The sequence below is a fragment of the Nitrospirillum guaranorum genome (genome assembly GCF_034653275.1).
Classification (GTDB): domain Bacteria; phylum Pseudomonadota; class Alphaproteobacteria; order Azospirillales; family Azospirillaceae; genus Nitrospirillum.
This window is the reverse complement of sequence record NZ_JAYEES010000004.1, coordinates 169122-223255: the sequence shown is the minus strand read 5'-3', so window position 1 is coordinate 223255 and position 54134 is coordinate 169122. Positions and strand designations below refer to the sequence as shown.

59 protein-coding genes, 1 tRNA gene and 1 pseudogene (1 of these 61 only partly in view) are annotated in these 54134 nt (G+C 68.3%); 21 read left to right on the top strand and 40 right to left on the bottom strand.

Annotated elements, in window-relative coordinates:
- The 18 genes from UAJ10_RS22840 to UAJ10_RS22755 form a co-directional block, all read right to left on the bottom strand.
- On the bottom strand, window positions 1-401 hold the 5' portion of the coding sequence (locus tag UAJ10_RS22840; RefSeq protein ID WP_322917564.1) for a hypothetical protein. 2281 nt of this gene lie to the left of the window's left edge; only the first 401 of its 2682 coding nucleotides appear in the window; the start codon lies at window positions 399-401; its stop codon lies beyond the left edge, outside the window.
- A 95-nt stretch (window positions 402-496) separates the two neighbouring features.
- Window positions 497-1000, bottom strand: a complete 504-nt coding sequence (locus UAJ10_RS22835; protein WP_322917563.1) for a hypothetical protein — start codon at window positions 998-1000, stop codon at window positions 497-499.
- Window positions 1001-1093: 93 nt separating this feature from the next.
- Window positions 1094-1303 (bottom strand): hypothetical protein, encoded by a 210-nt coding sequence (locus UAJ10_RS22830; protein ID WP_322917562.1) that lies wholly within the window; start codon window positions 1301-1303, stop codon window positions 1094-1096.
- Window positions 1304-1314: 11 nt separating this feature from the next.
- A complete protein-coding gene (locus UAJ10_RS22825; protein WP_322917561.1) occupies window positions 1315-1641 on the bottom strand; it encodes a hypothetical protein in 327 nt (108 codons plus the stop codon).
- A 4-nt stretch (window positions 1642-1645) separates the two neighbouring features.
- Complete coding sequence (locus UAJ10_RS22820; protein WP_322917560.1) at window positions 1646-2383, bottom strand: hypothetical protein; 738 nt, start codon at window positions 2381-2383, stop codon at window positions 1646-1648.
- Between the two features lie 4 nt (window positions 2384-2387).
- Window positions 2388-2618 carry a hypothetical protein gene (locus UAJ10_RS22815; protein WP_322917559.1) on the bottom strand — a complete coding sequence of 77 codons (231 nt, stop codon included), beginning with the start codon at window positions 2616-2618 and terminating at the stop codon, window positions 2388-2390.
- Window positions 2619-2639: 21 nt separating this feature from the next.
- A complete protein-coding gene (locus UAJ10_RS22810) occupies window positions 2640-3062 on the bottom strand; it encodes a hypothetical protein (RefSeq protein ID WP_322917558.1) in 423 nt (140 codons plus the stop codon).
- 14 nt (window positions 3063-3076) lie between these two features.
- Complete coding sequence (locus UAJ10_RS22805; protein ID WP_322917557.1) at window positions 3077-3355, bottom strand: hypothetical protein; 279 nt, start codon at window positions 3353-3355, stop codon at window positions 3077-3079.
- Between the two features lie 29 nt (window positions 3356-3384).
- A complete protein-coding gene (locus UAJ10_RS22800) occupies window positions 3385-3585 on the bottom strand; it encodes a hypothetical protein (protein WP_322917556.1) in 201 nt (66 codons plus the stop codon).
- Entirely contained in the window at window positions 3582-4166 is a 585-nt protein-coding gene (locus UAJ10_RS22795; RefSeq protein ID WP_322917555.1) for a head-tail connector protein, read from the bottom strand. Before UAJ10_RS22795 ends, UAJ10_RS22800 begins: the two co-directional genes overlap by 4 nt.
- A gap of 54 nt (window positions 4167-4220) precedes the next feature.
- The gene (locus UAJ10_RS22790; RefSeq protein ID WP_322917554.1) at window positions 4221-5738 is read right to left on the bottom strand and encodes a hypothetical protein; all 1518 of its coding nucleotides are present in this window, start codon (window positions 5736-5738) and stop codon (window positions 4221-4223) included.
- Between the two features lie 104 nt (window positions 5739-5842).
- Entirely contained in the window at window positions 5843-6781 is a 939-nt protein-coding gene (locus UAJ10_RS22785; RefSeq protein ID WP_322917553.1) for an HK97 family phage prohead protease, read from the bottom strand.
- Between the two features lie 4 nt (window positions 6782-6785).
- Window positions 6786-8228: a phage portal protein gene (locus UAJ10_RS22780; RefSeq protein WP_322917552.1), complete on the bottom strand. Its 1443-nt coding sequence runs from the start codon at window positions 8226-8228 to the stop codon at window positions 6786-6788.
- 141 nt (window positions 8229-8369) lie between these two features.
- Entirely contained in the window at window positions 8370-8750 is a 381-nt protein-coding gene (locus tag UAJ10_RS22775; protein WP_322917551.1) for a hypothetical protein, read from the bottom strand.
- 214 nt (window positions 8751-8964) lie between these two features.
- Window positions 8965-9363, bottom strand: coding sequence for a hypothetical protein (locus UAJ10_RS22770; RefSeq protein ID WP_322917550.1), 399 nt, complete (start codon window positions 9361-9363; stop codon window positions 8965-8967).
- A gap of 19 nt (window positions 9364-9382) precedes the next feature.
- On the bottom strand, window positions 9383-10408 hold the full coding sequence (locus UAJ10_RS22765) for a hypothetical protein (protein ID WP_322917549.1): 1026 nt from the start codon (window positions 10406-10408) through the stop codon (window positions 9383-9385).
- Between the two features lie 17 nt (window positions 10409-10425).
- The gene (locus UAJ10_RS22760) at window positions 10426-12006 is read right to left on the bottom strand and encodes a terminase (RefSeq protein WP_322917548.1); all 1581 of its coding nucleotides are present in this window, start codon (window positions 12004-12006) and stop codon (window positions 10426-10428) included.
- Window positions 11924-12484 carry a helix-turn-helix domain-containing protein gene (locus UAJ10_RS22755; RefSeq protein WP_322917547.1) on the bottom strand — a complete coding sequence of 187 codons (561 nt, stop codon included), beginning with the start codon at window positions 12482-12484 and terminating at the stop codon, window positions 11924-11926. Before UAJ10_RS22755 ends, UAJ10_RS22760 begins: the two co-directional genes overlap by 83 nt.
- A gap of 56 nt (window positions 12485-12540) precedes the next feature.
- Between UAJ10_RS22755 and UAJ10_RS22750 the strand changes: the two genes are divergently transcribed.
- The gene (locus tag UAJ10_RS22750) at window positions 12541-12777 is read left to right on the top strand and encodes a hypothetical protein (protein WP_322917546.1); all 237 of its coding nucleotides are present in this window, start codon (window positions 12541-12543) and stop codon (window positions 12775-12777) included.
- Between the two features lie 40 nt (window positions 12778-12817).
- Here the strand turns inward: UAJ10_RS22750 and UAJ10_RS22745 are convergent, their stop codons facing one another.
- From UAJ10_RS22745 to UAJ10_RS22730, 4 genes are read right to left on the bottom strand one after another with little or no spacing between them, the layout of a single operon-like run.
- Entirely contained in the window at window positions 12818-13258 is a 441-nt protein-coding gene (locus UAJ10_RS22745) for a hypothetical protein (RefSeq protein ID WP_322917545.1), read from the bottom strand.
- A 5-nt stretch (window positions 13259-13263) separates the two neighbouring features.
- Window positions 13264-14328, bottom strand: coding sequence for a glucosaminidase domain-containing protein (locus UAJ10_RS22740; protein WP_322917544.1), 1065 nt, complete (start codon window positions 14326-14328; stop codon window positions 13264-13266).
- A 20-nt stretch (window positions 14329-14348) separates the two neighbouring features.
- Entirely contained in the window at window positions 14349-14972 is a 624-nt protein-coding gene (locus UAJ10_RS22735) for a hypothetical protein (protein WP_322917543.1), read from the bottom strand.
- A complete protein-coding gene (locus UAJ10_RS22730; RefSeq protein WP_322917542.1) occupies window positions 14969-15241 on the bottom strand; it encodes a hypothetical protein in 273 nt (90 codons plus the stop codon). The genes UAJ10_RS22735 and UAJ10_RS22730 overlap by 4 nt, the downstream gene beginning before the upstream one ends.
- A 144-nt stretch (window positions 15242-15385) precedes the next feature.
- Here UAJ10_RS22730 and UAJ10_RS22725 point away from each other — a divergent pair, with 144 nt between their 5' ends.
- A complete protein-coding gene (locus tag UAJ10_RS22725; RefSeq protein WP_322917541.1) occupies window positions 15386-15859 on the top strand; it encodes a helix-turn-helix domain-containing protein in 474 nt (157 codons plus the stop codon).
- A 41-nt stretch (window positions 15860-15900) separates the two neighbouring features.
- Here UAJ10_RS22725 and UAJ10_RS22720 read toward each other — a convergent pair whose 3' ends face one another.
- Window positions 15901-16317: a hypothetical protein gene (locus tag UAJ10_RS22720; RefSeq protein WP_322917540.1), complete on the bottom strand. Its 417-nt coding sequence runs from the start codon at window positions 16315-16317 to the stop codon at window positions 15901-15903.
- A gap of 497 nt (window positions 16318-16814) precedes the next feature.
- On the opposite strand from UAJ10_RS22720, the gene UAJ10_RS22715 reads away from it, so the two are divergent.
- A complete protein-coding gene (locus UAJ10_RS22715; protein ID WP_322917539.1) occupies window positions 16815-17330 on the top strand; it encodes a hypothetical protein in 516 nt (171 codons plus the stop codon).
- A 24-nt stretch (window positions 17331-17354) separates the two neighbouring features.
- Here UAJ10_RS22715 and UAJ10_RS22710 read toward each other — a convergent pair whose 3' ends face one another.
- From UAJ10_RS22710 to UAJ10_RS22700, 3 genes are all read right to left on the bottom strand, one after another.
- The gene (locus UAJ10_RS22710) at window positions 17355-17615 is read right to left on the bottom strand and encodes a hypothetical protein (protein ID WP_322917538.1); all 261 of its coding nucleotides are present in this window, start codon (window positions 17613-17615) and stop codon (window positions 17355-17357) included.
- A gap of 201 nt (window positions 17616-17816) precedes the next feature.
- Window positions 17817-18755: an NIPSNAP family protein gene (locus UAJ10_RS22705; RefSeq protein ID WP_322917537.1), complete on the bottom strand. Its 939-nt coding sequence runs from the start codon at window positions 18753-18755 to the stop codon at window positions 17817-17819.
- A 75-nt stretch (window positions 18756-18830) separates the two neighbouring features.
- Window positions 18831-19472 carry a hypothetical protein gene (locus UAJ10_RS22700; RefSeq protein ID WP_322917536.1) on the bottom strand — a complete coding sequence of 214 codons (642 nt, stop codon included), beginning with the start codon at window positions 19470-19472 and terminating at the stop codon, window positions 18831-18833.
- 108 nt (window positions 19473-19580) lie between these two features.
- Between UAJ10_RS22700 and UAJ10_RS22695 the strand changes: the two genes are divergently transcribed.
- On the top strand, window positions 19581-20585 hold the full coding sequence (locus tag UAJ10_RS22695; protein WP_322917535.1) for a helix-turn-helix transcriptional regulator: 1005 nt from the start codon (window positions 19581-19583) through the stop codon (window positions 20583-20585).
- A gap of 74 nt (window positions 20586-20659) precedes the next feature.
- Here UAJ10_RS22695 and UAJ10_RS22690 read toward each other — a convergent pair whose 3' ends face one another.
- The 3 genes from UAJ10_RS22690 to UAJ10_RS22680 form a co-directional block, all read right to left on the bottom strand.
- A complete protein-coding gene (locus UAJ10_RS22690) occupies window positions 20660-23068 on the bottom strand; it encodes a TonB-dependent receptor (RefSeq protein WP_322917534.1) in 2409 nt (802 codons plus the stop codon).
- Between the two features lie 310 nt (window positions 23069-23378).
- A complete protein-coding gene (locus UAJ10_RS22685) occupies window positions 23379-24788 on the bottom strand; it encodes a DUF2252 domain-containing protein (RefSeq protein WP_322917533.1) in 1410 nt (469 codons plus the stop codon).
- 273 nt (window positions 24789-25061) lie between these two features.
- Window positions 25062-25136: transfer RNA gene (locus UAJ10_RS22680), tRNA-Thr, on the bottom strand.
- A gap of 223 nt (window positions 25137-25359) precedes the next feature.
- Between UAJ10_RS22680 and UAJ10_RS22675 the strand changes: the two genes are divergently transcribed.
- From UAJ10_RS22675 to gcvA, 4 genes are all read left to right on the top strand, one after another.
- Entirely contained in the window at window positions 25360-25515 is a 156-nt protein-coding gene (locus UAJ10_RS22675) for a hypothetical protein (protein ID WP_322917532.1), read from the top strand.
- 170 nt (window positions 25516-25685) lie between these two features.
- Window positions 25686-26240 (top strand): dCTP deaminase, encoded by a 555-nt coding sequence (gene dcd, locus UAJ10_RS22670; protein WP_088873773.1) that lies wholly within the window; start codon window positions 25686-25688, stop codon window positions 26238-26240.
- A 137-nt stretch (window positions 26241-26377) separates the two neighbouring features.
- Entirely contained in the window at window positions 26378-27661 is a 1284-nt protein-coding gene (murA, locus tag UAJ10_RS22665) for a UDP-N-acetylglucosamine 1-carboxyvinyltransferase (RefSeq protein WP_322917531.1), read from the top strand.
- Between the two features lie 80 nt (window positions 27662-27741).
- A complete protein-coding gene (gene gcvA / locus UAJ10_RS22660) occupies window positions 27742-28647 on the top strand; it encodes a transcriptional regulator GcvA (RefSeq protein WP_322917530.1) in 906 nt (301 codons plus the stop codon).
- On the opposite strand, the gene UAJ10_RS22655 is transcribed toward gcvA, so the two are convergent.
- From UAJ10_RS22655 to UAJ10_RS22635, 5 genes are all read right to left on the bottom strand, one after another.
- Window positions 28648-29445, bottom strand: coding sequence for a crotonase/enoyl-CoA hydratase family protein (locus UAJ10_RS22655; protein ID WP_322917529.1), 798 nt, complete (start codon window positions 29443-29445; stop codon window positions 28648-28650).
- Between the two features lie 104 nt (window positions 29446-29549).
- Window positions 29550-30416 (bottom strand): substrate-binding periplasmic protein, encoded by an 867-nt coding sequence (locus UAJ10_RS22650; protein WP_322917528.1) that lies wholly within the window; start codon window positions 30414-30416, stop codon window positions 29550-29552.
- A gap of 52 nt (window positions 30417-30468) precedes the next feature.
- A complete protein-coding gene (locus UAJ10_RS22645; RefSeq protein ID WP_322917527.1) occupies window positions 30469-33645 on the bottom strand; it encodes a ligand-binding sensor domain-containing diguanylate cyclase in 3177 nt (1058 codons plus the stop codon).
- Window positions 33646-33808: 163 nt separating this feature from the next.
- On the bottom strand, window positions 33809-34351 hold the full coding sequence (locus UAJ10_RS22640) for an FKBP-type peptidyl-prolyl cis-trans isomerase (protein ID WP_322917526.1): 543 nt from the start codon (window positions 34349-34351) through the stop codon (window positions 33809-33811).
- Window positions 34352-34471: 120 nt separating this feature from the next.
- Window positions 34472-35173 (bottom strand): hypothetical protein, encoded by a 702-nt coding sequence (locus UAJ10_RS22635; RefSeq protein ID WP_322917525.1) that lies wholly within the window; start codon window positions 35171-35173, stop codon window positions 34472-34474.
- A gap of 527 nt (window positions 35174-35700) precedes the next feature.
- Between UAJ10_RS22635 and UAJ10_RS22630 the strand changes: the two genes are divergently transcribed.
- The 5 genes from UAJ10_RS22630 to UAJ10_RS22610 all read left to right on the top strand — a co-directional run bounded on the left by UAJ10_RS22630 (window position 35701) and on the right by UAJ10_RS22610 (window position 38673).
- Complete coding sequence (locus UAJ10_RS22630) at window positions 35701-36084, top strand: response regulator (RefSeq protein ID WP_004271341.1); 384 nt, start codon at window positions 35701-35703, stop codon at window positions 36082-36084.
- Window positions 36084-36929, top strand: a complete 846-nt coding sequence (locus tag UAJ10_RS22625) for a protein phosphatase CheZ (RefSeq protein WP_322917524.1) — start codon at window positions 36084-36086, stop codon at window positions 36927-36929. Before UAJ10_RS22630 ends, UAJ10_RS22625 begins: the two co-directional genes overlap by 1 nt.
- 493 nt (window positions 36930-37422) lie before the next feature.
- A complete protein-coding gene (locus tag UAJ10_RS22620) occupies window positions 37423-37932 on the top strand; it encodes a substrate-binding periplasmic protein (RefSeq protein WP_416235399.1) in 510 nt (169 codons plus the stop codon).
- A gap of 102 nt (window positions 37933-38034) precedes the next feature.
- On the top strand, window positions 38035-38439 hold the full coding sequence (locus UAJ10_RS22615; protein ID WP_322917523.1) for a hypothetical protein: 405 nt from the start codon (window positions 38035-38037) through the stop codon (window positions 38437-38439).
- Window positions 38440-38472: 33 nt separating this feature from the next.
- The gene (locus UAJ10_RS22610; protein WP_322917522.1) at window positions 38473-38673 is read left to right on the top strand and encodes a helix-turn-helix transcriptional regulator; all 201 of its coding nucleotides are present in this window, start codon (window positions 38473-38475) and stop codon (window positions 38671-38673) included.
- A gap of 33 nt (window positions 38674-38706) precedes the next feature.
- Here UAJ10_RS22610 and UAJ10_RS22605 read toward each other — a convergent pair whose 3' ends face one another.
- Together UAJ10_RS22605 and UAJ10_RS22600 are read right to left on the bottom strand one after the other, a co-directional pair.
- A complete protein-coding gene (locus tag UAJ10_RS22605) occupies window positions 38707-39390 on the bottom strand; it encodes a hypothetical protein (protein WP_322917521.1) in 684 nt (227 codons plus the stop codon).
- A gap of 88 nt (window positions 39391-39478) precedes the next feature.
- Complete coding sequence (locus UAJ10_RS22600) at window positions 39479-41722, bottom strand: tetratricopeptide repeat protein (RefSeq protein WP_322917520.1); 2244 nt, start codon at window positions 41720-41722, stop codon at window positions 39479-39481.
- Window positions 41723-41900: 178 nt separating this feature from the next.
- On the opposite strand from UAJ10_RS22600, the gene UAJ10_RS22595 reads away from it, so the two are divergent.
- The gene (locus tag UAJ10_RS22595) at window positions 41901-42242 is read left to right on the top strand and encodes a BufA1 family periplasmic bufferin-type metallophore (RefSeq protein WP_322917519.1); all 342 of its coding nucleotides are present in this window, start codon (window positions 41901-41903) and stop codon (window positions 42240-42242) included.
- Between the two features lie 40 nt (window positions 42243-42282).
- On the opposite strand, the gene UAJ10_RS22590 is transcribed toward UAJ10_RS22595, so the two are convergent.
- Window positions 42283-44109 (bottom strand): tetratricopeptide repeat protein, encoded by a 1827-nt coding sequence (locus tag UAJ10_RS22590; RefSeq protein ID WP_322917518.1) that lies wholly within the window; start codon window positions 44107-44109, stop codon window positions 42283-42285.
- A 284-nt stretch (window positions 44110-44393) separates the two neighbouring features.
- Between UAJ10_RS22590 and UAJ10_RS22585 the strand changes: the two are divergent.
- The 3 genes and pseudogenes from UAJ10_RS22585 to UAJ10_RS22575 form a co-directional block, all read left to right on the top strand.
- A pseudogene (locus UAJ10_RS22585) lies at window positions 44394-45284 on the top strand (chloride channel protein); the annotation flags it as partial.
- Window positions 45239-45754, top strand: coding sequence for a chloride channel protein (locus tag UAJ10_RS22580; RefSeq protein ID WP_322919042.1), 516 nt, complete (start codon window positions 45239-45241; stop codon window positions 45752-45754). The pseudogene UAJ10_RS22585 and the gene UAJ10_RS22580, both read left to right, overlap by 46 nt.
- A 114-nt stretch (window positions 45755-45868) precedes the next feature.
- A complete protein-coding gene (locus UAJ10_RS22575; protein WP_322917517.1) occupies window positions 45869-46966 on the top strand; it encodes an alpha/beta fold hydrolase in 1098 nt (365 codons plus the stop codon).
- A 24-nt stretch (window positions 46967-46990) separates the two neighbouring features.
- Here UAJ10_RS22575 and UAJ10_RS22570 read toward each other — a convergent pair whose 3' ends face one another.
- Window positions 46991-47854 (bottom strand): MBL fold metallo-hydrolase, encoded by an 864-nt coding sequence (locus UAJ10_RS22570; RefSeq protein ID WP_322917516.1) that lies wholly within the window; start codon window positions 47852-47854, stop codon window positions 46991-46993.
- A gap of 105 nt (window positions 47855-47959) precedes the next feature.
- Between UAJ10_RS22570 and UAJ10_RS22565 the strand changes: the two genes are divergently transcribed.
- The 4 genes from UAJ10_RS22565 (at window position 47960) to UAJ10_RS22550 (ending at window position 51729) form a co-directional block, all read left to right on the top strand.
- Window positions 47960-48280: an ArsR/SmtB family transcription factor gene (locus UAJ10_RS22565; protein WP_322917515.1), complete on the top strand. Its 321-nt coding sequence runs from the start codon at window positions 47960-47962 to the stop codon at window positions 48278-48280.
- Window positions 48277-48702 (top strand): YeeE/YedE family protein, encoded by a 426-nt coding sequence (locus tag UAJ10_RS22560; RefSeq protein ID WP_322917514.1) that lies wholly within the window; start codon window positions 48277-48279, stop codon window positions 48700-48702. Before UAJ10_RS22565 ends, UAJ10_RS22560 begins: the two co-directional genes overlap by 4 nt.
- 4 nt (window positions 48703-48706) lie before the next feature.
- Window positions 48707-49153, top strand: coding sequence for a DUF6691 family protein (locus UAJ10_RS22555; protein ID WP_322917513.1), 447 nt, complete (start codon window positions 48707-48709; stop codon window positions 49151-49153).
- A gap of 191 nt (window positions 49154-49344) precedes the next feature.
- Window positions 49345-51729, top strand: a complete 2385-nt coding sequence (locus UAJ10_RS22550) for a methyl-accepting chemotaxis protein (protein ID WP_322917512.1) — start codon at window positions 49345-49347, stop codon at window positions 51727-51729.
- 86 nt (window positions 51730-51815) lie between these two features.
- On the opposite strand, the gene UAJ10_RS22545 is transcribed toward UAJ10_RS22550, so the two are convergent.
- Both UAJ10_RS22545 and UAJ10_RS22540 read right to left on the bottom strand, forming a co-directional pair.
- Window positions 51816-53030 carry a glycoside hydrolase family 27 protein gene (locus UAJ10_RS22545; protein WP_322917511.1) on the bottom strand — a complete coding sequence of 405 codons (1215 nt, stop codon included), beginning with the start codon at window positions 53028-53030 and terminating at the stop codon, window positions 51816-51818.
- Window positions 53031-53248: 218 nt separating this feature from the next.
- Complete coding sequence (locus tag UAJ10_RS22540; RefSeq protein WP_322917510.1) at window positions 53249-53860, bottom strand: hypothetical protein; 612 nt, start codon at window positions 53858-53860, stop codon at window positions 53249-53251.
- Window positions 53861-54134: the final 274 nt, after the last annotated feature.

Here is a 54134-nt window from a genome sequence, read left to right as displayed (position 1 = left end):
GCCGGCGCTTGCTCGACAATAGCCAGCAAGGGATTGGTGCCGTCCCGGATCTCCTTGCCCATCGACAGGGACGCGCCCCCCAGGTCCTTGAACGCGGTGGCAACGTCCTTGAACTTGGTGCCCGCCTTCTCCTGCTCCTCTCCACCTTTTTTGGTCGCCTCGGCATGGGCATTCGTCTGCGCCGTGGCCTCCGTCAGGGTTGATGAAGCCGTGGACAACTGCCGAGACGTGTCCGCCATGCGGCTGGAAAGGCGCTCGAAAGCCCCCTCAAGTTCCCGGACACCGGCCTGCAATCCCTCCGTGGCGATTTTAATCTGCTCGGTAGCCTGACCGGCTTGTTGGGCCGCAGTGGCTAAGCCAGAGATATCACCGTTGAATTTGACTTCCACCGGTTCAACCATGAGCATCCTCACAGATAGAAGCCATCGCCACTAGAATAGTGGGCGGCCAAATTTGACGAAATTCTTAGTGCACCTTCGCCACACAGCCATATATATTACTTTGAAGTGTATGCTTTTTTCATTCCGTTAAATCTATTCTCGTCCAATTTTGAGAAGTATGACTGACAGAATTTGGAAACGTCACGATCATTTAGATTAAATTCATTCTGAATCATATTTATCCATGCAACTCTTAGCTTCATCGTCCCCAGACAAAAACCGGTCGCCTCTTTTCCGGAAAGTATATTATCAGAACATTTAAATAAATAATCTGACCACATTGCCGCCATGAGCGCTGCGCCAAAGGATCCCAGTTTCGATTCTATTTCATTATTCCCTCCTTTATTCTTATAATATAGGTTATTGACCGCCATTTCGGTCATCATGAAACAAGTGTCAACTTTTCCCACGTCCTTATTGTGATCCACACATTCTTGGATTTTATCTCCTCCACCGATCATTCCCTTTAAGATATTGGCCGGAATTTCTGCGCGGGCCATGTGTGTCGCCCCGACCAGAAATAGAGTCCCTATCAACGTAACCACGGTAAATTTGCTCATTGCTTCCTCAATGTGGGGGGTGTCCCGATGGGAGGGTTGCCGATACGGCAATATCCAACAGACCGAACAAAGCAGCAACAATTTCCACAACCTTCAGCCGATATTCCCCCCACCAAACATCGTCAGCAAGTCTGCCAATCCGACCTCGTCAACCGGCGGCGGCCCCTCCGGCTTGATGCCCAGATAGGCCGCCACCATCAGGTGAACGGGCGGATGGTGGCGCCAATAGCGCCACAGCGCCTGGTAGCGCGGCAGGGTGAACTGCCGCTCCACCTCGTCCCAGGCGCCACAGCCTGACGCCACCAGCTCCGCAGTCAGGTCGTCGATGTCATCGACGATCCCGCCTGCGGTATCGGCTCCCCCGTCGGGATCAGCCCCGACTCGCGCAGGATGCCCACCACCGCAGCTACCAGGGCCGGGAACTCGGTGGCGGCCAGTTTCTGCTCAATAACCTCAGCCGTCAGGTCGGGCACGGTGCTGTTCAGGGCGGCCGCCACGATGCGGATGCCGGCGGCCGCTTGGTCCACCGGATCGGTTAGCAGGGGCAGGCCCTTGATGTCGGCCCAAGCGGCCTTCAGGGCGGCGAAGTTCATGGGCGGCACGGGATAGTCCGTGCCGCCGATCACCACATTAGCGCCCATGGCCTTAGCCCTGCACGCTGAGCTTGCCCACCGTGCCGGAGGCATCGGCGAAAGCCATGAAGTCCAGTTCCGGCTGCATGTAATCGCCCTGCTTGGTCGCCAGTTGCAGCTTGCTGGAGGTGCAAGCGTTCAGGCTGAGCACGAAGTTCTGGCCGCCGAAGGGCGTGGTCAGCACGCAGGAGAAAGTGGGCGCCACACCCTGCAGCTGGTTGCTGATGGTGGTGACGGTGCCGCCGGTGGCGCTGGTGTAGCTGTAGCTGATCAGCAGGCCGGCGCCGGTGTCGGCGGCGGCGAAGGTGTAGGTGCCGCCCGACTGGCTGTACTGGCCGGTTGCCGGCGCGCTGGCCACCTTGGCCAGCGGCACACCGGTCGCGGCGAACACCACGCCCTGGTCAGCCTGGAAGCCGGTGCTGTTGGCCACCGTGATGGTGTACGGGTTGGTGGCCGGCACGCTGGCCGCCTCGTTCAGGGCCACGAGTTGCTGTCCCGTGGACTGGCTGCCGCCGAAGAACAGGTTGTTGAACAGGGCGCCCTGGATTTGGCCGGTCTTGGCCTTACCCTGGATCTTGGCCTGGCCCCGGGCGACGGACACCGGGAACTGGTTCTGGCCGTACAGTTCCTTGAGCGTGAAATCGATGTCCACAGAGACGGACTGCAGGGTGCCGAACTGGACAGGGGTCGCGTTGGCCACACCGATGGGCGTGCCGAACAGGGAACCGGCGCCGAAGGAATATTGGGGCATGGGATCAAATCTCCTGCAGAATGCGGGCCTTCAGCCCGTCCAGGGTGGTGACGAGGTGGTTGTAGGCGTCGGTCACCCGAGCCACGGGTGAGTTGTGGATCTCCTCCGCCAACCAGGCGGCAAGCGCCCGCTCCAACCGCAGGGGCCAGTCGCAGGCGGGGCCGGCTTCGGTGATGGAAACGGGCGCGGGGTCGGGGGCGGCGGCGGTATCGGCCGGCACGTCGGCATCGGTCATGACAAGCATCCTCGATAACGATTAGGGAATAAGCAGGTGCAGCGGCACAATGGCCACGGCCTGGGAGCCCAGGGCGCCCTCGTCCGTGGTCACTTGCCCCTCGATCCAGCAGTCGTAAACAAGCCCGCCCAGGGTCTGCTTGTCCTGGCCGGGCGGGGGGCGCAGGGCGGCCTCCACCGCGTCCAACAAGGGGTTCAGCACCACGGCGCCGGCGGTTTCGTCGTCCGGCGCCTGGGCGTAGAGCAGAACGTCCACGCGCAGCAGGCGGTGGGCCGGCAGGGTGTCGCGGCGCGTCACCTCCTCCCCCCGGCTCATCAGGAACAGGGCCGGCTGCTGCGCCGGCGACAGGTCGTTCCACAGCCGCACCCGGCGGCTGGCGGTGGCGAAGGGGGCCGCCGCCGTCAGCCGGGCAAACAGGGCGGCATGGATGTCCTCACGGGCCATGATCGATCCTGGTTTCAAGAACTGAGCTGATTGGTGACGGCCGTGCCGATGGCATCGGCCAGGGCGGCACGCATGCTGTCCGTGTGATCCGCTAGGGTCGGCGCCAGGAAGGGATGGCCGTCGTAGTCCACCCGGCGGTCGTAGGCGTGGACCGGGACGCTGACCGGGGAGATGGACCGGCCGAAAGCCTGGGTGATGGTCCGCAGGTGGGCCCGCACGGATTCCGTGGCGTGAAAGCCATATTCCTGGAAGGCGGCGTAAGCAGCCGCGGGTGAGGCCGCGTCCACCGTCACGCCCGCCGTCGCCGCCAGGCCGTTGACCGTCAGCGTGGGAATGAGGGCCCGGCTGAGCGTGCCGGTCCCCCCTTCACCTGGCCATCCAAGCGGGCTCCCGCGGCGGCGGCCAGCGCTTGCGCCTGGACCCGCATGCTGTCCGCCAGGGTAGCCGCGATCACCGCGGGCAGGCCGGCCAGCCTGTCCCGCAGCTGCTCCAGCCCATCGGCGTCGACGAACCCACCGCTCATAGCGGCACCACGCGGCGGTAGGGGGCCAAGGCCGCCGCCAGGCTGTCAGGCATTTCCTTTTGCAGGTAGCTGGTGGTTTCCCCGCCATGAGCCTTGGAAACCAGGCCGACCCGGTCGCGATCCCGGTAGCGCAGGGCCACCAGTTCCACGCAGGCCTGCTGCAGGATGGCCGGCACGGGATCGTAGCCCGCCGTCCAGGTGACGACGACCCGCCGTCGCCCCCGGGGGAAAATGCCGCCGGTCAGCACCAGGCAGGTGTCGTCATAGGCATAACCGTAGGCCAGAGGCTGGTTCGCCGGCTGGGCCGGAACCGGCACCCCATCCACCGCCACCGCCGCCACCCCGGTCACGGGATAATGGGGCAGCGGCAGCACGGCGTTGCCGCTGCCGTCCAGGGTTTGGGTGTAGGTGGCCAACGACGGGTCACGCCCCAGCCAGGCGCGGATGAAGCCGCTTTCCGCCTGGATCAACCGCGTCAGCAGGGCGTCGTCCGTCGTGCTGGTCAAGGGCGGGCTGAGCCAGGCCTTGACCGTGGCCACGTCGGTTAGGGAGACGGGGGTAGACGGCGTGGTGTCGTCCATGGGCAGCAACCTCCGAAGGGGCGGGGCTGGTGTGTCAGCCCCGCCCGGCCCGCGTCAGCCGTTGGCGATGTTGGTGATCACGCCGAAGGCGGGCGGGAAGTAGTTCTGCAGCACGCCGTCGCAGTAGACGCCGTACTCGTACCGCCGGGTGCGCAGCGGCCATTCGATCTGGTAGTAGTCGCGCCGCATGCGCATCTGCGTCACGTTGGTGACGTTGGCCAGGGGATAGGGTAGCCGCGTGGTGCGGAACAGGATGGTGCCCGCCGGCATGTTGGGGTGCACCTTGATGTCCAGCGTCTGCCCGCCGACCATGCTGTAGCGGTTGAGGTAGGTGCGGACCATGACGCCACCGCCCAGCAGGGCCTGGTCGGTGTTGAAGACGAAGCGCTGTGCGGAGTTGGTATTCCCCGTCAGGATCTTGCGGCTGATGGTCTGCGCCTCCTGGCTGCTGACCCAGATTTCCTGGGGCGACAGGCGGTAATTGTCCCAGAAAGCCTTCAGCGCCGTCTCGATCTCCACGATACCGCCGGCGCCATCGGCGGTCAGCGGGGTGCCGGTACCGGCCGCGCCCGTGGGCATGACCTGGACATAGGCGTTGGAGCCGCCCTTGAACGCCTGGTACAGCAGACCGTCGAAGGACAGGCTGTTCTGGCTGTTGTCACCGCCACCGAGGCTGGCGGCCGTCTGAGTGCCCGCCGCCAGGTCGGTGATGACGACGGAGTTGATTGTGGTGATGGCGCCCAGCTTCTCCGCCCCGGCGGCACCCCAGAACCAGGCATAGGCGACGGCGCCCGCCAGCGGCGCCACGGTGGCCGCCAGGCTGCCGGCCGAGCCGGTGGTGGTGCCGGTGGCGGCAGTGGACGGCTTGGCGGCACCGCCGCCGAACTGATCGCTGGAGCCGTCGGCGTTGGTGCGGGTCATCTGGCCCTGGATACCACCGGTCACGGAGCCGTTCAGATAGCCTTCCAGCGTCAAGCCGACGGCGATGATGGACCAGGTGCCGGCCGTCAGCGCGCCGCCGCTGTTGGCGGCCGTGACCACCGGCGTGGCCGTGGTGCCCAGCGCCACCGAGGCGTTGCCGCCCAGGATCATCTGCTCTTCCTGGATCATCAGGCTTTCCAGCAGGTTCTGCACCGCCAACGCCCGCACGTCGTCCAGGCCTTCGGCGGCGTAGTCGGCCTCGAAGTCGACGCTGGCCTCCAGGCCCAGGCCGCGATAGACGGCGTTCATGTCCTGGGTGCGGACGGCGATGACGCCGCCGCGGTTGCCACCGGACACGCCGGCCCGCACGCCGGTGGTGTTGACGCCGGTGATGGCCTTCCAGTTGGCCTGGATGCCGCCCCGACCAGAGACGCGGGGGATGCTGTTGCGCAGCGGCGTCAGCACCGGATAGAGCAGCTTGGCCCCGGGCTCCAGGTCATAGAAGGTCAGGCCCGAGGTGGGGCTGCCGGACTGGGTGAAGGTGGACTTGGCAAGGTCGTCGCCAGCCAGGCGCTGGCCCTGCGCAGCCTTGAAGGCCGCCAGGGTGTCCCCGGTGACGGTGTGGGGGGCGGCGGTGGGAATGCCGGTCATCGATGTCTCCAACAGGGTGAAAAAGGCGTGCTGCAGCCCACGCCGCCGTCAGGTGACGGGGCGGGCGAACCAGCCGGGGATGGATCAGGTCGGAAGGAAGGGGATCAGAAAGCCGGGGTCATGTGCGCCGGGTGGCGCTGGGCCTTCTTGATGGCGTCCAGCGCGGTGGCCGGGCCATCCAGGGCGGTCTTGGCATCGACGACGCCCGCCACGGCGGTTTTCAGGACATAGTCCTCGGCGCGGGGCTGTGCCTCCAGCGCCCTCACCCGGGCGGCCAGCGCGTCGCGCTGGCGCAGCAGGCCGGCACGGTCGGCCCGGGCGCGGTCCAGCGCCTTGCGCAGGGTGTCGACGCCCAGGCCGGCGGTCTTGTCGTCCGTCGTCTCTTCCTCCTCATCGGTGTCGGCATCGTCGTCCGGCGCCTCATCCGTGTTGGCCGCCTGCAAGGTGGACAGCAGGCTTTCCATGTCCTTGGCCGACAAGCCCGCCACGGCGGCGCTCAGCGCCTTGAGGATGGTGGCCAGCGGGGCACAGTCGGCCAGGGTGTCGCAACTGTCGCCGCCGTCCGACTTCTTGGGCGGGGTGTCGGTTTCGGTCATGTCGGTATCCTCCAGCTTGACCAGGGTGATGACGGCGTCGGGGTTGGCCGGGCGGTCCACCAGGCTGATTTCCGTGAGGCGCAGGGCGGTGATGGTGTTGCGGTCGTCCGGATCGCGGGCCACGACCTTGCCGCCGATGGAAAAGCCCTTGTAGACGCCCGCCTTGACCTTGCGGATGGCCACCGGGTCCACCACCGTGGCGGTGATGCGGGTGCGACGGTCGGCGCCCACGGCGGCGGCGTCCACACGGCCGGCGGCCAGGGGCTGATGCATCTCGCGCAGGGGCCCGGACCCGAGACGCAGGAAGTCGGGCAGCGCCGCCTTCACGGCATCGGCCTCCACCACCTCACCATCGCCGTCCACGGTTTCGGTGGTGGCGATGCCCTCCACCATCAGGGTGCCGTCGGCGCCCTCCTCCACCTTGGTGAAATTGCCGAACAGGCGCATGGCGTCAGGTCTCCTCTTCAGGGCCATTAAGGGCGGGGGTGGGGTCGGGAGTGGGTTCAGGGGCCGCCTCGGGCTCCTGCCCTGGCAGGCCTTGCGTCGCCTGCTCCAGCGGCACGGCCCCGCCACCGGTGTAGATCAGCGGCCGGTCGCCGCCGGGTACGGGGGGATAGCCGATGTCGGCCCGCACCTCGTTCAGGGTCTTGATGCCGGCGCGCACATGGATGTTGGCGATGGTCGCGGCCTTGACGGGGTCGACCTCACGGGTGTCGTTCCAGGCGAATTCCAGGTCGGCGGCGTCAAACTCGCGCTCCAGAACGTCGTCGATCAGTTCCTTGACCCACAACATGGTGGGCCCCAGCCCTTCCTCATGCGCGGCGTCGTGGGCGGTCTGGGCGGTGGCCCGGTTCATCTGCGCCACGAAGGCCTGAGGACTGACGGAAAAGGCGAAGCACGCCACCCGCGCCAGCCACTCGTCAAACACGCCCTTCAACTCCGGTTCCTTGATGGGGATGAAGGTGCGGGCGACGCCGCCGGGCACGAACTTGGCATGGCGGCGGCTGGCGGTGTCACCCTCATGCAGGGCGTCCCAATAGGTCTGGAACTGTCGGATCTGGTCCGGCGTCCAGGCATCAGGCACGCCGATCAGCGCCTCGGGGATGTTACCCTCGGTATAATATTGCAGCTGCCAGATCTGGCGGCGCAGCGCGATGTTGACCGTGGTCTCGATCTGCTCCACCGGGCTCAGCCCATAGACACGGTGCGGCCGTGGGTTGCGGGGGGCGTAGATCAAATCGTCGGTGGTGTAGTCCACCGCCGGCAGGCCCTTCAGCTCCTGCTGATACGCCACGGCGGGCGGCAGGGGCGTGCGGCCAAAGGGATCGATCACCCGCTTGATGGTGGCGCCGTCCATGACCTGCAGCGCCCGCGCCCGGCCGCCCAGCGTGCGCGCCACGTAGAGCGTGGGCGCGTCGATGACCAGCAAATCCTCCAGCAGCAGGCGCAGCCAGCGCGACCAGGAATGCACACCATCCGGCCGGCGCAGGAAAGCGGTCAGCGCCGCGATGCGGGCGCCGGGCCGGGCATCGGCGGCGTTGCTGGTTGGCGCCGCCCCGCGCACCCGGATGGTCCAGGTCAGGCCCGCCATCTGGTCCTTGCGGGTTTCGATCAGCAGGCGCAGCAGGTCCCAGCTGTCGGCCAGCGCGCGCAGCGCCTCGAACCGCGTGCCCTCATAGGCCTTGGGCCGTTGCAGCAGGTTGTAGCCGGAGGGGAAGTCGAACTGCCGCCCCGCCACCTCGGGCGCCGAGGGCGGCAACGGGTCCAAGGGCCCGAACCAGGAGGAGGCGTCACCCGTCACCGTGTAGGAGACGGCCGCCCCCAGGGCGCGGCTGGCGCGGGCAAGAATCCCCGGCGCCACAGCGCGCCCCTTGCTGTCGCGGTTGCTTGACATGCGTTTCGTCTTTCTTGGTGGAAAGCGGGCAAATGGGATTACGCCGCAGCGCTTTCGCAGCGGCATGTTTGACCTGAACCCGAAGGATAGGCCGGTGGTTAATGAACGATGTTGGGGCCGCGCGCCGGCGCCAACAGCTGTTTAGCCGTGGGCGACAGCGCCGCGATCGACGGCAAACCCGCCCGGCATCTCTTCAAAAGTGCTCCCACCATAGTCAGCAAGAGCCTCCCTTACCGCCGGGGTCACCTGGCATCCAAACACACTCAATCGGCGCCACGCGGGATGATGCTGGTCAATCGTATCCAGAAGGGAGACGAACGCGTTCTCCGGTGACGTCATATCCGCCCTGGTGAAGACCGTGACCTGGTGAGCCTGATCACCCTTGGCCCACAGTTGCTCGGCGGCTTCGCTATTCGCGGGTGATTGACATACCCAAACAGGATGCAGCCCGGCGATTTCGCTGAGCCGCTCACCGAAATCAGGATCGAAGGCCAGGACAACGTCGTCGTCTAAAAATGACATCTGCTCAGTCCCCTTCCGAGGCGCCTCTTTCCATCCTCGTCGCATCGAAACAGGTCGCCCGCCGCCCAAGCCTTCACCTGGGCCAAGGCTTGTTCCCCATTCGAGCCCGAATCCTGGACTCCAGCGCTGATGGGATTCTGAACCGAATCCCGATCCAAGGCCTGGAGAATGGCGACATGTTGAAACCTGAGCCCGACCATACTATGAGCTTGCCTCAAAGAACTTCGTATTCCCGTGCCGCCACCACCGCGTCACAACCCCAGGAGGGATTAAGAACACACAACAGGATGTCGCCCTTCTTTATTTTACTAACGTAATCATCGATTTCTTTTGTTTCGGAAAATTCCGCCCTATCCGACAGCGTCAACATCCACTTAATGAAGTGGGTTACGCTTTCAGCCACCTCATCCTGGCCGGAAAGAATCTTAATATCGTGCACGACATTTTGATTGATGAAGTCGACAAGACGAAATTCGGCGACGCCTGAGAATTTCATCACCTTCTTCTCTTTTCTCCCTTCGGACAAAAATTCAAGAGTCAGGGTCGCATCGACCGGATCCCAACCGACACCGATCAATTCTGCATCATGGAATCCTGATAATTTACGCATCATCACCCCCTATAAAGAATTTTTATTCTTTCTCTGTCTCTTCTTTCGGCGGCCTAGGATCATCGTCCCTCAGCTTACGCCCATCCTGCCGTTTCGTTCGCTTGCTGCCTGGGATGGGTAGCCAGTCATGAGCGTGCGGCACCCCCCAATGATCATGATCATAGTCTATATCGAGAACGGGATAGCCGTCAGGGCCATAAAGTCGTTGCTGGCCACTGCCAGGGTTGACTGCCCAGGTTCCAGGCTCCCCTTCGTTAGGCGTCTTCGTCTTCTGCGAGAAAACCCTGTCGCCACGGGCCAGCGCAGCGATGGCTCCCGGAGCCATCGCCAAACCATCGGGGCCTGCCTGTGCAAGCAGGACACCTTCAGGGGTTCGATATTGTCCATTAAGATCACCGCTACCATCGTAGATCAGGCGCGTGTGCCCGTCGCCGTCCTTGAACGTCAGAGTCAACTGGCCTTCCGCGTAGCCGTAGTCCACGTCCGTGCCCGGCACGCGGCCGCTGCGTGTCTGGCCGATATTGCCTGGGATGAGGATGGCGCCCACAAGCGTGGCGCGGCCCGCTATCGTTCGCGCCACCGCCATGGCGGCATCCAGGGCCGCTGTTCCACCGGCACCGATGGAAGTCCAGGTACCGGGCTTCGCATCCCGGGCACCGGCGGGAATTCGAGGCTGGGTCAGGTAATTGGCAGCTATCTGCTTGGCCAGACCATTCTCGTTCGCGCTCACAACAACCGCCCGTTCCGGCAATGGCGGTAGGCGGGCATGCAGCAGGGCGATGTGGGCACGGACCACGTCGCCCTCAGTCAAGGCTCTCGCGACCGCCGCGAGCGCAGGCATGCGGCCGACCAAGTCCACAGGCCCGCCGTAGTGACGCGACAGCGTGCTTTCCAGCGCCGCACGGTCGCGGGGCCGCCAGACGCCGGACGGCGACCGATCCAGCAACGGCAGGTCGCCTAGGCAGGCACCGGCCCTGCCATCCACGGACGCGTGCCGCCTGTCACCGCCCGGCGGCGCCAAGCGGTATTCGGTGATCCAGGGATGCATAGGGGCTTTCCTCAGGCCTAGGCGTGGGATGCTGTGGCGGAGGGAACAAGCCCCGCCGCCATCTCGGCGTAGACGGCCAGCAGGCCGGTGCCGTCGCCGGCCGGTTGGGCGTGGGCCAGCACAACGGCGTCGCCCTTGTCAGGGCTGCGGCCGATGCGGGCCTTGATGTCGTCCTTGGCCTCGATCTGGATGCCGCGCGCCGTCATTTTCCAGCGCGGCGCCACCAGATCAGCCAGCAGTTCGCGGTCCGGCGGCAGGGCCAAATCGGCGCCCAACGCGGGCTCCAGGGCCTCACGCAGGCTCCAGTACCATTCGGCGCGGCGGTTGACGAAGCCCAGGCGACCGCCCCGGTCGCGGGCGCCGCTGGCCGCCGCAGCGTTCATCGCCACCATGCGCAAGCCGTGCAGCACGCCCAGGTCCTGGACGGAGGCGCCGACGCCGATGGCGTCCACCTGCACCGCGACGCCACCGGGCGCATCCACGCCGACGACACCGGCCAGGCGCCGCAGGATGAGGCCGACGACGGCGGCGCCATCGGGTGTATCGCGCCCCGGCACCACGTCCAGCGGGGCGAACCAGGCGCCATGGCGGGCCGCTAGAACGGTTCGATCCCGCCCGCCGCGCGCCACGTCCACGCCCAAAGCCGCCAGCGGAGGGGTGGCCGCATCGGCCGGCTGCCAGCGGGCCATGGCGGCCTCCACCCAGGCGGTGGGGATGACCTGCCAGGGATGGTCCTCACGCCCCGCGCCAAAATCGCCGCGCAGCATCTTGCTGCGCAGCGGTTCCGGCAGGGATTGCAGGGTGGCGATGTAGCCCGCCCGCATCATGACCGGGTTGTCCTCCACCCGCGCCGGGATGAAGGTGCGGGACTTAGGCGTCAGCACGTCGCCATCGGCCAAGGCCACAGGCTCCGGTCCCGGCACCTCGCGATCCTGGCCCTGGCCGTCCGTCACAAACCAGCGCAGCTCGCCCGGCGCGGCCGGGTTGGGATACGTTGGGTCCAGCCAGGGCGCCCAGAAGCGGATGACCCAGGCGCCCTCGGCGTCGGTAGGTGGGTTGCCGGCGCCGATGACGCGGCAGTGCTGGGTCGGGTCCACGCCCGGGCCCGGGCGGTTCCAGCCCACCAGGAAGCGAAATTGCGCCTCCGTGAAATGCGGCAACTCATCGAAGGCGATCAGGTCATGGGGCCGGCCTTGGTACTTGTGCACGTCGTCGGCGTGCTGCACGGCACCGAATTCGATGACCCGGCCGTCATCCAGGCGCCATGTCCAGTCCGACTTGGACCAGCGACCCCGGCCACGGAACAACTGCTGCGCCCGATCAGTGATGCCCTTCAACTGCGGAAACTCGCGACGGAAGATGATGGACAGGCGATGGTGAGTATGGGCGGCGCCCAGCAGCAGGTCGGTCTTGCCGCCACCGGCGGCCCCGCCATAGTAGAGAAAGTCGGCGGCACTGGTCAGCGCCTGGGTCTGTGGCCCGGGAAAGGGCGCCCAGCGTGTGGCCGCCCGCCGCTCAATCTCCGCCCGAACCACCGTCAGGGCCCGGGTCAAAACCCGCCGCTTCCAGGCGGCGGAGAAGGGCTTCGAGTTGGGCATCGTTCAGGCTTTCCAAGGCAACGGGCTCGATGGGCGGCGAGGCGGCGCCACCACTGCGGGGGAACGGGCCGTAGCCCTCCCCCTCGCCTTCCAGCGGACCGCCATCGTCGGCTTCACCTGGCTTGCCCCCCCAGCCCAAGCGCACCCGGCACCAGAAGATGAGCGACGGGGCGTGGCCCTCCAACGCCTTGGCGTACAGGGTTTCCACGATACGGGCATGGGCGCGGGCAGCGCCCATCTCCAGCTCGCGCCCGAAATGGCGGCGCAGCGTGCGCGGGCTGATTCCCAACATGCGGGCGATGACGCCCCGGGGGACCCCTTTGCCCGCCAGGTCCGCCACCTCCGCCCGGCGATCATCGCTGATCACCAGGCGGGTGCGGGCGGCACGAGCGGGGGCGAGGGCGGGCAGTGCCTGACTGTCGGTTGCGGGAGGAGAGGATAGGGTTTCAGGTTCCGCCCCCTGGACAAGGGACGGCATGGGCGGCGTCTTGCGCGTCGGCACGGCGGCGCACCTCTCGAAGGCTGCGATGTCTGATGGATGCGATGGATCAGGCCCGCCAGCGGCACCGGAGATCCAGCCTGAAAAACGAAGCGCCCGGCAAGGCGTTCAGCCTTCCGGGCGCAAATCGGCATTTCATATTTCGATATATAACCGGACCAGAAAGTGGCGTCAAGCGTTTTTTACGTTCAATTTTTTCGGCACACAATGGCAGCCAATTCCGCGGCTCGAACGCCGACCACACCGCCACCGGCAACGTCCCTCACGCCTGACATGCCCACAACGGTGCTGCAGCCCGAGCAGGGACGACTCTTACCAATCCTTCAAACACAAAGGCCGCCACTTGGCCAAGTCATTGTACAAGCGACTTTCCGCCGCAGAGAAATTTATTTCCTTGAGGACCTTCTGGGCAGCTTGCAATTCCGGCTTCTTGACCTTTTTACATCTCCAAACATCCCACACATCGCCAGTCCAGGGATTCACGGCGACTTCAGCATAATGACCATTTCCGTGGACGGCATAAGCCCAGTAGCCGTAAAAGCGCCCGTCGTCGTCCAGCCCCCCTTCCAACCAACCGCGTTTGTCGACCATTGCCAGCGCGATATTTGCGAGCGCCTCCGCCTGCGTCAGATTTATCTTGTAGGGAGGCACATCATTTCGTTGGTCTGCAGCCAGAGTTCTACCTGGCGGCCAAGAAAGGGCCACCACAAAGCTTAAGGCTATGGCCCCGCCCCATGCCTTTGACATTTTCATGCTTCTCACTCCCCGCCATGTTCCGCAATAATAGGTCGCAATTTCCTGATGGTTCCCGCCACATCCCGAATGTAGGTGGGCATAGGGCTTCCGTCCGTAGCTATACCGAATCTATGAGATTCCTGCAATTTACGCGCGAATTCTTCCGGATCTCGTACTCCACGAATCAAGTCACCATGGCTTTCTGCAAAGGATCGGAACGAATCTTCCGGGCTGGCGAACGTCGACATTTCAATATCTCCCTCTTTGTTGAGCATCGTTCCATTCTCATATTTTGAGTGGGCGTGTTGTCCAAAGTAATTGTTCCCCTCTTTGGCAAACCTCGAATCCGGGTTCTGGCCACCCCACCCCGATTCCAGTGCAGATACTCCTAAAATATTCTCGACAGGAACGTTGAGTTTTGCGGCAATCTCGCGAGCGACTCCAATGGTGCGTTGAACGAACCGCCGTTTCTTTTGTGCGTTGTCGTCCTGAACCGGCCTGGCCGCGCCCTGCGCCTTAGTCTTCGCCGGAGGAGGCGTGCCGCCTCCTGTATCCGAAGAAGAGCAAAATTGACCGCCGCCGGGACCAGAGGGCCGATGATTCTGATTATGCTTCAGGACGACTTCATCATGGCCATAGCCGGCCACCTTCCTCAACGTCTCCAGCGCCATTCCCTGGTCCAGCAGCGTTTCCGCCAGGAACAGACGTCGTGCGGCGGTGTCGGCGTCCGGCAGGACGCCCAGGCCGGCATGGGCCAGGTGGATGGCCGCCTGAAGGGGCTCATCCGCCGCCAGGGCGCGGCCGGCGGCCCGCACCTTGGCCAGGATGCGCCGCGCCTGCTCCGCCGTGTGGGGGCGGTCATAGGCGATGGTAAGCAAGGCCAGCAGGCGGTCGGCATCGAAATCCAAGGCCTGCGACGCCCAGGCATCATCGGCGCGCTTGGCCAACAAGGTGCCGGCGCCCAGGATCAGGCCAGCCGGGGCCAGGACGGGGTGCCGGACGATGCCTCGGCACCGGCGGTCGCGCCAGGTGATTGCCAGGGGGGAACGGTCGAACGCCACGTCATCAGCGGAAGTGCGCAGGCTCATAGTGTGTTCTCCAAGGGCGATCAGTTACGGGGGATGCGGTAATGATCGGCCAAGGCGTCCAGCGCCGTGGTCAATGCCGCCCAGCCCTGGGGCCAGTCGCCGGCCCAGGTGGCCTCGAACCGGCGGGGCATGACCTCATCCGCACACACCCCCTCCACCAAGGTCAGGGCCAGCAGGCCATGGGGGCCGCTGGCCCGGATCAACGCGCGGGCCTGGGCCAGGCGATCGTCAGTGCAGGCCCAGCGGTCGGGGTCGACATCCGGGCGGGCCACGCCACTGCCGGACTCCGGCACATAGGCGTGGGGCTTGGGCGCCTCCGCCAAGGACAGCCAGGCGCGCCACAGGCCGCCCACGGCCTGCCCGGCATCGTGCTGCCGTTGGGTCAGGCGGCCGCGCAGCAACAACTGTCCCAAGGGCTGGCCCACGCGCTGGTCCAACAATTGGCCCGTGGAAAGCGATGGCGAAACGCCCAGCAGGTCGGCCCGCCGCTCCAGCGCCTGCGGCAGGATGGCGGCGTCGGTGGCCTGAATCAGTTGGCCGCAGGCATGGCGGGCGCCGGCCTTGCGCGGACGGCCGGCCCGGCGGCGGGGCGGCGCCTTGCGGGCAGTGGCGATGACGGTGGAAGCGGGGGCGGGCGTGGTCATTCCGAAGGCGTCCTTTTGCCGTAGAGGGAGGTGGCGATGGCTTCCACCGCCAGGCGATCGAATTCGTTGGGCAAATCCTCCAACCGGATCATGGCCACGCCGCGCTTATGCCAAGCGGCGGTGGCCATGGAGCGCAGGTCATCGGGCGTGGAGGGCGTGCGACCCAGCCGGCCCTGCAAGCTGGTGGTGACGGGCGCGCCCGCGGCGCGCGACGCCGCCGCGCCGGCCGCGCATGGACGGGGGGCGACGCCCCGGGAAGTGGGGGACATGGACTTCCTTTCCTATTTCGGGCTTCAGGACCGGCGGCCGCATTAGCCCCTGGTCATACCGCCAAGGATAGGGTAAAATTCTCCCGATTTCTAGGGTATAATTCCCCCACGACGCCGCTTCCGCCTCAGGGTAAATTTCCCCACATGAGCACCGCCGCCAAAATCATCCCGACCACCCCGGCACCCAGCCCGTTGGCTGAGCGGCTGGGCCGCCGCCTGTCGGCGTTGGGCTTGGGGTATGCGGAATTCGAACGGGCCGCCGGCCTGAACGAAGGCACCATCAAGGGCATCATGTACGGCAAGTCCGCCTCCCCCCGGGCGGACACCATCTACAAGATCGCCCGTGGCCTGGGCTGCCGAATTGAGGACCTGATCGGTGAAAGCCGGCTGGGCGGCGACTCGGGTGGTGATGACCACCATCTCGCCGCTCCAGCGACCACGCCTTTTGCCGGACATGAACCGCCACCATTGCCCGAGCACGCGGTGTTGGACGCGGTGCTGGACAAGGTGCGCGCGGCCTATCGCCAAGGGGACCTGGATCTGGCGGCCCAGCTGGCGCGCCTGTTCCAGCTGGACCTGGAAAAGCTGAAGATTGAACGCGAGATCGCGCGGCGTTGAGCCACCATCGGCATCAATCCCAGCGGCCTTCGCCGCGCGCATCAGCATGACACCCAGCCCAGGCTGGCCGCCAGACCGCGGCTGAGCAGCATATCGGCTGGCCCCCGGCTCGCCTCCGCCATCGCCGCAGGGTCGTCCGGCAAGGCATCCACCAGATAAAGGCGCACGCGCAGGCCGCCCGGGCCGTCGACAGGGGCTGGCGACGTTTCCAACGCGATCCAGGCGTCGGCGGCGATGGCCGCGCCCCCCGCCACCTGACGCAAGGAGGGCAGCATGTCGACCTGCCGATACCGGGCGAGCGACATCAGCGTCCATGGCCAGGTGTCGCTGACCACAGCCACCACCGGAACGCCACCCACCACCACCCGCAGCCGCCGCCCGATGGGCGACGGCTTGGGCGTACCGGGATAAACCTCCCCGGCCAGGGGCAGGCGCCGTTGCGACACGCGACCCGACATTCCGCTCCTCTATTCCGCAAGGCCCCGGTCTCATCCCCTGGGCTCCATTCCCTGACGCCGGGCCGCGCCCGGGCTTGTCCCGGTGAGACGAACCCAAGGCGTGAACCGCATGAAATTCATTCCATATCGATAAGACGCAGCCTGAAACTCCCGGTTAACGTGCGCCACCAGACATAAAGCGCCGCCCGGCGCCCCGGCGGTTTGTTCCCTGTACGTTCTCATTTCGGCGAAGAACGGTCAAGCGGCGGCGCCAGGAGGCCCGGCAGGGGATGCGTTCCCGACAAGAGATTTATCTCCAATTTCCATTGACAGGGTATTTTTCTCCTGCCAGGGTAATTCTTACCGGCCGGCACGCTCCCCATCGGCGCCGCCCGGCAGTCGCGACCCGCCCTCTGCCCCTCCCCGGGTGGGTCGCCCCTTCCCCCGGGGCGGGCAGGCGCCGATTGGCCGCCACCGCCCCGGGGGCTCCTTTTGAACCAATGACGGAGCCCGCCCCCATGTCGTCCGCGTCATCCGCGCCGCCCATTCCCATCACCGGACTTCCCATACGCACCATGGCCATGCCCGTTTTGGCCGCGCAGCTCCCGGCCCTGGCCCGCCAGGTGGCGCACGCCGCGCTGAGTGTCCGCCTGGCCAGCCGGCGGATGGACCAGGGGCACAGCCAATCGGCCCGGGATGAGCTCATGGAAACGGCGGCGCCGTCGCTGGAACGGGTGCTGGAGGGCATGGGCCGGCTGGAAGCGGCGCTTGAGGCCCACGGCCAGGTGCGGGAGGCGGATTTGCGCCCGGCCGCCACCTTGCGCGTGCGCATGGAGGCGGCGGCCAGCCTGCTGAAGCAGGCCGATGTGCTGGCCCGGGCCGGCCTGGCCGAGGAAGCGGGCGACAGCCGTGAAGCGGCACTGTGGACGCTGGAGCGGGGCTTGGCCCTGGTGCCGCCTTTCAGCCCGGCGCCTGTGGCGGATGTTCCCATCCGCGCCCTACCGCCCCATCACCCCACCGACACCAGGGTATAGCCCCAGGACCGGTCGCGACGGGCGTCAGCGGCGCACCACCGTGGTGCCGCCGCTGCCCCAGGCGCTGACCCCCAGCAGAAAGCCGAAGTCGTACCAGCGGCCGGGATTGGGATAGGCGTAGACCCGGGTGTCGGAGATCAAACTGTACAGGAAGCTGAAGGGTGCGATGAGGCCGTGCAGCAGGCCATACAGAAAGCCTGGCAACTCACGGCCCGCCATGGGCGGCGGCTGGGTCGCGCAGGCGCTGAGCAACAACCCCGCGCCCAGTATACCGACCCCAACCAACAGGGGCCTCAACCAGCGCCGACGGCGCGGCGCGGCCATAAGGGGCGTGATCTCAAAGGGCGTGATCGGGGGGGATGACGCGGACTGAACTGTGGACTGTTCCATCTTGGCCTCCCGGCAAGGACTCCGTCCCTCCACTGTCCGGGTGCCGGGGCCGGAGGCCAAGGCTCCTAAAAGGCGGCCCGGGGCCCTAGACATTGGTCAGAGGGGGCCCTGCCACCGGGATCCGGAAGTCGGGGCCAAACGGTGGACCTCCGGCGCGCCCTTCAGGACATGCCCGCGCCACCAAGGCGTCGCGACATGCGCGCGATAACGGTCGTAGGCCGCAGCGTCGGCGAACGCCTGAAAGATGATGAAGACCGCCTCCCCCTCCCGCACCGGCAGGCGGGGGAAATTGTTGGGTTCAGAATGAGTGACGAGAGCGGCCATAACGGGACCGCCCGCCGCGGACAGGGCCGGTGCCCCGTCCCGGGCAAAGGCGTCGGCCAATTCTTGCGCCGCGGCGGTGTCATGGGCTGGGAACGGGTAATAGAGGGTGGCGACCAACATGCCGTGCCCTGCCGGCGGCATACCGGGCGGCGGCGACGCGGGCGGCAGGGGCGCTGGGCTGGGCGTCACCGGCGTGGCATCGGCGAAGCCTGAACCCGCGATCGCCGGTCGCAGCAGCAGGACGTTGTCGGAATCCAGCATGGTGGCGTTCGCGGCCTCACGATGCGCCCGCCATACCGGGCCATCATAGAAGGCCGCCAGGCCGGCGGCGCGCGTCGGCATGTCAGGGAAGCCCCGCAGCCAAACGAAGCGGTCGGGATCGTCCAGATCGCGGAACTGGCCCACCACCTGGACGCCCACCGCCTCCTGCCCGGTCAGGAAATAGCGGTCGAACAAGTCGATCAACGCGTCCCGCTGGCCGGGTTTCAGGGTGTACTGACGCAGTTCCAGGACAGCGCAGCAGGCGGCGGCAGGGGGAACCGTCGTCGGCGTAGCCTTGGCCTTGGGCGCCGGCGCCTCCGCCCGCAACGCCGCCTTCAGGGGCAGGGCGTCGGCCGGCATCAGGTCGGGGGGCCAGGCCAGCGCCCGGTCGGCGACGCCGGCGCCGACCAACAGGGTCAGGGCCAGCAATACGGCGGTCTGCAGTCTCATGGTGGTTTTCCTTGTTCTTGTCGTTTGAGCTGTTGGTCACGCTAAAACCTCAAGAAGAGTTGAGGTCAAGCCCCGTCAAGCGCGGGTGAAGGCCAGGGTCCAATTGATTTCCCAGCCGCGGCCCTCGTCCGCCGACCACGCCTGCTCCCATAGGGCGGAGGTGGCGGTGATGCGCGACCAGATCACCCGCGCCAGAACCGGCCGGCCCAGCAACGGATCGAAATCCTGGCCGCGAAAGTCGCCCCGCCGGCCGGCGAACAGGCCCCCGGTGAAACGCCCGGTGAGGGGGGCCTGCAAGGTGCCGGTGCGCCCGTCCACCCGGTGCAGCGCCCAGTGCCGGGCCGCCGGGTCGTACAGCCGGAAGGTGACGGCTGCGCCCGGCTGGTCCGCCTGGACCGGCAGTTCCAGCTCATCCAGGCAGGCCAGGCCGCCCAGCATGACCTGGCCGTGGGCGCTGGCCCGCGCCTCATCCCAGCGGTCATCGCCCACCCAGCGGTTCAGCCGGCGGCGGCTCAGCACCGACCAGCGGCCGGCCAGGAAGTCGAAGTCGCCCGCCCCGGACCCGCCGGTCAGCAGGTCGGGCTGATCCGGATCGGCCGGGCGGCGGTCGACGATGGGCAGGTGCTCCGCCCCTGCCGGGGCGGGGGCGAAGGCCATGAGGCCGGCGCCCAACAGGGCGGCGCGGCGGGTGGGCGCATGGGTGTTGGTGGCGTGCATGGGAACGGTCCTCCGCGATGGGAAAACCGGGCGTTTTGTCCGGTGAGCGCACTTTACCGGACAAAACCTGACATCCTTTGTCAGGTATAATCTGCTAGTTTGAAATTCATGCGCGCCAGCCGTCTTCTTTCCCTGCTCATGCTGCTTCAGACCCGGGGTCGCCAGACCGCCCAGGCCCTGGCCGATGAGCTTGAGGTCACCGTCCGTACCATCTATCGCGACATCGACGACTTGAGCGCCGCCGGCGTGCCGGTCTATGGCGACCGGGGACGCGCCGGGGGATTCCAGCTGCTGGACGGCTACCGCACCCGCCTGACCGGCATGACGGCGCAGGAGGCGGAGAGCCTGTTCCTGGCGGGCCTGCCGGGACCGGCGGCGGAACTGGGCCTGGGCGACACCCTGGCCGCCGCCCAGCTGAAACTGCTGGCCGCCCTGCCCGAACAGGGGCGCCAGACGGCCGCGCGCCTGAATGCCCGCATCCACCTGGATCCGGTGGGCTGGTTCCAGGAAGCGGGCAAGGTCGACATCCTGCCCGACATCGCCCGCGCGGTATGGAATGAGCAGATCATCCGCATGCGGTATGAACGCTGGGCCGGCATCGTGGAGCGCACGGTGGAACCCCTGGGCCTGGTCCTGAAAGGCGGCGTCTGGTACCTGGTCGCCCAGTCCCACGTGGAGACGGCGCAGGCGGAGGCCGACAAGCCATCGGGCGGCCCCCGCACCTACCGCGTCTCCAATATCCTGGCCCACACGGTGCTGGACCGGCGCTTCACCCGGCCGGCGAACTTCGACCTGCCCTCCCATTGGCAGGAATCGCTGCAAAGCTTCGAGGCTGGCCTGTACACCGGCACCGCCCGGGTGAAGGCCACGGTCGCAGGCTTGAAATCCCTGCGCAACTTGGGCCCGGCCTTCAACGAGCGCATCACCGCCACCCTGCGGGCGGCTGACGCCGAGGGCTGGGCAGAGGCCGACATCCCTCTGGAAACGGTCGAATGGACCGCCCGGCAGTTGCTGGGCCTGGGCCTGACGGTGGAGGTTCTGGGCCCGCCGGCACTGCGCGCCCACATGGGGGAATTGGCGGCGGAGCTACACCGCCGCTATGCCATGCCCTGATATGCCGGCCCTGATACGAAAAGGGCACCGGCGTCGCCACCGGTGCCCCTTTCAGACTTGCTATGACCCCACGATCAATAGGTGACCGTCATCTTGGCGGAGATGAAGCGCGGCGGCGCCGGCTGGTAGCTGGGCAGGTTGGCCGCGACGCCATTGTAGGACTGGGCGTTGTTGCCGAAGTTGATGCCACCCAGGTAGCGCTTGTCGAACAGGTTCGTGACCGACAGCACCAGCTTGGTGGCGAACCGGCCGGTCAGCGCTTCCGGCAGGGTGTACCCGGCCGCGACGTCGAAGGTGTAGAACGACGGCACCTCTTCATCATTGGTCAGGGTGCTGAAGCGGTGGGCCGTGTACTTGCCCTGGATCTGGGCGAAGTAGCTGTCCCGCTCATACCGCAGCAGGGAAGAGACCAGCCATTCCGGCGTGTCCGTGAGTTGCTTGCCCGCCGTGGGCAGCGGCACCGTCGAGCCGTTGGCCAGGCCGACGTACAGATCGTTCTTCAGGTGGCTCTGGGTGTAGGCGGTCGACAGGTAGGCGGAGAAGCCGTCGATGGGCTTGGTGCCGACCTCGGCCTCCAGGCCCTTGATGATGACGCCGCCGATGTTCTTCGACACCGTGGTGTTGGCGGTGACGTCGAACAGCGATTGCTGCCGGTTGGTGTAGTTGGTGTTGAAGACGGTGACGGAGCTGATGAACCACTCACCGGCGTAGCGGTAGCCCGCCTCCAGGTCCACCGTGCTTTCCGGCTGGATGGTGGAGAGGTTCACGCCCGGCGTGTAGAGGGCGGAGTTGTCGGTGGCGCGGAAGGTCTGCGTGGCCGACGCGAAGATTTGGTTGCTGTCGTCGATGTGATAGACGGCACCGGCGCTGGGCACGAACTTGCCCTGATCCAGTTCCGGATGGGTCGGGGCGATGGCGCTGGCATTGGCGGTGCGCAAGCTGAGCGGCAGGTAGTTGATGCCGCTGCGGTTGATCTGCGAATGCTGCAGGCCAACGCTGAGCGCCAGCTTGTCATCGAACAGGTTCAGGGTGTCGACCACGAAGGGCCGCACCACTTCCGTCGTCGTCTTCTGGTCCTGGGTGCGGACCACGCTGCCGTCGGCGCGGAACACATGCTCGTTATAGAGGTCGGGCCAAAGGCTGACCGGGTTGCCGTTGGCGTCCACCGACAGCAGCGGCTTCCATTCGCGCAGCTTGCCGGTTTCGTACTGGAAGCCCACCACCAGTTCATTGTGGCCATAGGTCCACTTGCCACGGGTGACGAAGCCCGGGCGCATCTGCTGCTGGGCGAAGAGGTTGTAGAACAGCTTGTTGTCCAGCGTGTCGTGGTCGCCGTTCAGGTCGATGCCCTTGAACGCCTGGCCTGGAACGCCGAACTGCGCCGCGTTGGTCTCGGAGAAATAGCCGGCGGTGCCGCCGCCGCCGAAGCCGTACCAGAGGTAGGGCTGGACATCGAGACGCAGGCTGTCGGTCAGGGCGAAGTTACCCTTCACCGACACCACCAGGTTCTCGAACGGATTGGTCGCCAGCTTGTAGTAGTTGGAGCGCTGGGTCAGCAGCGGGCCGTTGTTGTCGTTCTGCACCGTGCCGGTCGCCGCCGGGGCGGTGGGGGCGAAGGCGGTGGCGAAGTTGAAGTCATAGCCGTACTGGGCGATCTGCGCCTTGGTCAGCGCCTGGTACGAATAGGTCTCAGCCGTGTTGTAGAAGGCGCTGAGCGCGATGCGGCTGCTGTCGCCGATGTCGTGCGCGATGGAGGCGTCGACATGCTGGCGCTTGGTCGTGCCCTCGCCGCGCCACACGTCCACCTCGGCGTTGGAGTAGGAGATGAAGGCCTTGGTGCGGAAGCCGATGTCGCCGGTGTCCACGCGCACGAACTCGCGGCGCAGGTTGTTGTCGCCCAGCGCCTGCTGCAGCGTCACATGGAAATCGTCGGACGGCTTCTGGATGACCATGCCGATGTTGCCGCCCGTCTCACCCACGTTGGGCGTGTCGGCGTCGCCGGCACCCTGCATGATGTAGACCTGGGACAGGTTCTCGGCGTCGATGTATTCCTGCGGGTAGACGTTGAAGGTGCCGCTGTCGTTGACCGGCACGCCATCCAGGATCAGGCCGATCTGGTTGGACTGGAAGCCGCGGACGGAGATGGCGCCACGGCCGGTGCCGGTGGCGTCACGGCCGTTGGAGTTCACGCCCGGCGCCAGGTTGATCAGCTGGAAGGGGTTGGCCGCCGCGGGCTGGTCCTGGATGAACTTCTGCGTGACGGAAGACGCGGACTTCGGCGCCTCCTGCATCGTGATCTGGCCGGTGGCGCTCACGGGGCGACCGCCGGTGATCAGGATGGTTTCCACGTCGCCGGCCGACGAGGCCTCCTGCGCCATGGCGCCCCCGCACACCATCACGTTGAGGGCGGCCCCCGCCAGCAGGATGCGGCGCAGGCGCGAGCGTTCGCGGGCGGCAACGCCGCCCGGCGTGAAAGTCGTCATGAGAATCCCCCGATCTTTTCCTACCGGCGCCCTGCTTCCCAAGGGGTCGCCAACCAATGTTTGTGCACCTGCACTAACATTGGAGTGTTGCAGTTTCAAGGCGCTGGGAGAAAAGGTCGGTTGCAGTACGTCCTTTGCGCTTCGCAGTGGCGAATTCGCCCAGAACTTGATCAAATGGTCAGGTTTCGTGACTGTTTTCTGACCGACCAGACAGACAAATTGTCGCACCGCCTGGGTGCGCGCGGCGCACGGAAAAGGCGAATCGGGGCAAAAACGCGACGGTTGCCGAATTGGAAGGAACGGGCGCTGATCATCCCGCCTTTTTCCCCTTGGCCTTGCGCGGCAGATCCGCCACCTCCAGCCGGCCATCGGCCACGGCCTGCTTCAACAGCCTGTGGTCAGCGGCGCTGATCTCGGCATAGCCGGCGGCGAAGTCGGCCACCGCGTCGTCGAAAGTCCCGGAATTGCCGAGATAGCCCGCGATCAACGCCGCGTCACCGGACCGGGCGTGGGCACGCGCCAGCGTCGTGCCGCACAGGGTGGCGTAGAAATCCAGCCGGTCGTCTTCCATCAGCGTGCCGGCCGACGCCAGCCGCCGGTCCTTCAGCTGGCGGATATAGAAATGGCGTCCGGCCTCATCCGCCGCCCATCCCAGGAACCCGTCGCTGACCGTCTGCAGGGTCCGCTGACCCACCACCACCCGCTGACCCTGGTTGGCGTAAGGCGAAGCGCCGGCGTAGGGCGCCAGCACCGACGCGGTCGCCTCCTTCACCTGCAGGAACAAGGGGTGTCCATCAGGATCGACAAACAGGCCGATGGCGCAGAAGGTGCCGACGGAACCGACCCCCACGACCTTGAAGGCCACGTCGGCCAGCCGATAGCGGTCGATGAGGAAGCGGCGTTCCTCCGGCAGGGTGTCCCGGTAGCGGGTGAACAGCGCGCGGGCGCGCAGCGCCGCCTGGCCCTGGCGGTCCGTCTCTTCATCAAAATGGTAGATGAGCGGCGGAGCGTCGCGGATGCGGGCCTGGCATCCATCACCCTGGGCCAGGCGGGGAAAGTCGTCGCCGGCGGACGGGGTGGCGGCCGCCTTGGCCAACAGATCCATCTCCTTGGCGCGTGTGGCCTCGTCGTTGATGCCCTGGGCCATGGCGGTGATATCCACCCGGCTGGACCAGGCGGTCAGGGGATCCAGCGCCGCCAGTTCCCCCATGCGCAGGCGATAGGCGGTGACGGCGGCGCGCGCCATGTCCTTGGCGGCACCAGGCGTATGCCCCGCGTCCTGGGCCGCCAGCACCAGCGAGGCGGCCAGCCGCTTCACATCCCATTCAAAGGGCGCCGACTGCGTCTCGTCAAAGTCGTTGAGGTCGAAGACGGGCCGGCCCTCGGGGCTGGCGTAAACGCCGAAGTTCATCAGATGGCAATCGCCTGAGGCTTGGACGCGAATGCCGCTGACGGGCAGTTGGGCCAGGTCGCGGGCCATGACCGACGCCGCCCCGCGCAGGAAGGTGAAGGGGCCGGCCACCATGCGGGCCCAGCGCACGGGCAGCAACGACTGGATGCGCGTGGCGGAGGTCGCCACCAGCAGCGCGACAGGGTCGCCCCGGTCCTTCAGCGGCGGCAGGGCGGCGTTGCCGGAACGGGGGGCGGCGTCGCGCAGGGCCTTGCCGGCCTCCTTGCGCTTGTCGGCGGGCAGGGCGCGCAGGGCGGCGAGATCGGGCATGGATGTCTCCGGGCTGATGAAGGCTCGGGAAAGCGGCGGATGCCGCCGAGGACCGTCCGAGTGTCGGAAGCGATTATGGCGCCGATGTGAACCTTCGCCACCATCGGCCGCCACCATCGGCCCGGCGCCATGGGCGGGGACTCACGGGTGCGCGGATTTTCCACCAGGATACCGGTGCCGTTCCATGATTGTTCATGGGAAACGACAATTGGCCGCGCCTTCGCCCTGATGGGCGACGCGAACATAAGTATCTGATTTTAAGGGAGGTTCGGATGGTGCTGCCAGAGAGGATTGAACTCTCGACCTCTCCCTTACCAAGGGAGTGCTCTACCACTGAGCTACGGCAGCGCCCGTCCGGTGGGCGGGGTAATTGCCACAGGGGCGGAGGGGATGCAAGCCTTTTGAGCGAAGAAAATGAAAGAATTTTGATCGGGGGGTTCCACGCCCTGCCGTCCCCCGGGGTCGAACCCCTTGGCGTCCCGCCATTCTGCGCCTATTTTCGGGACCCCGCGATAGGGCAAAGGCCAGGACGTCCACCATCAGCCTGGCCCCTTAGGAGTAACACCGCCCCATGACCGACAAGCCGCCCGCGAAACCCGGCGCCGATAAGACCATGACCCGGGAGGAACGCCTGGCCGCCGCCCTGCGCGAAAACCTGCGCCGCCGCAAGGCCCAATCGCGCGAGCGGGAGGACGCAACCGACGGCCCGGTGGCCGAAACCGAGTGAGTTCCCAGATGTGGTGGGTATGGCCCCGTACCGGCGCCCATTCCTGGTGCGTATCCCCGCCGCTCAAGGTGACAGAGTCACCTTGAGCGGCGGACGGGGAGGGTCTAAGAAGAGCAATACGTATTGCATCGCGCGATACATGGAACCCATCGACCGCAGGAGCGACGCCCATGGCCATCATGCCCGACACCTGGATCCGCGACATGGCGCAGAACCGGGGCATGATCGAACCGTTCGTGGAGGCGCAGAAGCGCGAGGGTGTCATCTCCTACGGCCTGTCCTCCTACGGCTATGACGCGCGGGTGGCGGACGAGTTTAAGATTTTCACCAACGTCGACAGCGCCATCGTCGACCCCAAGCGCTTCGACGACGCCAGCTTCGTGGACCGCAAGACCGACGTCTGCGTCATCCCGCCCAACAGCTTCGCGCTGGCGCGCACGGTGGAGTATTTCCGCGTGCCCCGCGATGTGCTGGTGATCTGCCTGGGCAAGAGCACCTATGCCCGCTGTGGCCTGATCGTGAACGTCACGCCGCTGGAGCCGGAGTGGGAAGGCCACGTGACGCTGGAGATCAGCAACACCACGCCCCTGCCCGCCAAGGTCTACGCCAACGAGGGCCTGTGCCAGTTCCTGTTCCTGAAGGGCGACACCATCTGCGAGACGTCCTATGCCGACCGCTCGGGCAAATACATGGGCCAGCGCGGCGTGACCCTGCCCCGCCTGTGAGCCCCGCCCGGCATTGACATCCGGCGGGGGACAGCCGCCCCAATTCCGCCATACGCCTACGCCATCACCCATTCAGCCGGCACCGCCCCCAAGACAGGGCCTAAAGCCGGCACGTTCGAACCGATCGGCCCTTCCCCATGGATAAGTTACGCATACGCGGCGGCGCGCCGCTGAACGGCAGCATCCGCATCAGCGGCGCCAAGAACGCGGCCCTGCCGCTGATGGCGGCCTGTCTCCTGACCGAGGGGACGCTGACGCTGGACAACCTGCCCCACCTGGCCGACATCACCACCATGGCCAACCTACTGGCCCAACACGGTGTGGACATGGTGTACGAGGGGGGCGCCACCTCCTGCGCCCAGCGCGCGGTGAACCTGACCGCCGCCACCATCACCTCCACCGAGGCGCCGTACGATCTGGTGCGCAAGATGCGCGCCAGCGTGCTGGTGCTGGGCCCGCTGGTGGCCCGCTTCGGCCAGGCCAAGGTGTCGTTGCCCGGCGGCTGCGCCATCGGCACCCGCCCCGTCGACCTGCACATCAAGGGCCTGCAGGCCATGGGCGCCAGGATCGAGCTTGAGGCCGGCTATATCCACGCCTCCGCGCCCGAGGGGCTGCGGGGGGCGGAATTCGTCTTCCCCCAGGTGTCGGTGGGCGCCACGGAGAACCTGCTGATGGCCGCCTGCCTGGCCAAGGGCGAGACCGTGCTGATCAACGCCGCGCGTGAGCCGGAAATCACCGATCTGGCCCACTGCCTGGTGGCCATGGGCGCCGAGATCAGCGGCATCGGCACCGACCGCCTGCACATCGTGGGTAAGCCGACCCTGCACGGCGCCCGCCATCGCATCGTGTCCGACCGCATCGAGACCGGCACCTATGTCATGGCGGCCGCCATCACCGGTGGCGAACTGGAGTTGGTGGGCGGTGAGTTGGAGCACATCCAGGCCGTGGCCACGGCCCTGACCGGCGCCGAGGTGGTCTTCACCCCCACCGACACGGGGTTCAAGGTGCGCCGCGCCAATGGCGAGGTTCTGGGCGTGGACGTGATGACGGAGCCCTTCCCCGGCTTCCCCACCGACCTGCAGGCCCAGATGATGGCGCTGATGTGCACGGCCAAGGGCGCCTCGATGATCACCGAGACCATCTTCGAGAACCGCTTCATGCACGTGCCGGAACTGGCGCGCATGGGCGCCAACATCACGGTCCACGGCTCGTCCGCCCTGGTGCGCGGCGTGCCGCGCCTGACCGGCGCGCCGGTGATGGCGACGGATCTGCGCGCCTCGGTCTCGCTGGTGCTGGCCGGCCTGGCCGCCCAGGGCGAGACCACCGTCAACCGCATCTATCACCTGGATCGCGGCTATGAGCGCATCGAGGACAAGCTGAACGCCTGTGGCGCCCAGATGGAGCGCCTGAAAGGCGATTGAGCCGGAAAGAAATCCGTGGGGCGGTGGCGTGCCGCCCCACGGATGAACTATCCTCATCCGACAATGGATGAGCCGCCGCCATGCCCTACCACCTGCCGCCGCTGAGCACCCTGCGCCCCTTCGAGGCCGCGGGCCGCCATCTCAGCTTCAAGCAGGCGGCGGCGGAATTGAACCTGACGCCCAGTGCCGTCAGCCACGCGCTGCAGACGCTGGAGGATTGGCTGGGCACCCCGCTGTTCATGCGCGGGCACCGCAGCCTGGCCCTGACGCCGGCGGGTGCGGCCTATCTGCCCGAGGTGCGCGGCCTGCTGGAGCGGCTGGCCGTGGCCACGGCCAGCCTGCCGGGCCGCGCACCCAGCGGCCGGCTGGCGGTCAGCGTGGCGCCCACGTTCGGCCTGCGCTGGCTTGTGCCCCGCCTGCCCCGTTTCCGCGACCGGCATGCGGACATCACCCTGACCCTGGACACCAGCCAGCGCCCGGCGGATCTGCTGCGCGACGGTGTCGACGTGGCCATCCGCATGCGCCAGGATGACTGGCGGCCGGACGAAGGCGCCGACTTGTACGCCGCCTGTCTGGTGCGGGAGGCGTTGGTGCCGGTCTGCGCCCCCGCCCTGGCGGCGCGCGTGACGGTCCCCACCGACCTGGAGTCCCTGCCCCTGCTGCACGTCGACAGCGTGACGGAGGAGTGGGCCGCGTGGGCGGCGCTGGCCGGGGTGGAGTCGAACACCCTGACCCGGGGTGCCCGGTTCGACACGGTGCACATGGCGCTGGAGGCCGCGGCCAGCGGCCTGGGCGTGGCCATGGGCCGCCTGCCCCTGGTGGACACCGACTTGGCCACCGGCCGCCTGGTGGCCGTGCTGGGCCCACCCAAGCCCATCCGCACCGGCTATTGGCTGATCACCGGACGGGCTGGCCGCAACCGGCCGGAGGTGGCGGCCTTCCGCGCCTGGATCAAGGCGGAGCTGGCCGCGCCCTCGGGCGTGTAGTCAGGTTCCTGTGTAGACGGCGGGACGGCGGGAGATCCAGGCGTCCAGCCCCTCCTCCAGGTCGTGGCTGGGAACCAGGGCGGCGAAGGCGGCGCTTTCCGCCGCCAGGCCCTCCGCGATCGGCATATTCACCCCGCGCGTCACGGCCGCCAGGATGGCGGCCACCGCGCCGGGCGCGTGGCGGATGATGCGGTGGGCCAGGTCGCGGGCGGCCGGCATCAGCTGATCATGCGGAACCACACGGTTGACCAGGCCCAATTCCAGCGCCCGGTCGGCGGGGAAGCTGTCGCCGGTCAGCAGCAGGTCCAGCGCCCGCTTGCGCCCCGCCAGACGGGGCAGGCGCTGGGTCCCGCCGAAGGTGGGCGGCATGGCCAACTTGATCTCCGGCTTGGCGAAAACGGCGCGGTCGCTGGCCACCGCCAGGGGTGCCGCCTCCGTGATTTCGCAGCCGCCGCCGTAAGCCAAGCCGTTGACGGCGGCGATGATGGGCTTGGAATAAGCCTCGATGCGGCTGGTCAGGGCCTGGCCCCGGCGCACGAAGTCACGCACCGCCACCGCCGCGCCCAGGCGCACGCTGCCGGCGAATTCCGGAATGTCGCCGCCGGCGGAGAAGGCGCGCTCGCCGGCACCCGTCAGGATGACGGCGCGGATCGCATCGTCCCCCTCCATCTCCTCCAGCGCCTTCAACAGGGCGTCAACCAGGGCGTAGCTGAGGGCGTTCAGCTTTTCCGGACGGTTCAGGGTCAGGGTGGCGATGCCATCGTCATCGACGGCGCGCAGCAGGACGGGAGTGGTCATGGGACACCTTTGCAAGGGAAGAGGCGCCACTGTCCCTGTTTCCCCGTGACTCCGACAAACGCGCCTTTCGCATTCTCACATGAGTGCGATTCACCTCAAGGTGATCAGGGCACCGCACCGGCGGGCAGAACCGGCGCGCCCAAATACCGTTCCGCGATTTGGTCGAACACGCCCTCGGCCCGCAGCTCGTCCGCCGCCCGCCGCAGGTTCTGCGCCGCCTTCGTGGAGGCCGCATCGCGGGAGCAGCTGAGCCACCCCTCCATGGCGCCCACCCGCAATTCACTGCCCAGCGTATCGGCCAGACCCAGACGGCTGATCAGCGCCTTCAGCATGACCTCCGCCCCCACCACGCCGTTGACCCGGCCGGCGCGCAGCATGCGCAGGGCGCTTTCCAGAGAAGGGGCCGGCACCACGGGAACGCCCAGCCGGTCCATGAGCCGCGCGACGCTGCCACCGGTGGTGCGGGTGCTGGCCACGGCGCCCAGGGCCTGCACGTCTTCCTGGCTGGCCAACCGGGTGCCGGTGCGGGCCACCACCGCCAACGGCATCTGCAACACCGGCACCAGGGGTACGAAGGCGACGGCGGACGTCCCGTCGCGGCTTGAGCCCTGGGCGCCCGGCAACTGCGTCCCGGACAGACGGCTGTCGGGGGGATGGCTGTCGGACAGGGCGAAGACCACAGTGCCCGCCCGCATCAGCTCATCATACAGGCGCAGCTGCGGCATCACCTCCAGATGGCCGGGCTGGCCGGCGCGGCGCAAGATCGCCCGGGCCATGTCGGGCATGGGGCCGGTCGCCCCATCCCCCTCCCCTTCCGTCCACAGGGGCAGGGCGGACAGCAGGAAGCGCACCGGTCCCGCCTCGGGGCCTGTATCCTCGGGCATGGCCCACGGGGCGGAGGCCCGCCCAGCCACCGCCAGTGCCGCGCCGCCCGATATGGCCCGAATGAACATGCGCCTGTCCAAGCCCATGGCGTGCTCCTCCGGCGTTCCCCGCCCCGTCTTTTTCGCGCCCGCGGGCCGGTCACACTCCGCTCGCGTACTCCACCCGGTTGCGTCCCAGGTGCTTGGCCCGATACAGGGCCTGGTCCGCCCGCTTGATGATTTCCGCCAACGGCGGCACGCCCGCCGACCCGTGGCCGGACGTCGGCCCGACCGAGATGACGCCGAAGCTGCAGGTCACCGTCACGCTCACGCCAAAGGCGTCGACGTGCACGTCCGGTGCCGCCTCAGGCGCCCCATCCTCATGGGCATAGACCACACCAGCTGGCACGTCGCCCCAGGCGATGGGCCCCAAGGCGATGGGGGTGAGGGAGATGGCGCCATGCAGACGGTTCAGCACATCACCACAGTCGTCCCGCCCCAGGCCGGGCAACAGGATCAGGAATTCCTCGCCACCGTAGCGGCCAACGGCATCGTAGCTGCGCACGGCGGCCGACAGCCGGCGCGACACCTCGACCAGCACGGCATCGCCCGCCGGGTGGCCATGGGTGTCGTTGATGCGCTTGAAATGATCGACGTCCGCCAGCACCACGGTCAGCGACGCGTCCTCACGCCGCCGCGCCAGCTCCAACTCCAGCAGGTCCAGGATGGCGCGGCGGTTCCATAGATGGGTCAGGCTGTCGTACATGGCCAGTTGGCGCAGCTGCTCACGCGAGGCTTCCAGCTCGCGTGTCCGCGCCTCCACCAGGATTTCCAAGGTGCGCCGCCGTTCCATGTCGGCATGGGTACGCCAGCGGTAGATGGCGACGCCGACCGCGACCACGGACAGGGCGCAGCCGGCGAAGAACAGCTTGGTCTGCCACCAGGGCGGCCGAATGCTGAAGGGCACCAGGATGGAGGGCGCCATGGCCTGCAACGCCGTGTTGCGGGCCACGATCTCCAGCTCATATGTCCCCGACGGCAGGGCGGAGTAGCGGATTTCCTCCGCCGCCGTCACGTTCCACTCGCTTTCCAGGCCGTTCAGGCGATAGCGGTAGATTTGCCCGCCACGGCTGCGGAAGCTGGGCGTGGTCAGGTGGAAGGTCAGGGGCGCCGTGTCCCATGGCAATTCGAAATTGCCATCCGTGGGCAAGGCCATGCCGTTGCGTTCGATGCCCGTCACCCGGGTCACCAGCGCCGGCCGGTTGAACAGCAGGTCCGGCCGCGTGATATGGGTCAGGCCCTTGCTGGTGCCCACCCATAGGGTCCCGTCATCATCCTCGATCAGGGCGCTCTGGTTGCAGTCGTTCCACACCAGGCCGGTATCGTGGCTGTACTGGCGTAGGGCGCCGGCGTTCCACACCAGCACCCCGCTATCGGTGGACAGCCATATCCAGCCGCGCCGGTCCTCCAGAAGTCCCAGCACCTGGCGGTCGCCCACCAGGTCCTCGGTCACGTCGCCCACAGGCTGCAGCATGCCGGTGCCGGCGCCCGGCGTGTTGCCTGGCGGCTCCTGCACGTGGGCCAGGCGCACGGTCTCCCCGCCCAGCCACAGGCTGCCGTCGCGGGCGCAGGCGATGACGTTGAAGCGGGTGACCGGGGGCACGCCGGTGATGGTCGGCGCCGTCCATTTGCCCCCGCCCAAGCGCAGAAGGCCGGCTTCCGTCGCGAACCACAGGGTGCCGGAGGGCGCCTGGCAGGCGCTGGAAACGGAGCTGTCGGGTGGGATGGGCAGGGCCGTGCCCAGGGGCGCCACCTGGGGATTGGGCCCATCCGGCTTGTCGATGACGTAGAGGCCCTTCTTCCGGGTCATGACCCACAACCGGCCCTGAGCATCGATGAAGACCTGGAAGATCAGGGGCAGGTGGGCCACGACCACGGCCGGCGGGGGCGCCGCCCCGTCCTTACCCTGATCCTGGTAGAACAGCAGGCCGGAGAAGGTGCCGCCCCACAAGCGGCCGGACTTGTCCAACGCCAGGCTGCCGACCTGATGGTTCAGGATGGGCTGACCGCCGGGCGCCGGAATGATGTGCGGGGGGGTATCGCCCCCTTCTTCCAGCCGGGCCAGGCCGCCGTCGGTGCCGATGAGCAGGCGTCCGGCGCCGTCACGGCGGAAGGACCAGACGGACTCATGGATCAGCCCCTGGCGCGCCGTCCAGTTGGCCCAGCTGCGATAACCGACCCAGTGTGTCAGGCCCAGGCCCGCCGAGCCCACCCACAGGTCGCCGTCGTGATCGACCAACAGGGCGCTGACCTCCCGCGCCGGCAGGCCATTGGCGTCGCCCAGCTGCTCCCAGTGGCTGTGCGCCTGTCCGTTGCCCGGGTGTGCCAGGCGCAGCAGACCCTGATCGCCGAAGGTGACGATATTGCGATCCATGTCCTGTAGCAGGGGCAGGAACACCCGAACGTTGGTGCGGGTGGAGGGCAGCGGCAGCTGCGCCGTGAAGCGCCCGTCATCGCCCTGAGCGGCGGCGGGCGCCAGCGCCAGCACCTGGTGCTCACCACGCGCCCACAACGTGCCGTCGACATCGCGCAGCACATTGCCCCAACGATCGGGGGCGACGCCCTGGTCGGGTCCCCATAGCTTCAGCTGGCCTTGACGCACCTCGCACAGCGCCTGGCCGCACCCCAGCCATATGTCGCCGCCGCCCTGTTCGCCCACACCGAACACACGCACGCTCTGGATTCGGTTGAGCGCCGGCTGGGCCGCTTTCTGGTCCGGCGTGAAATAGGGGCGGGCGACCCAGGCGACGGCGGTGGGGTTGGTGCCCGGCGCGGCGTCGGCCCTATGCGCCTCGACCACCAGCAGATCTTCGCGGCCCACCACCAGCAGGTGGCCGGCATCCAACGACGCCAGCTTCTGGCCCTGCCACACCGGCACCGGCCGCCCGTCCTGGGACACCGGGGCGAAGGTCCGGCCATCCCAGCGGTACAGGCCGCCGGTGGTGCCCACCCACAGCACGCCCGACGGGGTCACGTGAATCGCGCTGACATAGGGTTCCTTCAACCCCTCCGCCGGGCCGAAACGCTGGAACTTTCCGCCATCGAAACGATAGAGCCCGTTCTCGGTCCCCACCCAGAGGAAGCCCATGGCGTCCTGCGCCAGGGCGGTGATGGACAAGTTGGCGAGGCCGTCTTCCTGAGTGTAGGAGCGGAAGGCGTATTCCTGCGCCGCCGCCGGCGCCAGCAAGGCGCCGAGCCAGACCAGGGCCCATAGCAGGGCGGCCGCGAACCGGCGCTGCCCTCGCCCCAACCCTATGGCGGTCGTCCCCACGCTCACGACGGCGACTGATCCCAAAACGTTGCCCGTGCCTGTTCCCTAGTACCGGCCGGAATCTCCCCGAACGGCATACGTCCCAAGATGTGACGGGGTTGGGCGCAACAACGCAAGAGTCTTTAGGCGGCGGCCGGCGGGCAAGCCCTGGGGATGATTGCGCCGCCGATCAGCCGGCACCCTTGCTGCGCAGTTCGCCCGGCATGACCTCGAACAACTCGACCTTGAAAATCAGGGTGGCGCCGGCGGGGATGACGCCGTCGCCTGAGCCCTTCTGGCCGTAGCCCATCTCCGCCGGGATGACCATTTCGATCTTGTCGCCGACATGCATGCGCGGGATCACCTCGACCCAGCCCTTCACCACCTTTTCCAGCGACATGACGGCGGTCTCATCCCGCTGGTATGAGCTGTCGAAGACGGTGCCGTCGATCAGCCTGCCCTCGTAATGCACCCGGATGCGGTTGCTGGGGTTGGGCTGCTGGCCGACAGCCGGCTCCTTCTTGCGCAGGAAACGATAGGCGACGCCGTTGGTCGACATCTCCACGCCCGGCTGCTTGGCATAATCCAGGATGAACTGGTGCTGGGCATCGACCTGACCGCCGATCGCGGGGCGGGCGTTCAGCGGCACCTGCGCCTGGGCGGTGCCGGCCGCGAACGGAAGAGCCAGCGTCGCCGCCAGCAGGGTGGAGTAGATAAAGCTGTGCCCGCGCATCAAACCGCTCCTGCGAAGCCGGCCGCCCCTCCCGCCGCCCTTGAGATCAAGGGCGAGCGCCGGACGGGGCCGGTTGTTTTGTCCTGGACGGTGGCTTCCCCCACCCTGCGGGAATAAGGATTACGGCTTGGGCGCATCCCCGCGCAAGCCTTCCGGAACGGGCGCGTCGATTGGGCCGAAGTTCATCATGGTGTAGCCCTTGGGCAGTTCGAAAAGGGCCCCATCCTGCCGGCCGCGCTTCAGGTCGGCCAGGTCCAGACGGATGGTGACGGGACCGTTGCCGTCGTTGGCCGTGCCCTCGACCCGCATGTAGATGCCGTCCGCCGTGGACCAGACCTGACCTTCGAACCCGCCGCCCTGGTCATAAGTGCCGATGACGCGGTAGCGGACCACCGCCTCGCCCCCCAGCGTGTCCCGGCCCAGCGCCTCGGCATCCAGCTGTGACAGGCGGGTCAGGTCGGGGGCCGCCTCGGGATCCTGGGGCGACAGGGGGGCGGCCATGTGCGACTCCGGCTGCAGCACGAAGGCGGTGTCGCGATCGGGACGTACGATGAGGATGGTGCTGAGGCCGCCTTCCCTCATCTCGCGTCGTTCCCGCCCCTGGTCATGGAAGACGCGCAGGTCCTGGCGCACGCCATTGACGGTCAGGGCCTCCACCGCCTGGTAGTCACCGCCCATCCTGGGCAGGCCGCCCACGGGCAGATCCGCCCCGGGCTTGGACGCGGCCGGCTTGGATGCGACCGGTTTGCCGGCTGGCGCCTGCTGGGCCAAGGCGGTGGTGGACAGCAGCAGGGCGGCCAGAAGGGCGGGGAAGCGGCGCATGCGGCGGAAAGCCCTTTCAACGGGAAACGGATGGGCTGGGACCCTAGCGCCCGCGCGGGGGCCAGGCAACGGCCAGCGGCCCTTATACGCCGACGGACAGCGAACCTAGCGATCCGTTGGCGTGGGCCATCGACCGCCCCGAGGGCGGAGCTGAGGCGACGGGAGGCATGACGCCCGGCTGGTCGCCGACACCGCGATCACCGAGGCCTGCGACCGCATCCTGACCTTGGTCCCGGGCCGCTGAGACCGCCCAAGAGTTGCAGGGCGCTCAAGCCCTTGGGGTCGGCTATTGGTGATTCCGGCAAAGAGACAAGCTATCCCGGGGCGATGCTTGACAACCGTTTGGGCGCCTTCCAAAGTGCCGCGCGGCGCCGTTCAGAAGGGACGCGCCGGGAAGTGTTTTCATGTCCCGGAACGGGCAGAACGCCCACCCGGCAGGATTTCCTGACCGGCCACCGGATCGGAGGGGGCACTCTCCCGCGCCCTGTTTCCATCCTCCGCTCAACTTTTGGCACTTGGGGGTTTGCGTGTCCTTGAATATCCAGGTCCTCGTCGTCGACGATTATGCGACGATGCGGCGCATCATCAGGAACCTGCTCACGCAGATCGGCTTCACCAAGATCGACGAGGCCGCCGACGGCGCCGAGGCGTTGGCCAAGCTGCGCGCGTCCACCTTCGGGCTGGTCATCTCTGACTGGAACATGGAGCCGATGACCGGCCTTCAACTCCTGAAGGAAGTGCGCGCGGATGTCCGCCTGAAGGGTACGCCCTTCATCATGGTGACTGCGGAATCCAAGACGGAGAACGTCGTTGCCGCCAAGGAAGCCGGCGTCAACAACTACATCGTGAAACCTTTTAACGCCGACACGCTGAAGAAAAAGATCGAGAGCGTCATCGGCGCGCTGGGGTGATGCCTGTGTCGGATTTCTTTTCCGACCTGTCTGACGAGGAATACGCCCGTATCGAGGACGCGCTGCAGTCCACGGCGCGCGGGCGTGCCTTTCTGCGCATGCGGGACCGCCGGGGCCGCGTCGTCGCCATCGACGACGTGCGCCGCCTGTTGAAGGAAGCCAAGACGGGGGGTGAGGTCGACAGCTCCGGCGCCCACATTCGCATCCTGCGCCGCGAGCTGCAGGAGATGGCGTCGCACATCGCCCAGACGCGGCGCGAGATCGCGGCCCTGAAGCCGGACGACCCCTCGGCCAACCGCATCATGCTGGCGACCGAGGAGTTGGACGCCATCCTGCAGGCGACGGAACACGCCACCACCGAGATCCTGAACGGGGCCGAGCGCATCCAGTCGGTGGCCGACCGCCTGCGCGGCGAGTCGCCGGCCGTGGCCAGCGAACTGGACAACGAGGTCATGGAGATCATGACCGCGTGCAGCTTCCAGGACATCACCGGCCAGCGCATGACCAAGGTCGTGAACACCATGCGCTACATCGAGCGCCGGGTGCACACCATGATCGAAATCTGGGGCCTGGAAACCGAGGCGGCCGAGGCCATCATGGACGACCCGCAGGACGTCCGGCCCGATTCCCACCTGATGCACGGCCCCGCCCTGCGCGGCGGCATCGACCAGAACATGGTCGACGCCCTGATGGACGGCGGCGGCTTCGCCCCGGTGGCCGCCCCCCGCCCCCTCCACCGCCGCCGCCGCCCGCCCCGGTCGCGGCACCGCCGCCGGTGGCGCCCCCACCCCCGCCGCCCAAGCCGGCGAAGGCGCCGGAGCCGCCCAGCAGCGACGGCAAGCTGAGCCAGAGCGCCGTGGACGACATGTTCCCGTAAGACCGCCCCCGGATGCCCCGCATCCGGGGGTTCGCTTTTGCGGCCGGCCACCGATCCGCACTCAAAAATGCTCCCATGAAAGATTGCTGACGGGCCGAGAACCCTGGCGACAGCCCGGCCATCCTTTGCCATCCTGCAAGGGAACGAATGACGCCCCCAACGGTGCGGCCGGTGGACGGTCGGCCCGGGACGGTGGGCCGGATGGGGCAGATGAGGATGACGGCAACCGGTGCGAACGGCACCGCCGCCGGCGTGATCACGCGACGCAGCGTTCTGGGCAGTGCCCTGGGCGGCGCCGCGTTATGGGCCACGGCCGCGCGGCGGACGGGAGCGCAAGCGCCCGGCATCCGCATCGGCGGAAACCCGGCCTGGTTCCCCTACAGCTGGGAAGAGGGTGACCGGCTGCGCGGCTGGGGGCCGACAAGGCGCAGGCCGCCCTGGACCACCTCGGGCTGGCGGCCATGCCCCTGGCGTTCGGCCGGTGGCAGCGGGCGCTGGCGGCGCTGGAGCACGGCCGAGTGGACCTGCTGGTCTCCGCCCTTTGGAACGCGGAGCGGACGGATCGTATGCTCTATACCGCCCCTTATGCCGATGACGACGTGCGCGCCTTCGTGCGCCGCGCGGACGTGGGGCGCTATCGCACCGCCGCCGATTTGTTCGGCCGCGCGGGTGTCGCCCCGTTGGGCAGCGCCTACGGCGCCGAGATGGACGCGCTGGAGACCCGTGGGCTGAACCTGGAACGCAGTGGCACGACGGAGGGCATGCTGCAGCGTGTGCGCTATGGCCGGGCGGACTTTTGCGTCCTGGTGCACCGCAACGGACTGCACCTGCTGGAGACGCTGCATCTGGCGGACGAGCTGGCGCCCCTGCCCTTCGCGCTGGCGCCGGTGCAAATCCGCATGCTGATCCGCCGCGACGGCCCCTTGGCCGATCGGCTGGACGCCCTGAACACCCTGATCACCGCCGCGTGACGCGCCAAGGCAACGACATCGCCATGTCGCGCATACTTGTCTGGGTGCGCGACCTGTCTGTATTCTCCAAGGGATAGCCCCCGTCCGCCCAACGGATCCCCCATGCCCGGCAAACGCTATCTCATCGAATTCGTCGTCGCCCTGCTGGCCTATGGCCTGCTGATGACCCTCGCCCTGATGGCCCTGAACAACGGTTGGGTCCAGGGCGGCACCCGTACCGTGGTGGCCATCACCCCCATGGTGGCCTGCGTCGGCATCTGGTGGGCCGTGGTGCGCCACCTGCGCCGCAGCGGGCCGGAGGAGGGACGGGTGCAGCTGATCGCCATCGGTTTCGCCTTCGCCGGCACGGCCCTGCTGACCTTCACCTATGGTTTCCTGGAGGTCGCGGGCTTCCCGCGCCTGTCCATGTTCATGGTGTGGCCGCTGATGGTGCTGCTGCTGGTCGTCGGCCAGTTCCTGGGCCGATGGCTGCAGATGCCGGAGGGGGACGAGAATGACGAGGAGTGATGCCGCCATCCGCCATCACGAGGGGCCGCCGGCATGAACAACCGCCTGCGTGAGATGCGCGCCCGCTATGGCTGGACCCAGGCGGACCTGGCCCGCCGGCTGGACGTGTCGCGTCAGACGGTCAACGCGCTGGAGACGGGGCGCTACGACCCGTCGCTTCCCCTCGCGTTCAAGATCGGGCGGCTGTTCGGCCTGCCCATCGAGATGATCTTCCGCGACGACGCGACGTCCTGACCGGGCTTTCGGGACTGGGCCCGGGGGACGGGCTCAGGCCAGCGCTTCCGCCACGGCGCGCAGCACGTCCGGATTACGGCACATGGTGACATGGGCGCCGTCCACGGCGACCACCCGGCCTTGCGGTTCCGGCACCCAGCAGCTTTGCCAGGCGACGACCCCGTCGTCGCGGCTGTAGATGGCGGTGGTGGGCATGGGCAGGGGTTGGGATAACCGCCCCGGCTCCAGATCCTCGGGATAATGGCGGGCGATCAGGCGGATCAGAGGTTCCAGGGGCGTGGCCGTGGGCAGGCGCACGGGGCTGCCGATGGTGACCACGCGGCGCACCTGGTCCGGCCTGTGCTGCGCCAGATCGCGGGCCAGCAGGCCGCCCAGGCTGATGCCCACCACATCGATGGTCGCGCCCGTTTCGGCGCAGATCTCATCCAGCCGACGGCGCAGGCCGGCACGTGCCGGCGCGGTCGGCCCCCAGTTGATGCCCAGCCCCCACGTCCGGGGCGCATGGCCGCACCGGCTCAGGAACGTGCGCAAAGGCCGGGTGAAGGGATCGGCGGTCAGGAAGGCGGGTATGACCAGGACGGTGCGGTCGCCGGCCGGCAGGGGCGGCGGCGGCGCGGGACGATAGCTGGGCAGCGACCAGAGCTCGCCCCACAAGCCGCGATACGGCGGGCGGGCCACCGCCCCCGTACGATCGAAAACGTCCGTCAAATCCCGCATCGCCACCTCACCCCTTAAACGATTGGCGGTGAGGCGGACCGGTTCAAGCGCCAGAACGGTACCCTAACCCAAAAGACCGGGCATCAGATCAAGCCAGACCGGAAGCCGTCCCCACATGGGCGGACAGCGCGTCCGCCAGGGCGGCGACCACGCCGGGCCAATCACCGGGGCGGGCCTGGCGGAACAGGGTGGCGGTGGGGTACCAGGGGCTGTCCGTCCGCCGGGTCAGCCAGCGCCATTCCGAGCCCGTGTCCAGCATCAGCCATAGGGGCCGCCCCAAGCCGCCGGCCAAATGGGCCACGGCGGTGTCCAGGGTGATGACCACGTCCACCTGGGCCAGGATGGCCGCGGTGTCGGCGAAGCTGCGCAGACCGTCGCCCATGTCCAGGAAGTCCTCGCGCACCGCCCGGGGCAGATCCACCGTTTCCAGATCCCGGCGGCCGTCGTCCGTCTGTACCGACACCCAGCCCACGCGGCCGGCCAAGCGTGCATCCTTTAGCAGCGGCAGCAGGGGCGCCAGGCGCGGCGCCCGGTGGCGATGATAGGGAAACAGGGTCGAGCCCGCCCAGCTGAGCGCCACGCGCACCGGCGGCAGGGTCTCCAGCACCCCCGCCCAGCGCGCGGCGGCATCGGCCGGCGGCACCAGATAGGGCACCGTGTCCGCCGCCCAACCCAGCCCCGTGCCTGCCAGGGACAGCAAGTCCATGCAGTCCGCCTGCACCCACTGGTGCCCTGGCCAGGGCGGCGGCAGGGGGTCGCGCAGGGCGCCGACGTCCTCCACCAGGTCGGAGGCCGCCAACAGGTCCAGCAGGATGTCCATGCCCCGGAACACCACCCGCATGCCCGCCGCCCGCAGCGGCCGCGCATAGCGGATGAACTGCATCACGTCGCCATGCCCCCGGGTGGCGGTGATGACCAGATGGGTCCCGGACCTCACCACGCCATCCCAAGGGGGCACGTCGGCCAAACCCTGTCCCAGGCCGGGCATATGCCGGCGCCAGGCGAAATGGGGGGCGCCACCCACCACGTCCCCCTGCTGCAGCAGGGCCATGCCCAGCCCCTGGTGCAGCACGGCGATGTTGGCGTCACGCGTGGGCGGATGATGGTCCAGGGCCGTGCGGAAGCAGGATTCCGCCGTCACGGGGTCACCGCGCCGCAGCGCGAGGAAGCCCTGGTTGGCGTGCGCTTCGGCCGAGTGGGGGTCAAGATCCAAGGCGGCGGCCACATGGGCGGCCGCCTCGTCCACGCGGTTGGCATCGATGCAGGCGGCCGCCGCGGTCACGCGCAGATCCGCCCGTTCCGGCGCCGCTTCCACCGCCCGCAGGATGGGTGCCAGCGCGGCGTCGGGGTCATGGGCCGCCAGCAGGGCGATGGCCAGGTCGCGCCAGGCGTCAACCCCGGGCACCGCCGCCGCCCGCGCCTGTGCCACGGCCACCGCGTCGCGCGCCAGGCCACAGGCGCACAGCGCCCGGGCCAGGTTGCCCTGGACGCGGGGGGCGTCGACACCGGCGCCCCCTCCTTGGGCCTGTTCACGCGCCAGATAATCCAGCGCCAGCCGATACGCGGCGGCGGCGGCGAAGCTGTCGCCCTGCGCGAAGCGGGCGTCGCCCAATTGGGCCAGCAGGCTGGCGCGCGCGCCGATGACCGTCAGGGCGTTGTTGATCACCTCCGCCGCCTCGGCCGGCCGGCCCAGCTGATACAGGGCCGCGGCGTGGTTGCTGTGGTGGACCACGACCTGGGGCGCATGCCGCACCGCCGCCGCGAAGTGCGCGACGGCGGCCTCGTCCCGCACCTGCAGCGCCAGCACGCCCAGCATGTTCCAGGCGTCGGCATACGTTTCGTCGGCGGCCAGAGCCTCCCGGCACAGGGCTTCCGCCGCCCCCAGGTCGTCGGTGCGCAGCCGCTGCCGCGCCAGGGCCAGCAGGGCCACGGCATCCCCCTGCGGCGGCGCGGCGGGAACCGCGGGTACGGCGGCCAGTCGCGCCGCGATCTCCGGCACCCAGGGTGTGCCGGGTGCCGCCAGCGCCAGGGCGCGCCGCCAGCTGGCCGCCGCGTCCTCCAGCCGTTCCAGGTCCGCCAGCACCAGGCCCAGGCTGGCGTGAAGGTCTGCCATGGCGTCGAAGCGCGTCAGGGCCTGGCGGATGTGCGCCTCCGCCTCCCTCAGGCGGCCGGTCTGGGCCAGCAGCATGCCCAGCAGGTGGGCGGCGTCGCCCCGCCCAGGATCGCGCGCCAGGGCCTGGCGATAGATGGGCTCCGCCGCCTCGTGCTTGCCGGCCTTGTGCAGCCCCACGGCGTAACGGACCAGGTCATCGGTTTGGAAGGTGTCGGTCATGGGTGGCGGCTTTCCTTCAGGCTTTCCCGTCTTTCGAGACCTGCACGCACGATACTATCCGTTTTGTCGCACGATCCGCGCTAAAGGCTGTTTTGCAAGTATCGCCGCCTGCCCTTATCTTCCCCCTAGCCGGAGGGGCCGATACGGCCGTCACCCGGTCCCAACAGGAGGAAGGCCCATGTCTCAATCCCGTGTTTCGTCCGCCGTCCGGCAGGCCGCCGACGTTCCTGCCACGCCGCAGACGGCCGTGACCGTCGCGGCCGCCCTGGCCGGCGCCCTGGCGCTGGCGGCGTTCGCCGGCCCGGCCCACGCCGCCGACGCCACCGAGAAGTGCTATGGCATCTCCAAGGCTGGGCAGAACAGCTGCGCCAACGCCTCCGGCACCCATTCCTGCGCCGGCCAGTCCACCAAGAATTATGACGGCCAGGACTGGAAGGCCGTGAAGGCCGGCACCTGCGCCAGCATGGGCGGCAAGACCGAGGCCTTCAACGGCACCGGCACGCCGAAGGACGGCAAGTAAGGTTCCGGCGGCGGGGCGGGCCATCCAGGCCGCCCCGCCGCTATTCCGCGACCTGGGCGCGCAACGCCGCCGCCATATCCGCGACCACGCCCGGCCAATCGCCGGGACGCCGCTGCCGGAACAGGCGGGCGGTCGGGTACCAGGGGCTGTCCCCCCGCCCTGAGAACCAGCGCCATTCGCTGCCCGTATCCAGCATCAGCCACAGCGGGCGGCCCAGGGCCCCGGCCAGGTGGGCCACGCCCGTGTCCAGCGCGATGACCAGATCCGCCTGCGCCAGGATAGCGGCGGTATCGGCCAGATTGCGCAACCTATCACCCAAATCCAGGAAGTCCGCCCGGCCGGCCAAGGCGGCGCCCGCCGTGGCCAAGTCGCGCCGCCCGTCGTCCGTCTGCACGCAGACCCAGCCCACGCGGCCCGCCAACGCCGGATCGTCCAGCAGCGGCAGCAGGGGCGCCAGGCGTGGCGCCCGGTGGCGGTGGTAGGCCAGGCGGGTCGACCCCGCCCACACCAGCGCCACGCGGACCGGCGGCAGGCCATCCAGCACCCCGGCCCAGCGCTGGACGGCTTCCGCTGGCGGCGCCAGATAGGGCACGGCATCAGCCGCGAAGCCCAGGGGCGTCGCCGCCAGGGGCAGCAGCGCCAGGCAATCCGCCTGCACCCAGCCGGCATCCGGCGGCAGCGGCTGGGCCAACGGCCCCGCCCCCTCCACCAGGCCGGACGCGGTCAGCAGATCCACCAGCGCGTCCATGCCCCGGAAGATGACCCGCATGCCGGCCTGGCGCAGGAACGGGGCGTACCGGATGAAGTGCATGACGTCGCCCAATCCCTGGGTTGCCGTCACCACCAGCGCGACACCGGGCCGGACCACGCCATCCCACACCGGCACGCCGGCCAGCGCCGGGCCCAACCCCGGGGTGCGGCAGCGCCAGGCGAAATGGGGCGCGCCACCGGCGATGTCGCCCTGGCGCAGCAAGGCCGTGCCCAGGCCCTCATGCAGGGCGGCCAGGGTAAGACCGCCGCCGGCCGGCGTGCCGTCCAGGGCGGCGCGGAAAGCGGCGGCGGCCCCGGCGGGATCGTCACGGCGCAGCGCGATGAAACCGCGATTGGCGTGGGCCTCGGCCATGTCCGGCGCCAAGGCCAGGGCGGCCGCCACCTGCGTCGCCGCCTCATCGATCCGGTTGGCGTCGATCAGCACGGCGGAGGCGACGACGCGCAAATCGGCCCGGTCCGGCGCCAGCGCCACGGCGGCCAGCGCGGGTTCCACCGCCGCGTCCGCCTGGCCGGCGGCCAGCAGGGTATTGGCCAGGTCACGCCAAGTCAGGGCGCCGGGCGCCGCCGTCACCCGTTCCCGCGCCACCGCCACCGCCTCATCCCACCAGCCGCAGGTGGACAGGACACGGGTGAGATTGCCCTGGACCCGCGTCCTCTCCGGGCCAGGCGCGAGGTGATCCAGCCCGGCGCGATAAGCCGTGACGGCGCCGGGGGCATCGCCCTGGGCCATCCGCGCGTCGCCCAGGGCCGCCAGCAACCCGCCCTGGGGGCCCAGCAGGGACAGGGCGCGGCCGAGTGCCGCCGCCGCGTCCGCCGGGCGGCCCATCTGGTGAAGCGCGCCGGCAAGGTTGCGGTGATGTTCCAGCACCCGGGGCGCATGGTGGACGGCCTGGGCGAAGCACTCCGCCGCCGTCGCGTCCCGGTGCCGCAGCAACAGGGCGCCCAGCATGTTCCAGGCGGCGGCGCAGGCGGGGTCCTGGGCGAGCGCGTCGCGGCAAAACGCCTCCGCCCCCGCGCCGTCACCGGCCCCCAGGCGCTCGTGCGCCTGGGCCAGAAGCGCTTGCGCGCGCGCGGCGGCATCCGGCATGTCGGTCATGGGCGATCATGTCCTTGGAGGCAGGAGGGCTTGGAGGCAGAAGGGTCCGTCAATTCGCCGCACCTTACAGCCAGTGGGCGAAATTGGCAGCGGGCGGAATTGGCGGCGGGCCGAATTGGAACCGCCGCGGCAGCCCCCTTGGCCGCAGGCATGATGGGCGCACGGTCCTGCCGTCCCCTGATCAAGGTCAGGATCGGGTCGCCCCCGGCCGGATCATGGTCTAGGGTGCATCGACATTCCCGCCGTTCTTCCACACACAATTTCCCCAGAAGGGGCCCCGTCCCATGGCATTGGCAGCATACCGACGCACCCGCCGCCTGTGGCTTTCACGCGAGGGCTGGCAACGGCGGCTGGTGTTCTGGGGCGGCGGCGTGCTGGTGGGCCTGGCGGCCGTCGTCTTCGCCGCCCTGGCGGACAAGGCGCAGGAACTGTTCGGCGGAGCCATCGCCGGCCGGCCGTGGCTGCCCCTGCTGCTCACCCCTGCGGGGCTGGCGCTGTCGGCCTGGCTGACGCGGGCGTATTTTCCCAACGCCGGCGGCAGCGGCATTCCCCAGGCCATCGCCGCCCGCGAATTGCGCGACCAGCGGGAACGAACCGCCCTGGTCTCCATCCGCCTGGCGGTGGGCAAGATCGTGCTGACCCTGGTGGGGCTGGCGGTCGGCGCGTCCATCGGGCGCGAGGGGCCGACAGTGCAGGTGGGCGCCTCGCTCATGCACCGGGTGGGCGCCACCTTCGGTGGACGCTTCCCCGGACTGCTGCTGGCCGGTGGCGCCGCCGGCGTGGCCGCCGCCTTCAACACGCCCCTGGCCGGCATCGTCTTCGCCATCGAGGAGATGGGGCGCGGCTTCGACATGCGCACCGGCGCCTTGGTGCTGGCCGCCGTGACCGTGGCCGGCGCCGCCCCGCTGGCCATCCAGGGCGACTACCTCTATTTCGGGCAAAGCACGGTCCATATGGCCACCTGGCAGGATTGGGCGCTGGTGCCGCTGTGCGGCGTCATCGGGGGCCTGGCCGGCGGCGCCTTCAGCCGCGTGGTAGTCCGCATGGCCAGGGGTGTCGGCCACTGGCCCGGCCACGCCGGCCGCGCCGGCCGCTGGATCAAGGCCCATCCCGTCCCCTTCGCCGCGCTGTGCGGCCTGGCGCTGGCCCTGCTGGGCCTGACCACCGGCGGCGACACCTATGGCACCGGCTATGCCCAGGCCAAGGCCCTGCTGGAAGCGGCGTCCCATCCGCAAGCCGCCGCCGCCGTCTCCCCCTCTTCGGACCGGCAAAGTGGCTGGCCACGGCCCTGTCCTCAGTCAGCGGCATCCCTGGCGGCATCTTCTCCCCCTCGCTGGCCGTGGGCGCGGGTCTGGGGGCGGAACTGGGGCACCTGCTGCCCGGCGCCAATGCCGAGGTCGCGGTTCTGGTCGGCATGGTCGCCTATTTCGCCGGCGTGGTGCAGGCGCCCATCACCGCCTTCGTCATCGTGCTGGAGATGACGGGCAACCATGCCATGGCGGTGCCCATCATGGCCGGCAGCCTGATCGGCTGCGGTGCTGCCCGCGTGATGGGGGCGGAGGCCGTGTACCACGCGCTGTCCCACGGTTTTCTGGACAGGGCGCACAAGGCCATCGCCGCCCGCGGCCCCTCCGCCGCGCGCTGAACCTGTCGCGTTGGTGCCCGGCGAGGGTCATGCCCGACCAACGGAATATACCGGGTTGGGTGAAGGTCGCCGTATATTGCATACGATAAGAATCCCGCCTGGAGCCTTCACGCCATGATCCGATCCGCCGCCCGCGCCCTTTGCGCGCCCCTGCTGCTGGGCGCCGCCCTGCTGGCCGCCCCCGCCGCCCTGGCCGCCGAGCCGGTGAAGCCCGTCACGAAGGAGGGCGACGTGACGGTGAAGGATTTCACCTTCAAGACCGGCGAGACCCTGCCCGAAGTGCGGCTGCACTACACCACCCTGGGCGCGCCGCACCGCGACGCCAAGGGCCACGTCGACAACGCCATCCTAATCATGCACGGCACGGGCGGCACGGGCGCCCAGTTCCTGCGCCCACAGTTCAGCGACGTGCTGTTCCAACCGGGCGGCGTGCTGGACCCGGCGCGCTATTACATCATCCTGCCCGACGACGTGGGCCACGGTAAGTCCAGCAAGCCCAGCGACGGACTGCACGCCCATTTCCCGCAGTATGACTACGACGACATGGTGGCACTGGAACACCAGCTGGTGACCCGGCTGGGCGTGGACCATCTGCGCCTGGTCATGGGCACGTCCATGGGCTGCATGCACGCCTTCGTCTGGGGAGAGACCTACCCCGACGCCATGGACGCGCTGATGCCGCTGGCGTGCCTGCCGCAGACCATCGCCGGACGCAACCGTCTGTGGCGCCAGATGTCCATCGCCGCCATCAAGGCCGACCCTGCCTGGCAAGGGGGCGAGTACAAAGCCCAGCCCAAGGAGGGCCTGCGCACCGCCGCCGCCCTGTTGTCCATCGCCGGCAGCGCCCCCATCCAGATGCAGAAGGCCTATCCCACCCGCGAGGCGGCCGACGCCGCGGTGGAGAAAATCCTGGACGTGAGCGGGATGGAGGCCAACGACCTGATCTATCAGCTGGACGCGTCACGCTTTTACGACCCGTCGCCCAAGCTGGAAACCATCAAGGCGCCGGTGCTGTGGATCAATTCCGGCGACGATTTCATCAATCCGCCGGAACTGGGCCTGGCCGAGCAACTGGTGAAGCGCATCCCCAAGGGCCAGTTCATCCTGATCCCCGCCAGCGACCAGACCCACGGCCACGGCAGCCACACCTGGGCGGTGCTGTGGCAGGACAAGCTGGCCGACCTGCTGGCCCGCACGGCCGCCAAGAACTGAGAGGCAGGGTTACCGAGAGGCAGGTTACAGGGCGTTCAGCGGGATTTTCAGGTAGCGGACGCCATTGTCCTCGGGCGGGGGCAGGTTCCCCGCCCGCACGTTGACCTGGACCGAAGGCAACAGCAGGCGGGGCGCATCCAGGCCCGCGTCGCGCTGCCGCCGCAGGGCGACGAAGGCCGCCTCGTCCACCCCATCGCGCAGGTGGATGTTGTGGGCGCGCTGGTCCGCCACCGTGCTTTCCCAGACGTAATGGTCGCGGCCCGGCGCCTTGTAGTCATGGGCCGTGAACAGCCGCGTCTCCGGCGGCAGGTCCAGCAGGCGCCGGACAGAACGGTAGAGGGTGGCGGCATCACCGCCGGGGAAATCCGTGCGCGCGCTGCCGTAGTCCGGCTGGAACAGCGTATCGCCGACGAAGGCCGCGTCACCGATCACATAGCTGACGTCGGCCGGCGTATGGCCGGGGGTATGCAGGGCCCGCAGGGTCAGCCCACCCAGGGCCGCCACCTCCCCATCCTGGAACAGATGGTCGAACTGGCGGCCGTCGGTCGCGAAGTCGCCCCCCAGATTGAACAGGCGGCCGAAGATGGCCTGGGTCTGCCGCACCTCCGCCCCGATGCCGGTCCGGCCACCCAGCGCCCGCTGCAGGTAGGGGGCGGCGGACAGGTGATCGGCATGGATATGGGTTTCCAGTATCCACTGGACCGACAGGCCCCGAGCCCGCACGGCGGCGATGATCCGGTCGGCCGAGGCCGTACCCGTGTGCCCCGACTTGGGATCGAAATCCAGCACGCTGTCGATGATGGCGGCCGCCCCGGTGGCGGGGTCGGCGACCAGATAGGTCACGGTGTTGGTGGCGTCATCGAAAAAGGCCTGCACGTCGGGGGCCATGGCCGCTGTCCCTTCCAAGGAGATATCCGGCGAGCGCCGGAACGCTTGCCTGAAGCTGGTACGTTCCTATATATTAGTCAAGTCTAATTTATAAATTAGGAATGTATGATGAATCTGCCTGATCCCATCACCCTTGAGGCCCGCGCGGCGGAGGCGGAGACCTTCCTGCGGTCGCTGGCCAGCCGGCACCGGCTGATGGTCCTGTGCGCCCTGGTGCAGGGGGAAATGACGGTGGGCGCCCTGGGGCAACACCTGGGGCTGGCGCAATCCAACCTGTCGCAGCACCTGGCGAAACTGCGGGATGAGGGCCTGGTGGCTACCCGGCGTGAGGGGACGGTGATCCACTACCGCATCGGGTCCGACAAGGTACGCCCCATGCTGGAGGCGCTGTACGCCCTGTTCTGCGCGCCGGAGGAACAACCATGAGCGGCTTCACCCCCATGCACGCCCTGGTGGGTGGTGCCTTAATCGGCGCGGCGGCGGCCCTGCTGTGGCTGGGCCTGGGCCGCATCGCCGGCATCAGTGGCATCGTGGGCGGCCTGATGACGGCGGCGCGCGGCGACCGGATCTGGCGCCTGGCCTTCCTGGCCGGGATCATGGCGGCGCCGGTGATGTACCGGCTGACGGGCGGCACCGTGCCAACCGGCGCATCTGGGACCGGCCCCGCGCTGGTCATCGTCGGCGGGCTGCTGGTGGGGGTGGGCACGCGCCTGGGGGGCGGCTGCACCAGCGGCCACGGCGTCTGCGGCCTGGCCCGTCTGTCACGGCGTTCCGCGACAGCCACAGCGGTCTTCATGGCCGTGGCCGCGTTGACCGTCTTTCTCCACCGCCACGTCCTGGGGGGCTAAGCCCATGCGCCGTCTCATCCTGGCCTTGACCGCCGGCCTGGTGTTCGGGTTCGGCCTGACCGTGTCGTCCATGATCAGCCCGGCCAAGGTGCTGGCCTTCCTGGATGTGGCCGGGGGCTGGGATCCCAGTCTGGCCCTGGTCATGGCGGCGGCGGTGCCCGTGGCGTGGGCTGGCTTTTTCCTTGGGCGTTGCCGGTCGGCGCCCCTGGCCGCGCCCGCCTTCCAGCCGCCGGCCGCCCGCGCCATCGACCGCCGGTTGGTGGTGGGGGCCGCGCTGTTCGGCGTGGGCTGGGGATTGGTGGGGTATTGCCCCGGCCCGGCGTTGGCGGCCCTGGGCGTCACGGTGGCCGACCCCAGGGGGACGGACCTGGCGGGCGCCCCCCTGTTCGTCCTGGCCATGCTGGCCGGAATGGCCATCGTCGCCGTCATCGATCGCCGTATACATAAGTAGTTCTGGGTAAATTGTTTCCGGAATAAACCGCCCGTATTCTTCGGTATAGGTTTGCGCCACATCAATCACAGATCGATAAAATAAATGACAAAGGCCGGACAACGCAGCCAGCGCCAATAATTGGCAGGACAAATGACATGCGCGATACCGGCCCAGTGACCCAAAACGAAATCATGGTCGGCGAAGGGGAAATGCTTGTCTCCAGAACCGACGACAAGGGACGCATTACCTTTGTCAATCAGACCTTCATCGCCATCAGCGGCTTCAGCGAGGCGGAACTGCTGGGGGCGCCGCACAACCTGGTGCGCCATCCCGATATGCCCAAGGCCGCGTTCGCCGACCTGTGGGCCACGGTCCAGGCGGGACAACCCTGGGAAGGACTGGTGAAGAACCGCGCCAAGTCCGGCGACCATTACTGGGTGCGGGCCAACGTCACCCCGGTGCAGGAGGATGGCCGCATCACCGGCTACATCTCCATCCGCACCAAGCCCGGCCGGGCGGAGGTGGCCGCGGCGGACCGCTTATACACCGCCCTGCGTCAGGGTGGCGGCGTCCACCTGGCCGGTGGGCAGGTGCGCCGGACCGGAGCGGCGCACGCCGTGGCGCGCTGGCTGGGCGGCTTGAACGCCCGGCTGGCCGGCTTGGTGCTGGTGCCCGCCGCCGGCATGGCCGCCGCCGCCTCCGGCCTGCCCGCCGGGTGGGCGGCGGCGCTGGCGGTACCATTGACCCTGGCCCAGGGCCTGGCCCTGGCGCGGCGCCTGCGCACCATCCTGCACCGCCAGGTCCTGGATATCGACGCCCTGATCCAAGGCGATCATCTGCACGTCATCGACCTGCCGGCCTTGCGCGATTTCCAGGCCGCCGCCGCCCGCCTGCGCGCCCTCAGGGCCATCCTGGCCTATCAGGCGCGGGAGCGGGTGGAGCTGGAAGCGCGGGAACAGGAAACCACCCGCCGCACCCTGCTGGAAACCTGCCAGCTGATCGAAACCGACCTGGAGGCCACCTGGCGCGACATCAACCGCACCTCCGCCGAGGTCGAGAACGCCGTGACCGGCCTGCTGGGCAACATCCAGGAGGTGCAACAGGATACGGTGGTGGCCGCCGCCGCCGCCTCGCAGGCCAGTGGCACCGCCGCCACCGTGGCGGCCGCGGCCGAGGAACAGGGGGCGGCGGGAACGGAGATCGCCCACCAGGCGTCCAGGTCCAGCGATATCGCCCGCCGTGCCGTGCTGGATGCCCGTAACGCCGCCCAGGCCCTGCATCGCATGGAGCATGCGACCGCCGAGGTGGGCCAGGTGCTGGCACTGATCGGCGACATCGCCAGCCAAACCAACTTGCTGGCGTTGAACGCCACCATCGAGGCGGCGCGCGCTGGTGATGCCGGCAAAGGCTTCGCCGTCGTGGCGGGGGAGGTGAAGAGCCTGTCCGCGCAGACCGCCAACGCCACCGATCAGATCGCCCAGCAGGTGACGGATATTCGCAGCGCGGTGGACGGCAGCGTCGAAGCCTTGCATGCCGTCATCCACACCATCGAGTTGATCGACCAGGCGGCCACCGCCACGGCGGCGGCGGTCGAGGAACAGGCCGCCGCCAATGCCGAGATCGGTCGTGGCGCCGCGCAGTCCGCCGACGCCGCCACCCAGGTGTCGGGCAGTGTCAACCACATCCGCGGCCAGGCGGACACCGTATGCCTGGCCGCCGGCACCGTCAGCCGCCAGGTGGCCGCCACCAACCAAGCCGTCAGCCAGATGAAGACCCGCCTGCTGATGGTGCTGCGCCAGTCGGTGGCGGGGGACCGGCGCGAGTCCGACCGCATCCCCTGCGACTTGCCGGCGGGGCTGACCCTGGAGGGGCGGCGTCATCCGGCGCGCGTCCTGGACCTATCGTTGGGCGGCGCCGTGGCGGCACTGGCGGACGAGGAGGTGGCGTTGCCGCCGGACGGCGCCGCCGCCGTCCTGCACCTGGATGGGGTGGGCGACCTGCCCTGCACCCTGGCGGCCCAAAGCCCGGCAGGCTTGCATGTGCGTTTCCAGCAATTGGATGTCGCCGTGCGGGAGCGGTTGAAAGGCACTTACTACGCCATGATCGCCGCGGACGAGGGGCTGATCGCCGCCGCGCGGAAGGTGGCCGCCGACATCGCCACGGCCCTGACCCAAGCGCTGCGGGATGGTCGCATCACTCACGACGCCCTGTTCAGCGTGGCCTTGGAGCCGGTTCCCGGGACCTCACCGGAGCAATACATCGCCCCCTACACCGCCTTGGCGGATGAGCTGTTCCCGTCCCTGCAGGAACCGGCGCTGGCCCTGGATAGTCGCGTCGTCTTCTGTGTGGCTGCGGCCACCAATGGTTATGTGCCCACCCACAACGCCCAGCCGAACGGCGAGACCCGCAGCCGTCGCCGCTATCTGGATCGCACCGGCCTCGCGGCCGCGCGCAACAGCCGGCCGTTCCTGATCCAGGCCTATCACCGGGACATGGGTGATGGCCGACCACGGCGCATGAAAGAGATCGATTGCCCCATCGTCATCGACCGCCGCCTCTGGGGGAATGTGCGGTTGGGGTTCGTTTTCACCTAAGCTGGCCCAGTAACGGGGCGGATGGCCGGCCATCTGGCCCCCAAGAACGGACCGGGTGGGCGCCCATGTGGGGCGCCCACAGGTCATCAAACGGCCGGACGCACCGTCACCATGACCACGCCGTGCGGCGCCACCTCGACGGTGTAGCCGCCCTTGGACGTGCCCTGGTCCTTGGCCAGCCACAGGTCACGCACCTTGGCGGGCAGCTTGGCCGGATAGCCCAGATCCGCCCAGTTGACGGTGATCCTGGCCGGCGTCGTGCCCCGGTTCAGCAGCACCACGGCGCGGTCGCCGCTGGCCAGCGGCCGGGCCCACACTTCCAGGTCGCCCTGCTTGGCCACACGGCGGCCCTGGGCGCCCAGGGCATCCTGGTCCACGGCGATGACCTCGGCGTTGGTCAGGGTGGCCTTGGTGGCCGGACTCATGCTGGTCAGGTCATTGCCGGCGATCAAGGGGGCCGCCAGCAGGGCCCACAGGCTGAAGTGCGCGCGGTATTCCGTGTCGGTCATGCCGCCATTGCCGACCTCCAGCATGTCGGGGTCATTCCAATGTCCCGGGCCGGCATAGGGATAGAGGTCGGCCTCCAGATCCAGGATGTCCATGACGCCCAGGGAATAGTCCTTCTCGCCCTGCCAGCCGTCATAGATGTCGCCGGTGCTGCGCCACAGGTTGCCCACGGTCTGCGCCCACAGCCAAGGCTTGGCCGTGCCCCATTCGCACATGCTGAAGACGATGTCACGGCCAGACGCCCGGAGCGCGTCGCTCATCAGCGTGTAGGCCGCCTTGGCGTCCAGCGTGCCGGTGTAGCACCAGTCGTATTTCAGGTAATCCACGCCCCAGGCGGCGTATTGGGCCGCGTCCTGGTATTCATGACCGAGGCTGCCCGGCCGCTTGCCGCAGGTTTCTTTGCCGGCGTCGGAATAGATGCCGAACTTCAAGCCCTTGGAATGGATGTAGTCGCCCAGCGCCTTTAGGCCGGAGGGGAAGCGGACCGGGTCGGGCTGTATGTCGCCATGGGCGTCACGGGCGCCGTGCCAGCAGTCGTCGATCACCACATACCTGTAGCCGGCGCCCGCCATGCCGGAGGACACCATGGCGTCGGCCGCCTTGCGGATGACGTCCTCATTGATCTCGCATGCGAACTTGTTCCACGTGTTCCATCCCATAGGCGGGGTCAAGGCCAGGCCGTTGGCCTGGCGCGCGGGTTCCGCATCCTTGGTATCGTCCGCCTTGGCCGGGTGGGCCAGCATCAGCAGCGGCACGACAAGCAAGCCCGCCAGGGCCATAAGCATTCTTCGCATGGGACGTTCCTCGCGTGGTAGGCCCCAGCCTCCGGGGCCACTTTTTGAACGGCCCGTGCCGCCATGGGTAATTTATAAGATAAATAAGCCTTTTTTGAAAAATCATTCGACAGCCATGCGGTCACGACAAAACCCCCGGGACCGAGTCCCGGGGGTTTCGCACGACGCGCCTGAAGGGAGATGGACGGGTGCCTTGCAGGCGCGCGTCCGGCCGCACCTTACAGACGGGGATTGTCCGGCTGGCTGGTGGAGCCGGTGGTGCCGCTATCCGGGCTGGATGGCGCCGGGGGCGGCGGGGCGGCCTCTTCCGGGCTCTGGCCCGGATCGGTCTTCTTCTGCGCCGTGTGCTTGGCCGACTTCTTGGCATGGGCAGACTTCGCGGCCTTGCCCTTGTCGTCATTCGGGTCATGCGGCGGCAGCGGTTGCACCACCGGCGGCTTCTCGGTCACCGCCTGGCCGGACGAGGACGACGGGGACATGGAACCGCTCTGGTCCGACGGGGCCGGAGGCATGGCCGAAGGCGACGAGACGTCCGGCTGGTTCATGCCCGGCTGGCCGGGCTGCTGGCCCATCCCGGCGCGGTCGCCGGGCAGGCCGTGGGAATTGGACGGGCTGGGGCTGGTGGCATCCGGCGCCGGCGGCAGGGTCGACGGCGTGCCGCCCCGGGTGGTGTCTTCCGATTGCGGCGTGCCCGGCATGGGCGTGCCCTCGGGCGGCGCGGTCTGTGCCCAGGCGGCAGCGCTCAAGACGGGGGCGGACGCCAGGCCGGCGGCCAGGGTCAGCGCGGTCGCCGTACGGGCCCAGCCCGCGGTGGTCAACTTCGTGAACATGGGTCGTCCTCCATTCCTCGTAAGAAAGGCGTGACATCAGGGGACCGCCCAATGGTGGCGAAAAAACGTCGCAACACCGCAAACAATGTGGTCCGGGCGGGGGTATGCCCTTTGCCCCAACGGCACCCCTGGGATGGGCCGGCCTTTCTGAAAGGGGGCCGGCGGGTGGGCGGGGCGGAACGGATATGGAAACGCCCTGGGGACCGTAAAGTTCCGTCAGGGCGTTCCATCAGGGGTTTAATTGCGGCTCCAGGCCGGCCGATGAGCCGGGGTT

What these genes read in the sequence shown, in the direction of transcription:
- UAJ10_RS22540 (WP_322917510.1), bottom strand. Translation starts at nt 53,860, where the DNA reads ATGTTCACGAAGTTGACCACCGCGGGCTGGGCCCGTACGGCGACCGCG.
- UAJ10_RS22655 (WP_322917529.1), bottom strand. Translation starts at nt 29,445, where the DNA reads ATGACCACTCCCGTCCTGCTGCGCGCCGTCGATGACGATGGCATCGCC.
- UAJ10_RS22820 (WP_322917560.1), bottom strand. Translation starts at nt 2,383, where the DNA reads ATGCCCCAATATTCCTTCGGCGCCGGTTCCCTGTTCGGCACGCCCATC.
- UAJ10_RS22740 (WP_322917544.1), bottom strand. Translation starts at nt 14,328, where the DNA reads ATGAGCCTGCGCACTTCCGCTGATGACGTGGCGTTCGACCGTTCCCCC.
- UAJ10_RS22695 (WP_322917535.1), top strand. Translation starts at nt 19,581, where the DNA reads ATGCGCGCCAGCCGTCTTCTTTCCCTGCTCATGCTGCTTCAGACCCGG.
- UAJ10_RS22790 (WP_322917554.1), bottom strand. Translation starts at nt 5,738, where the DNA reads ATGACCGGCATTCCCACCGCCGCCCCCCACACCGTCACCGGGGACACC.
- UAJ10_RS22690 (WP_322917534.1), bottom strand. Translation starts at nt 23,068, where the DNA reads ATGACGACTTTCACGCCGGGCGGCGTTGCCGCCCGCGAACGCTCGCGC.
- UAJ10_RS22675 (WP_322917532.1), top strand. Translation starts at nt 25,360, where the DNA reads ATGACCGACAAGCCGCCCGCGAAACCCGGCGCCGATAAGACCATGACC.
- UAJ10_RS22555 (WP_322917513.1), top strand. Translation starts at nt 48,707, where the DNA reads ATGCGCCGTCTCATCCTGGCCTTGACCGCCGGCCTGGTGTTCGGGTTC.
- UAJ10_RS22590 (WP_322917518.1), bottom strand. Translation starts at nt 44,109, where the DNA reads ATGACCGACATGCCGGATGCCGCCGCGCGCGCGCAAGCGCTTCTGGCC.
- UAJ10_RS22770 (WP_322917550.1), bottom strand. Translation starts at nt 9,363, where the DNA reads ATGATGCGTAAATTATCAGGATTCCATGATGCAGAATTGATCGGTGTC.
- UAJ10_RS22605 (WP_322917521.1), bottom strand. Translation starts at nt 39,390, where the DNA reads ATGCGGGATTTGACGGACGTTTTCGATCGTACGGGGGCGGTGGCCCGC.
- UAJ10_RS22600 (WP_322917520.1), bottom strand. Translation starts at nt 41,722, where the DNA reads ATGACCGACACCTTCCAAACCGATGACCTGGTCCGTTACGCCGTGGGG.
- UAJ10_RS22775 (WP_322917551.1), bottom strand. Translation starts at nt 8,750, where the DNA reads ATGTCATTTTTAGACGACGACGTTGTCCTGGCCTTCGATCCTGATTTC.
- UAJ10_RS22545 (WP_322917511.1), bottom strand. Translation starts at nt 53,030, where the DNA reads ATGCGAAGAATGCTTATGGCCCTGGCGGGCTTGCTTGTCGTGCCGCTG.
- UAJ10_RS22800 (WP_322917556.1), bottom strand. Translation starts at nt 3,585, where the DNA reads ATGAGCGGTGGGTTCGTCGACGCCGATGGGCTGGAGCAGCTGCGGGAC.
- UAJ10_RS22715 (WP_322917539.1), top strand. Translation starts at nt 16,815, where the DNA reads ATGTCGTCCGCGTCATCCGCGCCGCCCATTCCCATCACCGGACTTCCC.
- UAJ10_RS22610 (WP_322917522.1), top strand. Translation starts at nt 38,473, where the DNA reads ATGAACAACCGCCTGCGTGAGATGCGCGCCCGCTATGGCTGGACCCAG.
- UAJ10_RS22625 (WP_322917524.1), top strand. Translation starts at nt 36,084, where the DNA reads ATGCCTGTGTCGGATTTCTTTTCCGACCTGTCTGACGAGGAATACGCC.
- gcvA (WP_322917530.1), top strand. Translation starts at nt 27,742, where the DNA reads ATGCCCTACCACCTGCCGCCGCTGAGCACCCTGCGCCCCTTCGAGGCC.
- dcd (WP_088873773.1), top strand. Translation starts at nt 25,686, where the DNA reads ATGGCCATCATGCCCGACACCTGGATCCGCGACATGGCGCAGAACCGG.
- UAJ10_RS22575 (WP_322917517.1), top strand. Translation starts at nt 45,869, where the DNA reads ATGATCCGATCCGCCGCCCGCGCCCTTTGCGCGCCCCTGCTGCTGGGC.
- UAJ10_RS22745 (WP_322917545.1), bottom strand. Translation starts at nt 13,258, where the DNA reads ATGAAAATGTCAAAGGCATGGGGCGGGGCCATAGCCTTAAGCTTTGTG.
- murA (WP_322917531.1), top strand. Translation starts at nt 26,378, where the DNA reads ATGGATAAGTTACGCATACGCGGCGGCGCGCCGCTGAACGGCAGCATC.
- UAJ10_RS22825 (WP_322917561.1), bottom strand. Translation starts at nt 1,641, where the DNA reads ATGGGCGCTAATGTGGTGATCGGCGGCACGGACTATCCCGTGCCGCCC.
- UAJ10_RS22785 (WP_322917553.1), bottom strand. Translation starts at nt 6,781, where the DNA reads ATGCGCCTGTTCGGCAATTTCACCAAGGTGGAGGAGGGCGCCGACGGC.
- UAJ10_RS22760 (WP_322917548.1), bottom strand. Translation starts at nt 12,006, where the DNA reads ATGCCCAACTCGAAGCCCTTCTCCGCCGCCTGGAAGCGGCGGGTTTTG.
- UAJ10_RS22730 (WP_322917542.1), bottom strand. Translation starts at nt 15,241, where the DNA reads ATGTCCCCCACTTCCCGGGGCGTCGCCCCCCGTCCATGCGCGGCCGGC.
- UAJ10_RS22835 (WP_322917563.1), bottom strand. Translation starts at nt 1,000, where the DNA reads ATGAGCAAATTTACCGTGGTTACGTTGATAGGGACTCTATTTCTGGTC.
- UAJ10_RS22565 (WP_322917515.1), top strand. Translation starts at nt 47,960, where the DNA reads ATGATGAATCTGCCTGATCCCATCACCCTTGAGGCCCGCGCGGCGGAG.
- UAJ10_RS22705 (WP_322917537.1), bottom strand. Translation starts at nt 18,755, where the DNA reads ATGAGACTGCAGACCGCCGTATTGCTGGCCCTGACCCTGTTGGTCGGC.
- UAJ10_RS22765 (WP_322917549.1), bottom strand. Translation starts at nt 10,408, where the DNA reads ATGCATCCCTGGATCACCGAATACCGCTTGGCGCCGCCGGGCGGTGAC.
- UAJ10_RS22720 (WP_322917540.1), bottom strand. Translation starts at nt 16,317, where the DNA reads ATGTCGGGTCGCGTGTCGCAACGGCGCCTGCCCCTGGCCGGGGAGGTT.
- UAJ10_RS22635 (WP_322917525.1), bottom strand. Translation starts at nt 35,173, where the DNA reads ATGCGCCGCTTCCCCGCCCTTCTGGCCGCCCTGCTGCTGTCCACCACC.
- UAJ10_RS22755 (WP_322917547.1), bottom strand. Translation starts at nt 12,484, where the DNA reads ATGCCGTCCCTTGTCCAGGGGGCGGAACCTGAAACCCTATCCTCTCCT.
- UAJ10_RS22685 (WP_322917533.1), bottom strand. Translation starts at nt 24,788, where the DNA reads ATGCCCGATCTCGCCGCCCTGCGCGCCCTGCCCGCCGACAAGCGCAAG.
- UAJ10_RS22570 (WP_322917516.1), bottom strand. Translation starts at nt 47,854, where the DNA reads ATGGCCCCCGACGTGCAGGCCTTTTTCGATGACGCCACCAACACCGTG.
- UAJ10_RS22550 (WP_322917512.1), top strand. Translation starts at nt 49,345, where the DNA reads ATGCTTGTCTCCAGAACCGACGACAAGGGACGCATTACCTTTGTCAAT.
- UAJ10_RS22650 (WP_322917528.1), bottom strand. Translation starts at nt 30,416, where the DNA reads ATGGGCTTGGACAGGCGCATGTTCATTCGGGCCATATCGGGCGGCGCG.
- UAJ10_RS22700 (WP_322917536.1), bottom strand. Translation starts at nt 19,472, where the DNA reads ATGCACGCCACCAACACCCATGCGCCCACCCGCCGCGCCGCCCTGTTG.
- UAJ10_RS22750 (WP_322917546.1), top strand. Translation starts at nt 12,541, where the DNA reads ATGGATGCGATGGATCAGGCCCGCCAGCGGCACCGGAGATCCAGCCTG.
- UAJ10_RS22735 (WP_322917543.1), bottom strand. Translation starts at nt 14,972, where the DNA reads ATGACCACGCCCGCCCCCGCTTCCACCGTCATCGCCACTGCCCGCAAG.
- UAJ10_RS22810 (WP_322917558.1), bottom strand. Translation starts at nt 3,062, where the DNA reads ATGGCCCGTGAGGACATCCATGCCGCCCTGTTTGCCCGGCTGACGGCG.
- UAJ10_RS22725 (WP_322917541.1), top strand. Translation starts at nt 15,386, where the DNA reads ATGAGCACCGCCGCCAAAATCATCCCGACCACCCCGGCACCCAGCCCG.
- UAJ10_RS22620 (WP_416235399.1), top strand. Translation starts at nt 37,423, where the DNA reads ATGCCCCTGGCGTTCGGCCGGTGGCAGCGGGCGCTGGCGGCGCTGGAG.
- UAJ10_RS22615 (WP_322917523.1), top strand. Translation starts at nt 38,035, where the DNA reads ATGCCCGGCAAACGCTATCTCATCGAATTCGTCGTCGCCCTGCTGGCC.
- UAJ10_RS22595 (WP_322917519.1), top strand. Translation starts at nt 41,901, where the DNA reads ATGTCTCAATCCCGTGTTTCGTCCGCCGTCCGGCAGGCCGCCGACGTT.
- UAJ10_RS22780 (WP_322917552.1), bottom strand. Translation starts at nt 8,228, where the DNA reads ATGTCAAGCAACCGCGACAGCAAGGGGCGCGCTGTGGCGCCGGGGATT.
- UAJ10_RS22795 (WP_322917555.1), bottom strand. Translation starts at nt 4,166, where the DNA reads ATGGACGACACCACGCCGTCTACCCCCGTCTCCCTAACCGACGTGGCC.
- UAJ10_RS22640 (WP_322917526.1), bottom strand. Translation starts at nt 34,351, where the DNA reads ATGCGCGGGCACAGCTTTATCTACTCCACCCTGCTGGCGGCGACGCTG.
- UAJ10_RS22560 (WP_322917514.1), top strand. Translation starts at nt 48,277, where the DNA reads ATGAGCGGCTTCACCCCCATGCACGCCCTGGTGGGTGGTGCCTTAATC.
- UAJ10_RS22815 (WP_322917559.1), bottom strand. Translation starts at nt 2,618, where the DNA reads ATGACCGATGCCGACGTGCCGGCCGATACCGCCGCCGCCCCCGACCCC.